Source organism: Limnohabitans sp. 15K (genome assembly GCF_002778285.1).
In the GTDB taxonomy this organism is placed as follows: domain Bacteria; phylum Pseudomonadota; class Gammaproteobacteria; order Burkholderiales; family Burkholderiaceae_C; genus Limnohabitans_A.
In genome coordinates this window covers 1,712,190-1,767,744 of the sequence record NZ_NESM01000001.1, presented here as the reverse complement: position 1 = coordinate 1,767,744, position 55,555 = coordinate 1,712,190, and the positions used below count along the sequence as shown (strand labels likewise).

Genomic DNA, 55,555 nt, shown 5'->3' with positions numbered 1-55,555 from the left:
CAGCTTTGCGGTCGGCGTCGTTCCAGGCTTGCAAGAATTTGTCGAGCGAGTCGTATTGCTTGGCCAAGTTGATGCGGGTGTAGTCGCGCAGGCTTTCGGTGATGAGCTTGCCGTCGGCGCTGAGGTATTGCACACGCTCGCGTGCTACCGCCACGGTGACCATGCCGCCGAGGACGTATTTTTTAGGCTCAACATCACCGCCTGCACCGGGCGCGGTGTAACCGCCTGCTTGTGCGCCAAAGGGGCCATCCAATGGATCGGGTTGGCCTGTCGTCAAACGGCCAATTGCGCCCACTGCGCCTGGCAAGTCATCTGGCGGGGTGACAGGTTCATCGCCTTTGGGCTGGTAAATCTGCACGGGTTCACCGTCAAACTTGGGGTCGGCAAACAGCTCGGTGGCGCGTTTGAAGTCGAGGATGGTGAACCAGGTTTTGCCCAGATCTTCGCGCAGACGGGTGCCCCGGCCAATGATCTGCTTGAACAGCGTCATGGACTTGATGTTCTGGTCCAGCACGATGAGCTTGCAGGTTTGTGCGTCCACCCCGGTGCTCATGAGCTTGGAGGTGGTGGCGATCACGGGGTAGGGCTTTTCTGGGTCGATAAAGTTGTCGAGCTGGCCTTTGCCTTCGGCGTTGTCGCCCGTGATTTGCACCACGTAGTGAGGGTGGTCTTTGCAAATGTCAGCGTTGGCATTGGCCAGCGCTTGGCGCATGCGGGCGGCGTGGTCGATGTCTTCGCAAAACACGATGGTCTTGGCGTAGCGGTCGGTGGCCTTGAGGTATTCGGTGACCTTGGCGGCCACCACTTGGTCGCGCTGCTCCAGAACCAATTTGCGGTTCATGTCGGTGGCGTTGTAGATGCGGTCTTCGATCAGGTGGCCGTGTTTGTCGGTCATGCCCTGCGTGGGCCGCCAGCCAAAGGTGTCTTTGTCGAGGTCCACCCGCACGACTTTATAGGGCGACAAAAAGCCGTCTTCGATGCCTTGCTTGAGGCTGTAGGTGTAGATGGGCTCGCCAAAGTAATCGCTGTTGGAGGTGTCTTGCGTTTCTTTGGGCGTGGCCGTCAGGCCCACCTGCGCGGCATTGCCGAAATACGTGAGGATCTCGCGCCAAGCCGAGTCTTCGTTGGCGCTGCCTCGGTGGCACTCGTCCACCACGATCAGGTCAAAAAAGTCGGGGCTGAACTGTTTGTAGATGTTGCGCTCTTCTTCAGTGCCGGTGACGGCCTGGTAGAGCGAAAGGTAAATCTCGTAGCTCTTATCAACCAGCTTGGTGGTTTTGTTGACGGCAAGGTCTACGTTTTCCAATGTGACCTGGCCTTGGGCGTCAACACGTTCTACGCCTTTGGCGTTGGGGCTGAGCTTGGCCATCGCGCCCTTGAAGGGCCGAAAGTCGTTGACCATGGTCTGGTCGATCAGAATGTTGCGGTCGGCCAGAAACAGGATGCGCTTTTTGGCACCGCTCTTCCACAAGCGCCAGATGATCTGGAACGCGGTGTAGGTCTTGCCGGTGCCAGTGGCCATGACGAGCATGGCGCGGTTTTGGCCTTGGGCAATGGCCTCGACCGTGCGGTTGATGGCGTTGATTTGGTAGTAACGCGGCGTTTTGCTGGGTGCGTAGTCAAACTCGGCCACTTGGCGAACGGCGGGCGTCCAGCCTTTCCAAGCGCAATAGCGCTCCCACAGGTCTTGCGGCGAGGGGAATTCGTCCAAGGTGAGGTTTTTCTCCAGCACGCCATCGGCCAATGTGGCGTCGCGGAACACGAACCCGTCGCCATTGCTGGCAAAGCAAAAGGGCACGCCCAGCAGCTCGGCGTAGTTGATGGCTTGGGCCATGCCCGAGCCCATGGGCTTGTTGTTGTCTTTGGCCTCGACCACCGCAATAGGGATGTTGGCTTTGAAAAACAAGGCGTAGTCGGCCCGCAGCACAGTGCTTTGGTCGCGGTGGGCTTTGTTACCGCGCACACTGACACGCCCTGCCCGCAAGGGAAACTCACGGTAAATCTGGTCGAGCCCGTGCCACCCGGCCTGCTCCATGGCGGGGCGGATGAACTTGTCGCAGATGTCGCTTTCGGAGAGTTGTTTCTTGTCCAAGCTGGGGCTCGCGTGGGCTCTTGGTTAAAGGACGTGGCGGGATCTTCTATTTTTAATCACTTTGTCGGCTTTTTTGAAGCTGCGGACCGTCAGATGGTCAGAAAACGTAAAAAAGCCGTGCAGGCCTTAAACCTGCACGGCTTTTGCGGGAGCCCCAGCAGGACCCTTGGGTTGCTCAGTACTGCTTGTAAGGCAAGAACTTGCCCGACAACACCACATTCACGCGGTCGCCCTTGGGGTCGGGCTGGCGCACGATGTCCATGCTGAAGTCGATGGCGCTCATGATGCCGTCGCCAAACTCTTCGTGGATCAGCTCTTTGATGGTGGTGCCGTAGACGCTCACGATTTCGTACCAACGGTAGATCAGCGGGTCGGTGGGCACTTGGCTGGGCAAAGAGCCTTTGTAGGGCACCACTTGCAGCCATTTGATCTCGTCAGCGGTGAGGCCAAAGATTTTGCCGAGGATTTTGGCTTGCTTAGCGTCAAAGGTCATTTGACCCAGGCACCCTGCAGTGACCCATTCTTTGGACAGGCCGACTTTCTCGGCAACGTCGCTCCACTTAATGCCTTTGGCCACTTTGGTGGAGATGATTTTTTCGGTGACTTCTAAACGGTTCATGAAAGACCTCTTAAGGGGAGTTGATGAAAATCAGGGTTGAAAAACTTCAATGGGCTTTGGCGCGAGAGACCAAAAAGTCGACGATGTGGTTGCGCATGTCGTAGTAGCCGTGCAGGTGGTGCAGTTGGGCGCGGGTACGCTCGCGCGGCAATTGGTTGATCACCACTTCGGCCAAGCCACCGGGGACATAGCTGCCGCCCGATTCGTTGCCGTTGCTCATGAGCAAGATGCGGTCGGACAACAAAATCGCTTCGTCCACGTCGTGGGTGATCATGAAGACCGTCTGCTGCGTCTGGCGCACGATGCCCATCAGCTCGTCCTGAATCGTGCCGCGTGTGAGCGCATCCAATGCACCAAAGGGCTCATCGAGCAACAGCATCTTGGGCTGAATGGCAAAGGCACGTGCAATGCCCACACGCTGCTTCATGCCGCCCGAGAGCTGGCTGGGTTTTTTGTCGATGGCGTGCAACAGGCCCACCATGCCCACATGCTTTTCCACATGGACATTGACCTGAGGGGTTTTCCACTCAGGCCACTTGGACTTGACGGCAAATGCGATGTTTTGCCGCACCGTGAGCCAGGGCATGAGGGCGTGGCTTTGGAACACCACGCCACGCTCCAAGCTCGGGCCTGCGATCTCGCGGCCGTCCATGAAGGCATGGCCTTCACTGGCCGTGTCCAAGCCTGCGAGAACGTTCAAGATGGTGGTTTTGCCGCAGCCCGAGTGGCCGATGATGCAGACGAATTCACCCTTGTCGATGTTGAAGGAGACATTTGAAAACACCGGCTTGTCGCTTTGGTAAGCCTTGCCCAGTTTTTCAATTTGGAGGAAAGGGGTCATGGCTTTGGCCTTGGGTTGGGGTGCATAAGACGCTGTAGGCAAAGGTGCGATCAGCTCGCGGTCGCTGGTGTCACTCCACATAGGTCACCGCCTTTTGTACTTGGGCAAAAGCCAAGTCCAGCAACATGCCCACCACACCGATCACCAGCACCGCAAAGATCACATTGACCAGTGACAGGTTGTTCCACTCGTTCCATACAAAGTAGCCCACGCCTGTGCCGCCCACCAGCATCTCGGCGGCCACGATCACCAACCAAGCGATGCCCATGCTGATGCGCATGCCGGTGACGATGGTGGGGGCCGCAGCCGGCAAGATCACCTGAAAAGCTTTGCGCAACGGTCGCACTTCCAGCGTGCTGGCCACATTCAGCCATTCGCGCTTGACCGCAGCCACACCAAAGGCGGTATTGATCAGCATGGGCCAGACCGAGCAGATGAAGATCACGAAGATGCCACTCACATCCGAGTCTTTGAGCGTGTACAGCGCCAGCGGCATCCAAGCCAGCGGACTGATGGGCTTGAGCACCTGAATGAAGGGGTCAAATGCCTTGCGCATGAGGGGCGACATGCCGATCATGAAACCCACCGGCAGCGCCACCAGCACGGCCAAGAAAAAGCCCAGCCCCACTCGGCCCAAGGAATGCGCCAACTGAATGCCAATGCCCTTGTCGTTAGGACCTTTGTCGTAAAACGGATCGGCCAAGTGACCGACGATGGCTTTGCCCACTTCCAGCGGTGGCGGGAAGCCCGTGCTTTTAACGGCGCCGGGGTCTTTGCCCATCATCTTCTGGTACTCGATCTCTTCGGCGCTCATGCCAGCCTTGGCTGCGCCAGCCACTGTGGGCGCGGTGGCCGACAGCTGCCACGCCCCCAGAAAGACCAGGAACATGAGCAGCGAGACCATGGCCGCTCGCAAATTGAGGTGTGTGGTTTTCATGGCCCATCAACCCATCTTGCTGATGGCAAAGCTCTTGAGGTATTCCTCAGGCTTGGCGGCATCAAAGGTTTTGCCCATGATGGTGTGCTTGGCATAGGCCGGGCCTGCGGTGAAGGGCTGGCCTAGGTCTTTCATGTGCTTGCGCGCATCCGTGATCAAGAAGACTTTCTCGGCGATTTGTTTGTAGTTCACATCGCCCTTCACATAACCCCAGCGTTTCATCTGAGTGAGCATCCACACCGCCATGCTCTGCCAAGGCATGGGGTCAAAGTCGGCGCGGTCGGGCACGTTCATGACCTTGCCCAGGCCGTCGGCAAACTTGCCCGTGAGCACTTGGTTGAGCACGGCTTCGGGCTGGTTCAGGTACTGCGCAGGCGAGATCACCTTGGCAATCAACTCGCGGTTGCCCGGCTGACGCGCCATAGCGGCGGCTGTGAGCACGGCACGGTACAGCGCAGCAAAGGTGTTGGGGTTTTTCTGAATGAATTCGGTGCTGGTGCCAAAGGCGCAGCAAGGATGGCCGTTCCACAGGTCTTTGGTCAGCACATGGATGAAGCCGACTTCGTCGAACACGGCACGCTGGTTGAAAGGATCTGGACCCAAAAAGCCATCGATGTTGCCCGCGCGCAAGTTGGCCACCATCTCGGCTGGTGGAATCACGCGAATCTGCACATCGGTGTCGGGGTTCAGGCCGCTTTCGGCCAGGTAGTAGCGCAACAAGAAGTTGTGCATCGAGTAGTCAAAGGGCACGCCGAACTTGAAGCCCTTCCAGTTCTTGGGGTCACGGTTGTCCTTGTGCTTCATGGCGAGCGTGATGGCCTGACCATTGACGTTTTGAATGGTCGCCACGTTCATGGGCGTGGCGTTCGCTCCCAGGCCCATACTGATGGCCAAGGGCATGGGCGAGAGGAAATGCGAAGCGTCGTATTCCTTGTTGATCATCTTGTCGCGCACCAAGGCCCAGCCTGCGGTCTTGGTAACTTCGACGTTCAGGCCCTGCTTTTGGTAAAAGCCCAAGGGGTGCGCCATGATGAGTGGCGTGGCACAGGTAATTGGAATGAAGCCGATCTTCAAATTGGTTTTTTCCAGTGGTCCTTTTTCTTGCGCCATGGCTTGCAGGCTGGCCATGGGCAACACGCTGGCGATCGCGGCCATGGCGGTCTTCTTGCCCACAGCACGCAAAAACATGCGTCGCTCTTCGTCGTGTGGGAACAAGGACTTGACCAAAGTGGCCTCGATGAATTCTTGGCTGTAGGCCTCAAACTCGGCGGTTTCTGACCGGGCGCGCAATTGCGCGGCAGCGGCATCGGCCGCTACTTCGGCGTGGTGGTCGGCGGGCGAGTGGTCACGCCCGCAGCTGCACTTGAGCATCAGGGGGCGGTCGGCGTTGTACGGATCGAAGAATTCAGACATGGCGGCCTCGCAAAGTGAGTGATGCCTGTCTCCTTGCAATCTATGGGCCAGAAATCGTGGATGACGTGCCAGCGTCGACACTCGGATTCATTTCGCAAGGTATTTGTCGGGGCGGTGTAGGGCTGGCCCTACAAATTTCTGGCTGCTTCAAGGCGGTTTTCACCGTTCATCGCGGCGAAGGCGCCGCTCCCACAAAAACAGACAAGTTCAAAGGCCGCTGTGCAGGCTTTGCGCGTACAAAGCGAGCTCCACATCGTTCTTGGTGCCGGTCTTTTCCAGGATGCGTGCACGGTAAGTGCTCACCGTGTTGGGCGCCAAACTCAATTGCGCACCAATTTCGGTCACGGTGTGGCCTTGGGTCAACAAAAGGTACACCTGATGCTCGCGGTGCGAAAGCAGTTCAATCCCGCTTTTGGTGCGCCCCGGGCTCACCAAGCTGGCCAGTGCCTCAGCGGTGGCTGGCGAAACGTGCATGCCGCCTGCGGCCACACGACGCAGAGCGGCCATCAAGTCGTCGGTGTCGGTGCTTTTGTTCAGGTAACCCGATGCACCCAACTGGATACAGCGCACTGCATATTGTTTTTCGGGGTAAGTGCTGAGCATCAGGACTGGCAGGCCGGGCCAGTCCCGCCGCAGGCTTTGCAACACATCCAGCCCGTCCATGTCCGGCATGGCGATGTCGAGCAGCACCACGTCGAGCCCTTGCGGGCCTTGCAGAGCCTCTACGGAGGCCAGCACGTCGGGGCCGGTTTCGGCTTCGGCGACCACCCGGATGGCGGGATCGTCGGCCAGCACCATTTTCAGACCCTCGCGCACGATCTTGTGGTCGTCGCCCAGGAGCACGCGCACAGCGGTATTCACAGAGCCCCCTCATGCGCAGGCAAGGGCATGGACAAGCGCATGCGCGTACCGCGGCCCGGCGCACTGTCGATGTCGATCAGGCCACCAAAGTGCCGCGCCCGCTCCCGCATGCCCATGATGCCGTAGGCCTGCGCCGACTCAAACGCCTGGGACAAAGCCCCGCAGCCGTCGTCTTCCACCGACAGGTGCAGCCAGCCCTCACGCTCCACGATGTCCACATCCACGGTCTGCGCTTGCGCATGGCGACCCACGTTGCTCAGCATTTCTTGAAAGATGCGGAACACCGCCATGGCCATGGGCTCGGGCAACACGCGCTGCTCGTCCACTTCCATGCACCACTTGAGTTCTTGTTCGGCCGACTGCACAAACTCTTGTGCTTGCCACTCCAGCGCGCCCCATAAGCCTTGGTGATCCAAGATGCTGGGGCGCAGGTCGGTGATGATGCGGCCCACATTGACCACGGCGTTTTCAATCAACCGGCTCATGTTCTGGCACTTGCCTCGCATCTTCTCGCGCATGGCTTGCGCTTCTTCCGCTGCTCGCTGCTCCTGCTCGGACAAGCGCTTGTCTAGCCAACCCACATCCATCTTGAGGGCCACCAACAAGCTGCCCAACTCGTCATGTACCTCGCGAGCGATGCGGGTTCTCTCTTCTTCGCGCACCGCCTCAGACCAAGCGGCCAGTTCGCGCAATTGCTGCAAAGCGGTTTCAAGCGCTTGAGTGCGCTCGGCCACACGCAGTTCCAACTCGTTCTTGGCTTGATGCAAGGCCTCTTGAGCGCGTTTGCGCTCAGTGATGTCCACAAAGGTCACCACCGCGCCGCGCACCTGGCCCTGATCGAAAACCGGGTAGCTCGAATATTCCACCGGGAAGCTGCTGCCGTCTGCGCGCCAGAACACCTCGCTGTCAATGCGGCAGGGCTGGCCCTGGCGAAAGGCGTTGTAAATCGGGCAGTCGTCTATCGGGTAATGCGCCCCATCGCCGTGTGAATGGTGCGTCAAAACATGCATGTTCTGCCCCAACACTTGCTTTGGTTCCAGGCCGATCATGCGCGCACCGGCCGGGTTGATGAAAACACACAGACCTTCCAGATCGACCCCGAAAACCCCCTCGCCTGTCGATGCCAACATCAGCCCCAAGGGGTCGCGCCAGGCAGGGGTGTCGGTGGGGCTGACAGCTGGGATCGGGTTCGAATCGAGGTGCATGAACACCCCATGCAAACGGCGTGCCACCTCTTGGGTACTCCTTGCGTCAAGGAGGCCATGTCGCAGCAGCAACAGCTCTGCGCGAGGCTGACTACGACAATGCAGCTTATGAATTCAGCCTTTGAAACTCCCGAGCGCCCAACAGTGGCACCCTTACTGCAAGGCGCGTCCAACTTCCGCGATGTGGGCGGCTACCCAACGGCTGGGGGCCAGCGCGTCAAACGTGGCCATGTGTTTCGCTCGGACCATCTGGCGGGATTGAGCGAGGCCGATGTGGCGCGATTGAAGGTGCTCGGTGTTCGCCACAGCTTAGACTTTCGCGGCACGGCCGAATGCACAACCACGCCCTATGCCATTGAGGGCATTGGGCGGGTGGCGCTGACCATCGAACCGACCGTGATCGCCCGCATGCAAGCGCTGGTGGCGCAGGGCGTGGTGCCCACCACCGAAGAAACCGTGGCACTGATGTGCGAGACCTACCGCGACTTTGTGAACCGCAATGCGGACACGTACAGCCGGTTCATGAAGCATTTGCTGGAACAACCCACGCCGCAGGTGTTTCACTGCACCGCAGGCAAAGACCGCACCGGGTTTGCAGCGGCGCTGCTGCTCTCAGCGCTGGGTGTCGACCGAGCCACCATCACACACGATTACTTGCTGACCAACCAGCTCTACAAACGCGATGCCCGACTCGAAGGCCAGGGCCACCCGCATGTGATGAAGGTGCTGTGGCAAGTTCAACCCGAGTTTTTGAACGCTGCATTTGACGCGGTGGACAACCAACACGGCGGCATGCAGAACTATCTGCACGGCGCGATTAGCCTCAGCCCACAAGAGCTGGCCGAGTTGCAAAAGCTGCTGCTTGAAGATTGATTCTTTGGTGGGAGCGAGCCCCTGCTCGCGAAGGGTCGCCTTGTCACTGCACGCATTCGGCCGCGGTGGCGGCCTCCCACAGGAAAAGGCTTAAAAGCCTCAGGCCGCTTCTTGGTAGAAGAACCCGCTGTGAACGTTGCGCGGGGCCAAAGGTGCAACGGCCTTGCCGATCGCGCCAATGTGCTCGGGCGTGGTGCCGCAGCAGCCGCCCACGATGTTGACCAGGCCTTCGGCGGCAAACTCATGCAACAAGCGGCTGGTCACATCCGGCGTTTCGTCAAAGCCGGTGTCACTCATGGGGTTGGGCAGGCCGGCGTTGGGGTAGCAGCTGATGAAGGTGTCGCCCGCGACTTTGTTCAGCTCCTGGATGTAGGGGCGCATCAACGTCGCGCCCAAAGCGCAGTTCAGGCCAATGGCCAGGGGCTGCGCGTGGCGCACGCTGTGCCAGAAAGCGGTGACGGTCTGACCACTCAAAATGCGGCCGGACGCATCGGTCACGGTGCCGCTGATGATGAGGGGCAGGCGCTGGCCGCTGGCTTCAAAGAATTCTTCGATGGCAAACAGCGCGGCCTTGGCGTTGAGCGTGTCAAAAATCGTCTCGACCAGCAACACGTCCGAGCCGCCTTCGACCAACGCCTCGACCTGCTCGTAATAAGCGGAGCGCAACTCTTCAAAGGTCACGTTGCGGGCACCGGCGTCGTTCACGTCGGGGCTGATGCTGGCGGTTTTGGGCGTAGGGCCGAGTGCGCCCACCACATAGCGGGGCTTGTCGGGGGTGGAGAATTTGTCGCAGGCGGCGCGAGCGATCTTGGCAGACTGCAGGTTCATCTCGCGAGCCAGGTGCTGCATGTCGTAGTCGGCCTGGGCCACGGTGGTCGCGCCAAAGGTGTTGGTCTCGATCAGGTCGGCACCGGCGGCCAGATAGCCTTCGTGGATGTCGCGGATCACGTCGGGGCGGGTCAAGCTCAACAGCTCGTTGTTGCCCTTGACGTCTTTGGGGAAGTCCTTGAAGCGCTCACCCCGGTAGTCGGCTTCGGTCAGCTTGAAGCGCTGGATCATGGTGCCCATGGCCCCATCGAGGATGGCGATGCGGGTTTTCAGGATCTCGGGCAGCGCTTGGGCGCGGGTGTAAAAAGGGGTCTTCATGGCCCCTATTGTAAAAGTGCGGCCTTCAGGATTTTTGGAACCGCGCAAAGCCCGCCGCTCGCAACTGGCACGCCGGGCACTGGCCGCAGCCATAACCCCAGTCGTGGCGCTGAGTGCGGTCACCCAGGTAGCAGGTGTGGGTGTGCTCCACGATCAGGTCGACCAGTGCTTGCCCGCCTTGTGCTGGGTCAGCTTTTTGGCCCAGGTCGTGCGCCAATTGCCAAGTTTGGGCCTTGTCGATCCACATGAGCGGCGTTTCGATCAGCAACTTGCGGTCCATGCCCAGCGACAGGGCGACCTGCATGGCCTTCATGGTGTCGTCGCGGCAGTCGGGGTAACCCGAGAAATCGGTCTCGCACACACCCGTGACGATGACTTGCAAGCCTCGGCGGTAGGCCAAAGCGGCGGCCAGCGTGAGGAACAACAGGTTGCGCCCCGGCACAAAGGTGTTGGGCAGGCCCGTGCTTTCCATTTCTATGGCCGTGTCGCGGGTCAGGGACGTTTCGCTGATCTGGCCGAGGATGCCGGCGTCCAGCAAATGGTCTTCGCCCATCTTGGGGGCCCATTGCGGAAAGCGCACTTTGATGGCTGCCAATACGTTCAGGCGAGCGTCCAGCTCGACTTTGTGGCGCTGGCCGTAATCAAACGCTAAGGTTTCGACGCGTTCATAACGCGACAAAGCATGGGCCAGGCAGGTGGTGGAGTCTTGGCCACCGGAAAACAGGACGAGGGCGGAGGTGTGCATGGGCTGGAATGGTAAACGCTGCCGCTCCCCGGAGAGCTTTCAGAGGAGGGGTACGGCTGGGCGCGTTTGGAAGGGGACGGCGGCGGACTCCTCATGAGGCGGGGGTACGCCAAAATCGTCGCCCGTCGCCGCCCCCTTCCAAACGCTGGTGGTGGTCGTTAGCTTTACTGGCAATGACAGCTGTCCTTACTGGCGATAAATGTTGGCCTTGGTGTTGCTGGCCGCGCAGCCCATGGTCTGGTGTGGGTGGGTGAGGGCGGGCAGAGGGTGACGATTTTGGCGTACCCCCGCCTCATGAGGAACCCTGTGCCCGCCCTCACCCACCCACACCACACCCGCAAAAACTCAAACGACTCACGCAAAACCCACCCCATCAATAGCGGACAATCAAGCCTTCAAAAAGCCGTCAAACCCCAGTGTCCCCCCACCTCCCCATCCTGCGCGAAGTTTTTGGCTACGACGCCTTTCGCGGCCCGCAGCAAGCCATCATCGACCATGTGGCTGCAGGGGGCGATGCGCTGGTGCTGATGCCAACGGGCGGGGGCAAGTCGCTGTGCTACCAAATTCCGGCCATTGCGCGCCAGCGCGCAGGCCAGGGCATCACCGTGGTGGTCTCGCCCCTGATCGCATTGATGCACGACCAAGTGGGTGCGCTGCACGAAGCGGGTGTGAACGCCGCTTTTCTCAACTCGACCCTGACCAGCGAAGAAGCCAGCGACATCGAGCGGCGTTTATTGCGCGGCGAGATCACCCTGCTTTACGCAGCGCCCGAGCGCGTCACCAACGGCCGTTTTCTGGCGCAGATGGATTCGCTGCTCGAACGCGGGCTGCTGAGCCTGTTTGCGATCGACGAAGCGCATTGCGTGAGCCAGTGGGGCCACGACTTCCGGCCCGAATACAGAGGCCTGACAGTCCTGCACGAGCGCTACCCGAGCGTGCCGCGTGTGGCGTTAACAGCCACCGCCGATGCGCTGACGCGTGCCGACATCGTCGAGCGCCTGCAACTGGAAAGCGCTGAGCTGTTCATCAGCAGCTTTGACCGGCCCAACATCCGTTACACCATCGTCGAGAAAAAAGACGCCAGCACGCAGCTGCTGCGCTTCATTGACCGCGAACACCCTGAAGAAGCGGGCGTGGTGTATTGCCAGTCGCGCAAGCGGGTCGAAGAAATTGCGGCCATGTTGTGCGAGGCGGGCATCCACGCACTGCCCTATCACGCGGGTTTGGACGCCGGCATGCGCCAGCGCCACCAAAACGAATTTTTGCGCGAAGAGGGCGTGGTGATGGTGGCCACCGTGGCCTTTGGCATGGGCATCGACAAGCCCGATGTGCGTTTTGTGGCGCACCTGGACATGCCGAAAAACATCGAAGGCTATTACCAAGAAACCGGCCGCGCAGGACGTGACGGCCTGGCGTCGGATGCGTGGATGGCCTACGGCCTTCAAGACGTGGTGAACCAGCGACGCATGATCGACGAAAGCCCGGCGGGCGAAGAGTTCAAGCAGGTCATGCGCGGCAAGCTCGACGCCTTGCTGGCTCTGGCCGAAGCGACCGACTGCCGCCGAGTGCGGCTGCTGAGTTACTTTGACGAAACCTATAGCGGCCCCAAAGACAGCACCCAAGGTGTTTACATGCCGTTTTGCGGCAACTGCGACAACTGCCTGAACCCGCCCGAAGTCTGGGACGGCACCGACGCAGCGCGCAAACTGCTGTCCACTGTGTACCGCACACAGCAAAGCAGTGGCCACAACTTTGGTGCGGGCCACACCATGGACATCGTGCGCGGCAAGAAGACCGAGAAAATGGTGCAACGCGGCCACGAAAGCATCAGTACTTTTGGTGTCGGGGCAGATTACAGCGAACAACAATTGCGCGCCGTGATGCGCCAACTGATCGCCATTGGTGCGCTGCATGTGCACACCGAAGACGGTTTCAGCACCCTGCACCTGACCGAAGCCTCACGCGCCGTTCTCAAAGGCGATGTACCGGTGCAGCTGCGCGAGAGCACCAGCCAGCGCAGCGACAAAAAAAGCCGCTCACGCAGCGCACCGGGGCCAGCGGCGGCCAATCTGGGGCAGGATGCGATGGTGCGCTACATCAACCTCAAATCCTGGCGCGCCGAAGTGGCCAAGGAGCACAACCTGCCAGCCTACGTGATCTTCCACGACGCCACGCTGGCCGCCATTGCCGAGGCGGCCCCGCAAAGCCTGCCCGACCTGCAAGGCATCAGCGGGCTGGGCGTGAAAAAGCTTGAAGCCTATGGCGAGCAGGTGCTGCGCGTATGCAATGGGGCGGCTTGAAGCGCCTCAAACCTCTCCGTCCTGATAACCAGCTTCCCGCTGGTGACGAATGCGGGCCACCATGACCCGGTCAAGGGCATCGTCCCACGCATAGCGCGCCAGATATCCGCTGCGCCTGCGGGAGATGATCAGTTCACGCAAACCACCTTCTACCGGGCGACCAATGCCGGGTTGATGCGTCAACACTTGCAAGGCATCCAGGATGTAATCGAGCAACTCCCCAGCCAAGGGATCTTCGGACTCGTACAAAAAAGTTTCCAGGCGCACCAAGTCCTGGAACGCGGCTTGGCTCAGAAATACGGTGCTCACACCTCAGCCCATTTTTTTCGGTTGCAAAGGTGCAGGCGGCGCGCTCTTGTCCTGACGATGTTCTTTGAGTTGAGAAAAATAGAGCCGGACATCGTCCAACGAATGACCTTTTCCGCTGGCCTTCATGTCGGCAAGCGCATCCGCCGCGTCTTGTGCAAATGTTTGCCTCAAGCGCTTGCGCTGCGCGGCATCGGCCAGCGTGCTCACCATGAAAGCGTGCAAACTCATGCCCATTTGCTTGGCATCTTCTTCAAGTTGCAGCTTGAGCGCGCCTGGCAACTTAAGGCTGGTGGGAATGGTGGCTGAAGTAGCGGCAGAAGTGGCGGTCATGACAGACTCCGGTTTTTGGGTAGTCATAAGTGACTACCCGGAGCAATTTTACACAGCCATAGCTTTCGCGCCAGCCGCTCACGCCACTTGAATCGCCCCACGCCTGATCTGGTCGCGCTCCAGGCTTTCAAACAGCGCCTTGAAGTTGCCTTCACCAAAACCCTCATCAGCTTTGCGCTGGATGAATTCAAAGAACACCGGGCCCAGTAGGGTTTGGCTGAAGATTTGCAGCAGCAAACGCTTCTCGCCATTCGCGGTCGAGCCGTCCATCAAAATGCCGCGCGCCTGCAACTCGGGCACCGGCTCGCCATGGCCAGACAAGCGCTCTTCGAGCATCTCGTAATAGATGTCGTTGGGTGCGGTCATGAGCGGAATGCCCGCCATCTGCAGTGCGTCCACGCTTTTCAAAAGGTCGTCGGTGAGCAGCGCGATGTGTTGGATCCCCTCGCCGTTGAACTGCATCAAGAACTCTTCGATCTGGCCACCCGTCTTGCCCGACTCTTCGTTGAGTGGGATGCGGATCATGCCGTCAGGGGCCATCATGGCCTGGCTGGTCAGGCCGGTGTACTCGCCCTTGATGTCGAAGTAGCGAATCTCCTGGAAGTTAAAGAGCTTTTCGTAAAAACCACTCCAATACGCCATGCGCCCTTTGTAGACGTTGTGCGTCATGTGGTCGATGAGCTTGAAGCCGTGACCAGGCGGGTGGCGGTCCACGCCGTCAATGAATTCAAAGTCGATGTCGTAGATGCTTTTACCGTCTTCAAAACGGTCGATCAAATACAAAGGCGCGCCACCAATGCCCTTGATGGCCGGCAGGCGCAGCTCCATGGGGCCGGTGGGCACATCCACCGGTTGGGCACCCAACTCGAGGGCACGTTCATAGGCCTTGTGCGAATCTTTCACACGAAATGCCAAGGCGCAGGCACAAGGGCCGTGCTCGACAGCGAAGTAACCCGCCAAGCTTTTGGGTTCGCGGTTGACAATGAAATTGATGTCGCCCTGGCGGTAGAGCACCACGTCTTTGGATCGGTGCTTGGCCACCAGCGAGAAGCCCATCTGCTCGAACAGCGGCTCTAAGGTGTTGGCAATGGGGGATGCGAACTCGACGAACTCGAAGCCGCACAGGCCCATGGGGTTGTCAAACAAATCGGTCATGAAAATCTCCAGCAGTGAACCGGGCCACGCTGCAGGTGAGCGGGGCCCGAATGAAATCGGTCAAGCGAAAAAGGGAATGCTTAAAAGCCCTGCGGCGGTGCGCAAGGCTTGCCCCGCGTGCTGCGCGCGAGGTGGATGCCGAAAATCAAAACCTGGATGGACATGTCTCGATACTGGCGGCTGATCAACCGCCTGTCAAGCGCCATTTGACCACTTGATCAGGCCACAGCGCGGGCCTCACGCATACGCTGGATGTCCGATGCGTTCAGGCCCAGTTCGGCCAACAATTCGTCTGTGTTTTCGCCTTGCTTGGGCGGCTGGTGCCGCACACCCAAACGCTGACCGCCCATGGTGAAAGGCAGCAAGGCGGCGGGTGCACTTTGCCCTGCTTTGGGGCCATCGGTCAGGCGCACATCGGCCAGGCCGCCGGTGGCTTGCAGATGCGGGTCGTCAAACAGTTGCTCGGGTTTGACGATAGGTGCAAAGGGCAGGCCAGCTTTCTCGAAAATCGTGGTCAGCTCGGCGGCGGTGAATGCCTCCAAGCGGCGGCGCAAATCAGGCATCAACTCGGCGCGCAAAGACACGCGCGCATTGTTGTCAAAGTAACGCGCATCGGCTTTCAGGTCGGCAAAACCCAACACGTCACAGAAGATGGCCCACTGCGCATCACTCACAGCCGCCAAGAAAATCTGCTCGCCATTTTTGACGGTGAACACGTCGTACACCGCCCAAGCCGAGATGCGGTTGGGCATGGGCTCGGCGGCCTTGCCCGTGATGGCGTACTGCAACATGTGTTGGCCCACCAAAAACACGTTGTTCTCAAAAAGAGCCGATTGAATTTCTTGCCCACGCCCTGTAATGCCGCGCTGAATGAGTGCACCCAGCACGCCAATCGCGCCAAACATGCCGCCCATGATGTCGTTCACGCTGGTGCCTGCGCGCAGCGGGTCACCGGGGCGGCCCGTCATATAGGCCAAGCCCCCCATCATCTGCACCACCTCGTCGAGCGCTGTGCGGTGATCGTAGGGTCCGGGCAAGAAGCCCTTGAGGCTGGCATAAATCAGCTTGGGGTTGCTGGCCGATAGGCTGACGTAGTCCAGGCCGTACTTGACCATGGAGCCGGGCTTGAAATTCTCGGCCACCACATCGGCCGTGGCGCACAAACGGCGCGCCACTTCGGCCCCTTCAGGACTTTGCAGGTTCAGCTGGATGCTTTTCTTGTTGCGGTTGAACATGGGGAAAAACCCCGCGCCCGAACCCAACAAATGACGCGTGCGGTCGCCCTCAATGGGTTCGACCTTGATGACCTCTGCGCCCATGTCGGCCAGCACCATACCGCAGGTGGGGCCCATGACCATGTGCGTGAACTCGACGACACGCAGGCCTTCGAGCGGGAGTTGCTGCACCCTTTTGTTCATGCATAGACTCAGCGGTAAAACGCTTCGACTTGGCCTTTGAGCTTGATCAGCAGCGGCTGGCCTTTGCGGTCCAGCGTCTTGCCAGCGGGCACGCGTACCCAGCCTTCGCTGATGCAGTATTCCTCGACGTCGTTGCGGTCCTTGCCGTTGAATCGGATGCCGATGTCGTGCTCAAACACGGCGCGCACATGGTGCGGGCTGCGGGCGTCGATCGACAAACGGTCGGGCAGTTCTGGACGAGGGCTTGCTTCAGTAGGGGTATCGGTCATGGCATTGAATTTTTTAAAACCTACCGAATCTATACCAAAACCCGAAGGACTTTCCGGTTTTTGTCTGGGTCAGTCGTCCAGCCTGCCATCAATGGACAAATTTGATCCGGACACACAGCTGGTAACCCACCCCCCACACCGATTTGATGGCCGGCTCATCCCCGTCAGCTTGGACGCTTTTGAATTTCTTGCGCAAACGGGCAATCAATTCCTCCAAGGCATGTTTGCTCATCGAGGTGTCGTCATCCTCCTCTGCAAACAAATCGCACAGCACCACAGACTCCAGCGTGTTGTCCTTGGCCTGAACAAGCGCCAGCAAAATGGTTTTTTCCTTGCTGGTCAAGCGCAGTTTCTGGTCCTGATCCGGCCCCATCAAGGTGCGATCGCGCAGACTCAGGGACCATTCTTTCGCTGTATGCGACTGTTTCAGGCGACGCCCCAAACTCAAGAGCACCAGAACCAGCTCATCAGGCGACACCGGTTTGGTCAGGTAAAGATCTGCACCACCCTGTTTGTAGCCCGCAATCTTGTCGTTCAGGGCCACACGGGCGGTCATGATCACAATACCGGCATCAGGCCGTGACTGACGGACACGCCGGCACAGACTCAGGCCATTTTCTCCAGGCAAATTCAGGTCGATGAGGTAAAGATCAAAAGCAATGCGGGCATTGAGATCGTCCAGTCCCACAGCGCTGTTGGCGACGTGCACCTCAAAACCGTGTGCCCTCAAATGGACTTCGATTTCTTCGCGCAGAAAACGATCGTCCTCCACCAAGGCCAGCACCAACGGCCAAGGGGTGTCTGTCATATCTCGGCTCAGGGTGTTCAACGGGGAAACCTCACTTCAAAGACCACGTCTTGGTCGATTTTTTGGTAACGCACTTGGGCACCCATTTTTTGCGCTGCCGAGTTCACCAAGCTCAGGCCAATGCCCATGCCTGGACTGCTCTGAAAGCTCGGATGGCGGTAATAACGCTCAAACAAACGCGCCTCATCGGGATGGTTTTCGGCCGCGACGCGGTTGCTGATCCGAAAACAAGTCATGTTCTCTGGGCCATCATGGATGCTGATCCTGATTTTGTCGTCCGCCGCATACTTGACTGCGTTGCTCACCAGGTTCTCGATGATCAAAGCCAAAAAATGGGGCGCTGCACGAAACACGACGCCCTCCTGGATATCGAGCTCAAACCGCTCAGGCTCACGGTACTCCTGCATCACCACATTCATCAATTCGAGCGCCAAAACGGTTTCTTCCAAGCCGTGAGCGTCCGTGCGCTCAATTTTGTTGGACATTGCCACATGCTCGATCATCGCATCCATGCGGTTGACAGAGGCATCGATGTTCTGAACCCTTTCTGCAGATTCACCTTGCACCAACGCTGTTCTTTTGATGGACGCCATGGCAAATTTGATGGTGCTCAAGGGCGTCTTCAGCTCATGCGTCAGCATGTCAATCAGCTCTCTGCGTTCTTTTAATCCTTCTTCATGGACTTTGGATTCGGCGGCTTGAATTTGCAAGGCCTGAAGCTCCTGCATTTTTCTCAAATTACGGCTGGATTTTTCACTCAACACCAGCCAGAAAACCACCATGCCAATAAAAATGCCGTTGAATCGCAAATCACCGCTGGACTGCGCAAAGTTGAATTGGTCGCGCCAGTCCGGAGTGCCCAAGTTGTAGGGAAATCCCAAAACAATGATCAGTAAATAAATGAGCCATCCCGTCCTGAAAATCCACCGTCCAGGCATGGGTTCACTGACTGTGCGAGCCCCCCAGATTTGGATGAAGGGGCTAATGAATCCGACGCAGTAATTCAACAAACCCGCTTCGGTTTCGTACCCTGTCAAAACGAGCAGAAGATTGAAACCACAAACCAAAAGAACAGCGACAACCCATTTCACATAGGTTTGACTGGGCTTGTAAGCAGAAACCACGATCCAGGCCATCAGGACTGTCATCGCCAGCCGCATCACCAACGCAAATCCAGCCACGGTATTGGGTTGAACCGCAGACATGAACGCCCACCCATGGGGGAAGACGCCAGCAAAAGCACAAATCGACAACACAACCGCGGTTTGAAAGCCGCAAAAAGCCACCAACAAGCGTGACCGCTCGAAGAAGAAAAATATCACCGACAGGACCAGCAATGCGATGGAAAGATTCAGCGCGGAATTGACGCTTTTAATGGCTGCAATCGATGACTGCAGTGCGTCATCCGCCGTCATCAGTTCGGTGCGCACAATGCGAACAGCGGTCGTTTCAACTTTCAAATACGCAAACTGATCGCCGGTATTCGACGTGCTGAATTCAAAGCAATGTTGCAATTCAATGCAAATTTTTTTCTTTTGCAGCTGCAGCTCGCCCGCCAATTGTTGCGTCCACTTGCCTGCGTCCTCTTGGTAGAAGGCCAACCTGTCCAGTGAATAGGGCTCCACCCTGAACGTCAGCGAAGAAGGCCTTTCTGTCGACGCGCCCGCCTGGGGGTCTTTCAGTCGAATGCGAATCCATGTTTCACCCTCGGTAAAACCAAGGCGCAATTGGCCTCGATAGGGTTTGAATGCCTGCGCCTGGGCACTCGCAAGGGTGTGCTTGTGTTGCCCATCATGGAAATACGCCGTTTCGATTTCATAGCGGTCCTGCCCTGCCTGCAAGGACAGTTGAAACAACAACAGCAACAGCAGACATAACAAGCGTTTCATGGATGCTGCAAATCATAGAAGCTTGACAGGCCATAAACCGCACCTTTGTCAATTCAAGCCAAAAGGCGCCCTGAAAGTGAGAGTAACTGTGAGGATGTGCGGCCATCACGCAACGATCGACCCGTAGGTCATGAGCATCTGTGCGTTTTCATGATGTTTGATGTGGGTTCACACAAAGGCGACTGTTAGATTTCAAGCCGTCGTACCCCTTCGTTTTTTAGGATCCTCACCATGTCTTCACTGAAACAGCTTGAGCAGCAAAAAGCTGAGCTCGATCTCAAAATCGCTCAGTCATTGGAAATGTTGAAAAAAATGGATGTTGATTTGGAGCGGGCACGCTTGCGGCAAGAGGCCGTAGACCGGGGCACCGCAGAGATCATGGCTGTGATGGAAAAGTACAACTTGACGCAAGAGGATATTTTTCCAAGCAGCATTTCAAAAGTGACCATGCTCAAGCCTAAAGAATCCCAAACCCTCGCGGAAATGCGTCAATATTTCAATCGCCAACGATAGGGGTCCGGGTTTCGTGAGGGGACACAGCACCGTGCTTGGTGGCAAAATGCCCGGTCTTCAGGCCTGTCAACCATGTCGGGCACCTGTACTGTTACTGTCGGCTTCTGTCTTCCCCCTTCATGACTTCTTCCCCCGCCGGCACACTCGGCATTGATTTCGGCACCTCCAACTCGGCCATGGCCTGGGCAGGCCCTCAAGGCGCTGCTCGCCTGATCGCCCTCGAGGGCGACGCCCTGGCCATGCCCACCGCCGTGTTCTACAACGCCGAAGACCACAGCACCCACTTTGGCCGCGATGCCCTCAAGCATTACCTGGAAGGCACGGAAGGGCGATTGATGCGCTCGCTGAAAAGCCTGTTGGGCAGCCCCTTGCTGATGGAAACGACCCAAATCGGCCACCAGCAGATCAGCTTTCAGGACATCATTGGCACCTTTTTGGCCACCCTGCGCGAACGCGCGACCCAAAGCCTGGGCACAGCCCCGCGCCGCGTGGTGATGGGCAGGCCCGTGCACTTTGTGGATGACGACCCCGAGCGTGATGCACAGGCCGAGGCCTCGTTGCGACAAGCCGTGCAGGCCGTGGGTTTTGAAGAGGTGTCGTTTCAGTTGGAGCCGATTGCGGCCGCGCTGGACTACGAACAACGCCTGACCCAAGAAAGCACCGTGCTGGTGGTCGACTTGGGTGGCGGTACATCCGACTTCACCGTGGTGCGATTAGGGCCTGATCGCATGAAAAATGCCGACCGAAGCCAGGACATCCTGGCCACCACGGGCGTGCACATTGGCGGCACCGACTACGACCGGCAACTGAATTTGGCGCAAGTCATGCCACTGCTGGGCTACAAACACATCGGTCCTGAGCAGCGCGAAGTGCCCAGCCGCGTGTTTTTTGACTTGGCCACTTGGCACCTGATTCACTGGCAATACCAACCCAAAGCCATCGCCCACGCCAAAACGCTGCGCACCAATTACAGCAACACCCGCCTGCACGAACGCCTGATGCAAGTGCTGACCGAACGCCACGGCCACCTGATGGCGCACGAGGTGGAGCAGGCCAAGATTCGCTGCTCGGTCAGCAAAGCCGACACGGGCATTGACCTGTCGGTCATCGAACGTGAATTGCAAGCACGATTGGGCGTGGCAGACATGCAAGCGCAGTTGCAAGACTTGCTGACCCGCACAGTGGCCTGTGCGCGTGAATGCGTGCAGCGCGCCGGTTTGACCGACGCCTCCTTGGATGCGATTTACCTCACGGGCGGATCGTCGGCGCTCAGCACTTTCCAGCAAGTCCTGCAGGCCGAGTTTGCGGGTGTGCCCCTGATCGAGGGCGATTTATTCGGTGGCGTGGCGCTGGGCCTGGCGTACACCCGTTAAAAGCCGCTGAACAGGCAAGAAAAAAGCCACCCAGACTCAGTCTGGTTGGCTTTTTGGCAAGCTCAACGGTGTTTCAACCCTTGAGCAAGACCCCCCTTAGGCCTTGACCGAAGCCAACGCCGCATTGAAGGTGGCGCTGGGTCGCATGATGGCGGCCACCTTCGCCGTGTCAGGCATGAAATAGCCACCGATGTCCACGGGCTTGCCCTGCACAGCATTGAGCTCGTCCACAATTTTCTTTTCGTTGTCGGTCAACTGTTTGGCCAAAGGCGCAAACTGTGCCGCCAGTGCAGCGTCTTCGGTTTGCGCAGCCAACTCTTGGGCCCAATACATGGCCAAATAGAACTGGCTGCCACGGTTGTCCAACTGACCCGTCTTGGGTGATGGGTTCTTGTTGTTGTCGAGCAGTTTGCCGGTCGCAGCATCCAGGGTTTTGGACAAGACGCCTGCTTTTTTGTTGCCCGTTTTCAGACCCAAGTCTTCAAAAGACACGGCCAGCGCCAAGAACTCGCCCAGCGAATCCCAACGCAAGTGGTTCTCTTCCACCAGTTGCTGAACGTGCTTGGGGGCCGAGCCGCCCGCACCGGTTTCGTACATGCCGCCACCCGCCATCAAAGGCACAACCGACAGCATCTTGGCCGAAGTGCCGAGTTCCATGATGGGGAACAAGTCGGTCAGGTAGTCGCGCAAGATGTTGCCAGTGGCGCTGATGGTGTCCAGACCGCGCACCACGCGCTCCAGGGTGTAACGCATGGCACGCACCTGGCTCATGATCTGGATGTCCAGACCGGCTGTGTTGTGCTCGTGCAGGTACATCTTGACCTTGGTGATCAACTGGGCTTCGTGTGGACGGTACTGGTCGAGCCAGAACACCACCGGCATGCCGGAGTTGCGGGCACGGGTCACGGCCAGCTTGACCCAATCGCGAATCGGGGCGTCCTTGACCTGGCACATGCGCCAGATGTCACCGGCTTCCACGTTTTCGGAGAGCAGCACTTCGCCGGTGTTGATGTCCGTGATGTTGGCCACGCCGTCTTCAGAGATTTCAAACGTTTTGTCGTGCGAGCCGTATTCTTCGGCTTGTTGGGCCATCAGGCCCACGTTGGGCACGGTGCCCATGGTTTTGGGATCGAACGCACCATGCCATTTGCAGAAGTTGATCATCTCTTGGTAGATGCGTGCAAAGGTCGATTCGGGCATCACGGCCTTGACGTCTTTCAAGCGGCCGTCAGCGCCCCACATCTTGCCGCCGTTGCGGATCATGGCGGGCATCGAGGCGTCCACGATCACATCGTTGGGCGAATGGAAGTTGGTGATGCCTTTGGCCGAATCGACCATGGCCAATTCAGGGCGGCCTTCGTGGCAGGCGTGCAGGTCACGCTTGATTTCGTCTTGCTTGGATTGGGGCAGCGTGGTGATCTTGTTGTACAGATCGGCCATGCCGTTGTTCACGTTCACGCCCAGTTCGTCAAACAGCTTGGCGTGCTTGGCAAACGCGTCTTTGTAGAAAATCTTCACGCAGTGACCGAACACGATGGGGTGAGACACCTTCATCATGGTGGCCTTGACGTGCAAAGAGAACATCACGCCAGTTTGGTGTGCATCTTCGATTTCTTTTTCGTAGAAAGCTTCGAGGGCTTTCTTGCTCATGAACATGCTGTCCACGACTTCACGGTCGAGCAAGGCCACCTTGGGCTTCAGGACGATGGTTTTGCCACTCTTGGTGATCAGCTCCATCTTCACCTCACGGGGGCGGTCCATGGTCATGGACTTTTCGCCGTGGTAGAAATCGCCCGCATGCATGTGCGAAACGTGTGAACGCGAAGCTTGGCTCCACTCGGCCATGCTGTGGGGGTTCTTGCGCGCGAACTCTTTCACAGCGCGGGGTGCGCGGCGGTCCGAGTTGCCTTCGCGCAGCACGGGGTTCACGGCAGAGCCTGTGCACTTGGCGTAGCGGGCCTTGAGGGCTTTTTCTTCGTCGGTCTTGGCGTTCTCAGGGTAATCAGGCAAGGCGTAGCCCTTGGACTGCAATTCCTTGATCGCCAGCACCAGTTGGCCGACCGAAGCGCTGATGTTGGGCAACTTGATGATGTTGGCCTCGGCCTTGAGGGTCAGCTTGCCCAGTTCGGCCAAGTTGTTGGGCATGCGCTGCTCAGCGGGAAGCAAATCAGAAAACTCACCCAAGATACGGGCGGCCACAGAAATATCGCTTTCTGCCACTTCGATGCCTGCGGGCGCTGCAAAGGTCCGAATGATGGGCAAAAAAGACGCCGTGGCCAACAGCGGGGCCTCGTCTGTCAGGGTGTAAATGATCTTGGATTTGTCTGCAGCCATGGGTACTCTCGTTTTCAGGATGTAGGTATACGTCGTTCGGCGGTATGTCGAACCGTGACAAAAACTGCCCTTTTAAGGCGGGTCAGGCCGTGACTTTATCTCAAAAGACCCGCTTATTTTCTCACTGGACCCCGCCCGTGCCCGGGCGATTAAACTGACGCTCCTCGACAAATGCGCCAAGCCTTTGAATTTGGCGCCCGATTGACCCGGTTCGTGCTTTCAGTGCACCAACCCCAACTTAGGAAAACCCCATGGGCGCGCAGTGGAAAGCAAAAGGCAAAGCACAGGCAGCAGACGCCAGAGGCAAATTGTTTGGCCGTCTGGCCAAAGACATCATGATCGCGGCCCGCAACGGCGCCGACCCGTCCGCCAACTCGCGCCTGCGTCTGGTGGTAGAACAGGCCCGAAAAGTGTCCATGCCCAAAGAGACGCTGGAGCGCGCTATCAAAAAGGGTGCCGGCCTGCTGGGCGATGCGGTCAGCTTTGAGCGCGTGATTTACGAAGGTTTTGCTCCCCACCAAGTGGCGGTGATGATCGAGGTGTTGACCGACAACGTGAACCGCAGCGCTTCTGAAATGCGCGTGCTGTTTCGCAAGGGCCAACAAGGCACTTCGGGTTCGGTGTCCTGGGACTTTGACCATGTCGGCATGATCGAAGCCGAGCCTACACAAGCGGGCGCTGACCCCGAACTGGCCGCCATCGAAGCCGGTGCGCAGGACTTTGAGCCCGCCGACGAAGACGGTGTGACGGTGTTCATCACCGAAGCCACCGATTTGGACTTGGTCAGCCGAGCCCTGCCCGAGCACAGTTTCACCGTGGTGTCGGCCAAGTTGGGCTACAAACCCAAAAACCCAGTTGATCCCGCCAACCTGAGCGCCGAGCAGCTGGAAGAAGTCGAAGCCTTTTTGGGGGCCATCGACAACAACGACGACGTGCAAAACGTGTTTGTGGGCTTGGCAGGCTAAGCGCCACAACACTCAGCCAAAGGCCTGACGGGGTTTTCCTGTCAGGCCTTTTTTGTTTGGGCGCAGGCCATCTGCACCTCTCAAATTGGTGCACAGCCACGCACCAAGCAAGGGAAATCCATGAGCCACAAATGATTTGCGCACACCTATGATGCACAAATCTTGCATACAAGATGCCAAAACAAGTGGCACGGTATTCGCTAAAGGTTCAAGCAAAGGAATCCCTCGCCCGTGAACTCCAAAGACATTGCCAACCGGATCGTGGAAGCGATCCTGGCCCAAAAGCTGATGCCCGGCGCACGCCTGGGCGAGCAGGCTTTGTCGATGCTGTTTGACTGCAGCCGGACGCTGGTGCGCGAAGCACTGATGCAACTGACCGCACGCGGCATCGTGCAGGTCAGTTCACGCCGGGGCTGGTTTGTGGTGCAACCGTCCAAAACCGAAGCACGCGAAGCCTTCGAGGCCCGCAAAGTCATCGAGACCGGCCTGATCCGCAGCGCCGGGGCCATGGACAAAACCACGCTCAAGCGCCTGAAGCAACACATCCAGCAAGAGAAAACCGCGCTCAAACAAGACGACGTGGGCCGCCGCAGCTTTTTGCTGGGCGACTTCCATGTGTGTCTGGCCGAGTGTTTGGGCAACCAGTTGCTGGCCGATACGTTGCGCGACTTCACGGCCCGCACCACGCTGATCGCCATGCTCTACCAGTCGAGCCACGACGCGGTGAAGTCTTGCCAAGAACACATCGAGATCGTGCAGGCGCTGGAGCGCGGCGACAAAGAAACTGCCGAGCGGCTCATGGCCGAACACATTGGTCAGGTGCAATCCGCGCTGCAAATCAACGCTGCACCGGCAGACCCGCTGGCCGAATTGCGGCTGGCCTTGGCCCCCATGAGCGCCCCGATGGCGGCCAAGAAAACCGCTTCGCGCACTCCCCGTTCAGTTTCACCTTCCACTTCACCTTCCACTTACCTAGGAGCCTTGTTATGAAACTCTCGAAACGCCTTGTCTTGTCCACCGCCGTGGCCGCCAGCCTCTTGACCTTGGCTGGTGCCAGCCACGCCCAAGCGGCGCTGGACAACATCCAGAAAACCAAGCTGATCAAGATCGCCATCCCGACCGACTTCCCGCCTTATGGCTTTGTCGGCATCGACCTCAAGCCCCAAGGCCTGGACATCGACATGGCCAATTTCATCGCCGCCAAGATGGGCGTGAAGATCGAGTTGATGCCAGTGACCAGCGCCAACCGCATCGCTTACCTGCAAACCAAAAAGGCCGACTTGGTCATCTCGACTTTGGGCAAAAACGCTGAGCGCGAAAAAGTCATCGACTTCACATCGGCCTATTCGCCTTTCTTCCAGGGCATTTATGGCCCCAAAACCATCAGCATCAAAACGATGGCGGACCTGGCAGGCAAAACCGTGGCGGCCACCCGTGGCGCTTTGGAAGACCAGGAATTGACCAAGGTGGCCCCGGCAGGCACCGACATCAAGCGCTTTGAAGACAACAACGCCACCGTGTCCGCTTTCGTCGCGGGCCAAACCCAATTGCTGGCCACGGGCGTGTCGGTCGCGGGCGTGATGATGCAAAAGAACCCCCAGCTCAACACCGAATACAAGCTGCTGCTCAAAGACAGCCCCAACTTCATCGGTGTGGGCAAGGGCGAAGATGCGCTGCGCACCAAGGTCAACACCATCATTGCTGACGGCAAAAAGTCAGGCGACATCGACAAGATGGCGCAAAAGTGGCTGGGCCGCCCTGCTGGCCAGTTGCCCGAATAAGCACTTGAAAGGCTGACGCCATGGCGATCGAGCTGGACTTTGCGGCGGTTTTGACCGAGTGGCCCTTGCTGGTCAAGGGTGTGGCGTGGACGCTCGGCCTCACGGCCGTGTCTGCGGTGCTGGGCGTGCTGCTGGGCATTGGCTGCGCTTGGGTGCGCACCCAGGGGCCGAACTGGAGCCGCCCTGGCGTGGCCGCCTATGTGGAGCTGATACGCAACACGCCTTTCATCGTCCAGCTCTTTTTCCTGTTCTTTGGCTTGCCTGCCATGGGTGTGCGCCTGAGCCCCGAATGGTCGTCGGTGATCGCCATGGTGATCAACCTCGGGGCTTATTCGGCCGAGATCGTGCGGGCCGGCATCCAGACCACGCCTGCAGGGCAGATCGAAGCGGCCATGAGCCTGGCGCTCTCGCGCATGCAAACCTTCATCCATGTGGTGCTGCCGCCTGCACTTCAGCGCGTGTGGCCTGCGCTGGTCAGCCAGATCATCATCGTGATGCTGGGCTCGGCGGTGTGCGGACAAATCTCGACCGAGGAGCTGAGCTTTGCCGCCAACCTGATCCAGAGCCGCAACTTCCGCGCCTTTGAAGCCTTCATCGTCGCCACCGCCATTTACCTGTTGCTGTCGATCGCCACCCGCGCCACGCTGAACTGGTTCGGCCAACGCTTCTTGTTCGGAGGCCGCCGTGGTTGAATTTTCTCTCTGGGACATCGTCAGCAACCTCTTGCTGGCCGCGCGCTGGACCATCGTTTTGTCACTGATCGCTTTTGTGGGCGGTGGCCTGGTGGGCTTGGCCTTGCTGGTGGCACGCACCACACCCAACCGCACCCTGCAACAAGCCGTGGCGCTGTATGTGCAAGTCTTTCAGGGCACGCCTTTGCTGATGCAGCTGTTCCTGGCCTACTTCGGCATGGCCATGCTGGGCGTGGAGACCTCGGCCTGGACGGCAGCGGCCGTGGCCCTGACGTTGTACAGCAGCGCCTTCCTCACCGAGATCTGGCACGGCTGTGTCAAATCGATTGGCAAAGGCCAGTGGGAAGCGGCGCAAAGCCTGGCGCTGAACTTTGGCGAGCAACTGCGCTACGTCATCTTTCCGCAGGCCGCACGCATTGCGGTCGCGCCCACCGTGGGCTTTTTGGTGCAGGTGGTCAAGGGCACAGCGCTGGCGTCGGTCATCGGTTTTGTCGAGCTGACCAAGGCCGGCACCATGATCACCAACGCCACCTTCAAACCGTTTGTGGTCTACAGCTGTGTAGCTGTTTTGTATTTCCTGATCTGCTACCCGATCAGCCTGTATGCACGCTCTCTCGAAGGCAAATTCCATGTCCAACGCTAACTCCACGGCTGCCGTCGCCATCACGGGGCTGCGCAAGTCCTATGGCAGCAACGAAGTCCTCAAAGGCATCGACCTGCAAGTGCAGCCCGGCGAAGTGATCGCCATCATCGGCAAAAGCGGCTCGGGCAAAAGCACGCTGCTGCGCTGCATCAACGGGCTGGAAACGTTCCAGCACGGCAGCCTGACCGTGCAGGGCCAGGCGCTGGTCTACACCGACCCCGCCGCCATGCGCCGCCTGCGCCAGCAGGTCGGAATGATCTTCCAGTCGTTCAACCTGTTCCCGCACCTGACGGTGGGCAAAAACATCCAGCTGGCCCCAGGTTTGGTCAAACAGTTGCCTGCCGCAGAAACCGAAGCCGCGGCACGACGCCTGCTGGGCCGCGTGGGCCTGGCCGAGAAATTCGATGCTTTCCCGGACCAATTGTCGGGCGGTCAGCAGCAGCGCGTGGCGATCGCCCGGGCGCTGGCCATGTCGCCGGGCATTTTGCTGTGCGACGAAATCACCTCGGCACTCGACCCCGAGCTGGTGGGCGAAGTGCTGGCCGTGGTGGAGTCGCTGGCGCAAGAGGGCATGACGCTCTTGATGGTCACGCACGAGATGAACTTTGCCCGCAAAGTAAGTGACCGCGTGATCTTCATGCACCAAGGTTTGGTGCATGAGCAGGGGACGCCAGCCGAACTGTTTGCCAACCCGATGACACCCGAATTGCAGCAATTTTTGTCTTCGCTGCACTGAGTCAAAATTGCTGACATTTGTTCGGAGTCATCTGATGAAACGTCTGCTGTTGTGTTTACTGTTATGCGTTTGCGGCTTGGGTGTCTATGCCAAAGAACAAATGGTCAAACTCGAGATCGGTCGAGCCAATGCCCATTTGCCGATTTATGTGATGACACAGCCGCAGGCAACAGCCACCTTGGTGTTGCTGCCCGGTGGCGATGCGGGCACAGGCAAGCTGGTGGAGGGCCAGCCCACCAGCAAGAATTTCTTGGTGCGCAGTCGCGCACTGTTTGCGGCCCAGCAATTCAACGTCATCGTGGTCTTCAGAGCTTCTGATTTACAGCGCCTGGACTACGACTACCGCGTCAGTCCCACGCATGTGCAAGAGCTGGCCGAGGTGGTGCGCCACGCCAAACAACTGAGCGATGCGCCCGTGTGGCTGGTGGGCACCAGCCGGAGCACCGTGTCCGGCACGGCGGCCACGATTGCCTGGCCCCAAGGCACGGTGCAAGGTCTGGTCCTAACCTCCAGCGTGACCTCCAACAAGATCGGCGCCATCGCCACACAAGCCATTGGCAAATTAGCAGTGCCCACGCTGGTCGTGCACCACCAGCAAGATGCCTGCAAGATCTGCTTGCCCCAAGAGGCAGCCCGCATCACCGACGGTCTCAAGTCGGCACCGATCAAGAAATTCATCATGGTCCAAGGCGGCTCCGACCCTGTGGGCGACCCCTGCGATGCACTCCACTGGCATGGCTTCATCAACCACGAAAAAGAGACTGTCCAACAGATTGCCCATTGGATCAAGTCTCCCCAGAACTGATGCCGCTGATCACTGAAAAAGAAAGTCCATTCATGCCCAACACCGCCTTTATTACCTTAGCGCCACCCCAGTTAGAACATGTTTGCGACCTGGCCGTGACCATCGCAGCCCCGGTCGAAGTCGGCCACACGCCTGCTGGTTTGCGCCGCATGATCCCGATCACGGGCGGCACCGTGACCGGCCCTCGGGTCAACGGCAAAGTATTGGCTGGTGGTGCCGACTTTCAATTGATTTTGGGCGGCGGCACACAGGCGCACCTTGATGCGCGCTATGTGATCGAGCTGGACGATGGCACCCGGGTGTTTGTGCAAAACACCGCTTTGCGCGTGGCTTCACTGGAGAACTCCCAGCGCATCATGAATGGCCAGCACGTCAATCCCGACGAGGTTTACTTTCGCTGCCAACCCAAACTCGAAGCCACCGCGCCGCAATGGACTTGGTTGAGCGAAAGCCAGTTCATCGGCACCGGGCGGCGTGCGCCCGATGGGGTATTTTTGAGTTTTTACCGGGTACTTTGAGCCGCCAGATAAGCGACCGCAGCCGCCACGCCGTCGGTGCCAAAAGGAATTTTTTGCACCGTCATGGCCGCCTCAATGCCGGCCAGCGCCCCCAAGATCATGGGCTCGTTCATGTCGCCCAGATGGCCGATGCGAAACACTCGGCCCGCCAAAGGCCCCAAGCCCCCGGCCATGGCCACCTGAAAACGCTCGCGAGCCACCGTGCGCAAGGCCTCGGGGTCGACACCGGGCGACACCTCGATGGCGGTGACCGAGGCCGACAGTGTCTCGGGCTGCTTGGCATGCAAGCGCATGGCACCCGGCACCGCCCAACGCGAGACCGCTGCATGGACAGCGCCTGCCAATCGCTGATGCCGCGCCCACACCTTGGTTAAGCCCTCGGCTTCAAGCAAGGCAATGGCGGTCTCCAACCCGGCGATGTGGGCCAACGGTGGCGTACCGCAAAACTTGGCCGACTGGTTGTGGGTCTGGCGGCGTTGCCAGTCCCAGTAAAAACGGGGGGCAGCGTGCTGGGCCGACCAGGCCATGGCTTTGGCGTTGACCGCCACAAAGCCCAAACCGGGCGGCATCATCAAACCCTTTTGCGAGCTGCCCAAGGCCACGTCCACGCCCAGCGCGTCCATGTCAAAAGGGCTGGCAGCCAGCGAGGCCACCACGTCCACCACATACAGCGCAGGGTGAGCCGCAGCGTCGATGGCGCGGCGCACCGCCGCCAAGTCGCTGGTCACGCCGCTGGCCGTATCGGTGTGCACCACCATCACCGCGCTGATGCGGTGGGCCGTGTCTTCGCGCAGGGCTTGCTCGATCGCGGCCACGTCAAAGGGATGGCCCTCTTGGTAGGGGGTGCGCTGCAAAGCGATGCCCAGGCCCTCGATTTGGATCGCCCACTGGTCTGAAAAATGGCCCGAACCCGCCAGCAGCAAGGTGTGCTGCGGCGACGCCAGGTTCGCGGCCGCCGACTCCCACATGCCATGCCCATTGCTGGCAAACAAAAACACATCGGAGTGCGGGCTGTGCAACAAGCGCTTCATGCCGCTTTCACATTCGGCAATCATGGCCGCCACCCTGGGGTCCGACAAATCGGTCATGGGCCGCTGCATGGCGTGCATGACCTCGTCGGGCACATGGGTAGGACCCGGCGAATGCACAAACCGGATGCCGGGGATGCGGGGCGTAGAGGGTGAAAAGCGGTTCATGCCGTTCCTGCGTCGATCGATGAGGATTTCAGTTTAAAGCGTGCGCAAACCCCAAACACCGGATGGCTGTCTGGGTTTCATTTCGGTGCTAATGTCCACACCTGTTGAACAAGGCAAGCCATGAAACACCACCCTGTGACTTTTGACAAAAATGTTGTGAGCCCCCGGCGCACCCTTTTGCTGGGCAGCACCTTTTTGTTGGCTGGGGTTTTGGGCATGCAAGCGCCCAAGGCCTTGGCACAAGACTTCCCGCCCAAAAAGAACATCACCATGATCGTCGGCTTTGTGGCCGGCGGCGCGGCCGACACAGGCGCACGCATCATCGCCAAGCGCTTGGGCGAGAACCTGGGCGTGTCGGTCACGGTCGAGAACAAGGCCGGCGCGGGCGGCAATATTGCGCACCAACAAACCGCCACGGGACCCGCCGATGGCAGTGTCTTGCTGCTCGGCTCGGTGGGGCCATTGGCAATTGCGCCGCACATGATGAAGTTGCCTTACGACCCCGTGAAAGACTTGGCACCCTTGACCATGGCGGTGAACTTCCCGAACGTGCTGGTGGTTGATCCCGGCGCGGGCATCAAGACCTTTGCGGAGTTTGTGGCCACGGCCCGTAAAAACCCCGGCAAATTAACATTTGCGTCCACAGGGCCCGGCTCTGCCTCGCATTTGGCAGGCGAGCTGCTCAACGACATGGCCAAACTGGACACGGTGCATGTGCCCTACAAAGGCGGTGCGGCAGCGCTGCAAGATGTGCTGGGTGGCCGCGTGACCGGCTGGTACGCCACAGTGGCCACGGCAGCGCCGCACATCGAAGCGGGCAAATTGATCCCGCTGGCCAGCACGGGCACACAACGCTTGCCATCGCTGCCCAAGGTGCCCACCATCGCCGAATCCGGGTTTCCGGGCTTCAATGCCACCAACTGGTACGCCTTTGTGGCCTCGTCCAAAGTGCCCAAACCGGTGCTGGACCGTTGGAACACCGAATTGGTGAAAGTGCTCACCAACCCAGATGTGGTGGAGCAACTGAACAAACACGGCCTGACACCGCTGCCGGGCACCCGCGAGGAATTGGCCCGCTACATGGCGACCGACACCGCCATGTGGGGACGGGTCATTCGCGAACGAAAAATCGTGTTTGATTGAAGCGTGAGCGCTACTTCTCCCGGCTGATCGTCCAACGCGTCAGCCACATGCCAGCCAGACTTGGCTACAATTCGCGCATTCTTGTACAGAGGTTTCCCATGTCAGCTCACAACGATTCACACACATCCGACGATCCCGTGGAAAACGTGGTCAAGCACATTCCTGTGGTCATTCCGGCCGCTGGCGCCGTGCTGATCTTCTTGCTGGCCTTCATTGCCGTGTTCATGGCCTGAGGCTTTGCCGCCCCCCGGTGCGCCCCCGGCAGCACCCCACCAACCCGCAACAGCGCAAGCTTTGCGGGTTTTATTTTGTGCGCACTGGCATGATGTGCAGCGCCCCTGGGGCGATCAGCAACTGCACCCAGCCACCGGCTTGCGCCTGCAAGCGGTCGAGCAGGCGGGTGGTCAGGTTCAAGGTGATGGCTTGGCTGGGCAAAGCTTCTGGGCGAAGCGTGCACAGGCTGATCTCCCCCAGCGACAAAACCTCGAGCAACTGGCAACGCAAGCGGGTTTGGCCGGGTTCGGCCGGGTTGGGGGCTTGGCCATCGGCCAGTACATCGACCTGCTCGCCGTTGAGCACCCAGGTCACGCGGGTGCCATCATCGATCTTGTTTTTGTCGAACACGGCCAAGTCCAAGCCGGCGTCTGAGTCCGACGCGTCGGTCCAGTGCAAGCGCCCCCAACCCGGCTGGTCTTTGTAAAAACGGCCCTCAAAATGGTTCTGGATGCCCACCAACTCGGCCACGCGGGCGTTGCGGGGGCTGGCAAACACACGAGCCGGCTGCCCAGTTTGCAGGGTCTGGCCTGCGTCCACAATCACCACCCGATCGGCCAGACGCCGGGCTTCTTGCAGGTCATGCGTGACCAAGACCATGGGCACCGACACCTTCTGGCGCAAAGCCGCCAACTCCCGGTAAAGCGCCTGGCGAGTGGGTGCGTCCACGGCAGAAAAAGGCTCGTCCAGCAACAAAACACCCGGCAAAGCCTCTGGCGCTTCAGCCTGGGCCACCGAAGGCCGGGGCATGACGCGCACCAGCGCCCTGGCCAGTGCCACGCGCTGCTGCTGCCCACCCGAGAGCTGGGAAGGCCTGCGCTCGCTCAGCGTTGCCAGACCCAAACGCGTCAGCAAAGCTTGCACATCAGCGCCCGACCAGTCGGGACCGGCGGCCAAGGCCACGTTGGCCTGCGCCGTCATGTGCGGAAACAACGCGTATTGCTGAAAGACCAGGCCCGCGCGGCGCTGCTGTGGGGTCAGCTGCACACCCTGCGCCGTGTCCAACCAAGCCTGGCCCGCCACCCGAATGTGGCCTTGCACATCGGCCGGTGTCCACAAGCCGGCAATGGCGCGCAGCATGCTGGTTTTGCCACTGCCCGACGGCCCGACCAGGGCCACCAGCTCGCCAGCACCACAATCAAATTCGGCTTCCAGCCGAATAGGGCTGGCCGAGCGCAGATGCACTTGCAAGCCTTGCATCAACGCTCCTGCAGGGCCCGGCCACGCTGGCCCACCCGGTCAAAGGCCAGCACCAGGCTCAGCGCCAGCAAGGAGATGGCCACCAGCGCCAGCGCCATCACATGGGCCGACTGCAAATCCATGCCTTGCACCTTGTCATAGAGAGACACCGACAAGGTGCGGGTTTCGCCCTCGATGTTGCCGCCGACCATGAGCACCACACCAAACTCGCCCAGCGTGTGCGCCACCGTGAGCGCCATGCCTGCCAGCAAGCCGGGCCAGGCCAGCGGCAGCTCGATGCGCCAAAACGTCTGCCAGGTCGACAAGCCAGACACCCAGGCCGCCTCGCGCAGGCTGTGCGGCACCGCCGCAAAGGCCCGCTGAATCGGTTGCACCATGAAAGGCAAATTGACCAAGACACTCACCAGCAGCAGGCCTTCGAGGGTGAACACCAGCCGAATGCCTGAGGCTGCCAGCCACGCGCCCAAGGCACTGCCCTGGCCAAAAGCCACCAAAAAGTAAAACCCAATCACCGTGGGCGGCAAAAGCAAAGGCAACAGCAGCAAGGCCTCGACCACCGGCCGCCCAGCCCAAGCCGTTACGGCCAGCCAACGGGCCAGCGCCAAGCCCAGTGGCAGCAAAGCCAAGGTGGTCAAGACGGCCAAAGTCAGCGAAACGTGAAGGGCAGACCAATCCATGGTGTGGGTTCGTTGAGCGAGAACAAGTCAGGTGGAATTGAAGCCCGATTATTGCGGCAAGGCGTAACCGTGCCGCACAAACACCCCCTGCGCTGTGGGACTGAGCAAAAACCGTTGCCAATCTGCGGCCGCCGCCGTCGCGCCCTTGAGCAAGACCATGCGCTGGTACAGGGGGGCGTGCAGTTCGGCTGGCAAAGGCAAGACCTGCAAGCTACTGGCGATTTCGGGGGCGAGCGTCAGCGCCAAAGCAGAGATGCCCGCCTGAGCTGCCCCCGTGGCCACAAACTGGGTGGCTTGGCCGATGTTGTCGCCCAGCACCTTGTTGGTCATGGGCAAGGGCCCAACACCTGCGCGCTGCAAAGCTTCTTCGGCGGCCACGCCATAGGGGGCGAGCGCCGGGTTGGCGATGGCAAATTTGTCACCCGGCTTCATGGCGCGGACCACAGCGGCCAAGCCTTGGGGCAACGGCAGTGCTGAATTTTTAGGCACGATCAGCGCCAAGCGTCCCATGGCGTACCGCTGCCCGGCGTCCACCGTGCGACCGGCTTTGGCCAGTTCGGCCACCCAAGCCTCGTCGGCCGAGATGAATTGCTCAACCGGCAAACCTTGCAAAATCTGCCGCGCCAGGTTGCCGGACGCCCCCAAGTTCACATCCACCTGAACGCCTGTTTGTTGCTTGTATAGGCCTGCCAAGTCAGCCAGTACAAACTTCAAGTTGCTCGCGGCGGCAATTTTTAGCCGCAATGGCGCAGGGGCCGAGGCCTGAGCGTGGACCCCAAACGGGGTCAAGGCTGAGACGACCAGAAACACACAAACCGCCAAGAAGCCGCGACAACACCTCTTGCGATCAGTTTCAGAAAAATGACGGACGTTCGGATTATGCATTTTTTGCATAGATTTAAAAGGTTTTTTCCACAAGGAACAGGCACACAAGGGACAGGCTCCCTAAAATCGAGGCCCCACAGGTTACCAAGCGGTTACAGCACCGATTTGGGTCGCTCACCCAGTATCTCAGCACCCCAGCCGTTTTTTCAAAGCCCCTGCTCAGGGTTTTTGAAAAAACGATTTTTAAACTTTGGAGCTTTCCCATGAACTCACCCGTGATGCAGGGCCTGAACCTCAATACGCCCGCTTACGTCAAGAACGCCAAGCTGATCGCCTGGGTTGCCGAAATGGCCGCCCTGTGCAAGCCAGCCAACATCTACTGGTGTGACGGCTCGCAAGAAGAATACGACCGCCTGTGCGCCGAGCTGGTCGCTGCCGGCACCTTCAAAAAGCTCAACCCCGCCAAGCGCGCCAACTCGTTCCTGGCTTGCTCTGACCCTTCAGACGTGGCCCGCGTGGAAGACCGCACCTACATCTGCTCGGCCCAAAAAGAAGACGCCGGCCCCACCAACAACTGGATGGAACCCGCGCAAATGCGCGCCACCCTGAACCCGCTGTTTGACGGCTGCATGGCCGGCCGCACGATGTACGTGGTGCCTTTCTCGATGGGACCTCTGGGTTCGCACATCAGCCACATCGGCATTGAGCTGACCGACAGCGCTTATGTCGCCGTCAACCAAAAGATCATGACCCGCATGGGCAAGGCCGTGTTCGACGTGCTGGGCACTGACGGCGAGTTCGTGCCTTGCATGCATACCGTGGGCGCACCTTTGGCTGCTGGCCAAAAAGACTCCACCAGCTGGCCTTGCAACCCCACCACGAAGTACATCGTGCACTTTCCTGAGACCCGCGAGATCTGGTCTTACGGTTCGGGCTACGGCGGTAACGCGCTGTTGGGCAAGAAGTGCTTTGCGCTGCGCATCGCCTCCAACATGGGCCGCGACCAAGGCTGGTTGGCCGAGCACATGCTCATCTTGGGCGTGACCAACCCCGAGGGCAAGAAATACCACGTTGCAGCGGCGTTCCCCAGCGCTTGCGGCAAGACCAACTTCTCGATGCTGGTGCCCCCTGCTGCGTTTGACGGCTGGAAAGTCACCACCATCGGTGACGACATCGCCTGGGTCAAGCCCCACGCCGACGGCAAGATGTACGCCATCAACCCCGAAGCGGGCTACTTTGGCGTCGCTCCTGGCACCAACATGAAGACCAACCCCAACTGCATGCTGAGCCTGCACAAGGACGTGATCTTCACCAACGTGGCCCTGACGGACGACGGCGACGTGTGGTGGGAAGGCATGGAAAAAGACACAGGCAAGTTGCCCGACCATTTGATCGACTGGCAAGGCAAGGACTGGACCCCCCAGATCGCCAAAGAGACCGGCGCCAAAGCCGCCCACCCCAACGCCCGCTTTACGGTGGCCGCTGCCAACAACCCCGCACTCGACCCCGCCTGGGACGACGCCGCGGGCGTGCCGATCGACGCCTTCATGTTCGGTGGCCGCCGCTCGACCACCGTGCCGCTCGTCACTGAAGCGCGCAGCTGGACCGAAGGCGTCTACATGGCCGCGACCATGGGCTCCGAGACGACTGCTGCCGCCTTTGGCGCGCAAGGCGTGGTGCGCCGCGATCCGTTCGCGATGCTGCCTTTCTGCGGCTACAACATGAGCGACTACTTCCAGCACTGGCTGGACACAGGTGCCAAGGCTGAGGCCGCTGGCCACAAGCTGCCCGCGATGTACTGCGTGAACTGGTTCCGCAAAGGTGAAGACGGCTCCTTCGTCTGGCCTGGTTATGGCGACAACATGCGCGTTCTGAAGTGGATGATCGACCGCCTGGAAGGCAAAGCCGCCGGCCAAGACACCATGTTCGGCGTGGCCCCCACGTATGCGGAAATCACCTGGACCGGCCTGGACTTCAGCGCTGAGCAGTTCAAAGCCGTGACCAGCATCGACGCTGCCGCTTGGCAAGCCGAGTTCAAGCTGCACGATGAGCACTTTGCCCAACTGAGCTATCACCTGCCCCAAGCGCTTTTGGACACCAAGTCGGCTTTGCAGGCCAAACTGGCCGCTTAAGTATCAGCCATATCGCGCCCCAAAGGCGCGGCGCAAAAAAACCGCCCCGGTTTCAAGCCGGGGCGGTTTTTTCATATCAACGGCTTTAAGAATTACTGTTTGAAGTAAAACTCACCAATCGCCTGGTCGTAAAGCGCTGGCGTTTGCTCATGCCCCACGGAACGCGCCAATCGCACCACCTCGGTGCGCACATTGCGCAAAACACGGTCAACTGACAAGCCTGGCTTGGTCATTTCTTTCACGAAAATTCGGGTGAACAAGCCATTCTTCTCTTTGTCGTTGTCGCCCAGACGGTCCAAGGCCTGCTGCCCTGAGCCCGCCGAGAACATGATCATTTGACCCGTGGCCGCCGATGTGGGGGCAAGCCCCCGACCGCCAACCGCACGGCCTTTGCCCTTAAAAGGGTTGTCTCGGCAAGCGTCGATCACGGCCAAGGCAAATTTGGTCTTTTTCTCTTCCAAGTCATCCAGTACTTTTTGCAGCAAGATGGCGTCGTCCTTGACCTGGTCTTCATGGTCGCCTTGGACATCGATGGGCAACAAATAGTTGGCATTGCCCAATTGCACGCCATGGCCCGCATAGAAAAACAGCACCTCGTCACCACCGGTCAGGTTTTGACGGAAGTCGCGCACAGCTTGTTTGAATTTCTTCTCGTCCAAGTTCAGATGCTTGAACACCTTGTAGCCCACGGATTCCAGTGATTTGGCCATGGCCTCAGCGTCAGCGGCCGCGTTGTTGAGCTTGGAGACATGTTTGTACAAGTCATTGCCAATGACCAAGGCCTTGCGGTTGGCATAGGTCACGGGTTCTTTGGCGGCCACAGGCGCAGGGGCGGCGGCCAGCTCTTTGGCTTTGGCAGCCGCTGCTGCGGTTGCGGTTGCGTTTTCTTGCTGCAACTTGGCCAACATCTGGTTCATGAGTTCCAGTTGCTGGTTCATTTTGCGTTTTTCTTCGTCCAGCGCCCGGCGCTCTTGATCCAGCTTGATTTGAGCCGCGTTGTCCGCAACCATTGGGATGGCTGAAGGGACTGCAACTGGCGCTGCCGCAACTGGGGCGGGCTTAACAGGGGTCGCCTCTGCCTTGGGAACTGCCGCTGGCGCTGCCGCTACAACTGGCGTAGGAGCTGGCAAAGCTGCTGGTACGGATGGGAGTTTGACAGCTGCGGGTTCCGGCTTGGGTGCAGCGGCTACCACAGGAGGTTGCGCCATTGCAGGGACAGCCTGAGCAGGCGCGTTTGAACCACCCGTATTCACTGGGTACGCCAAGGCCATGATGGGCTGGGGCTTTTTGTTGAAATAGCTTTGCTGCATGGATTCGATGTAAATCGAGGCCCACGTGTCGAGCATGGTTTGCTCAGGGCGCGGTTCACCAGCTTTGACGGCATCCCTGAATCGAATGGCCCCTGTACCTTTGGGGGGCAAGATGAAAGCCTCTACTCGCAAGCCTTTGCCATTGAACTGCTGTACCGACAGTTCGGCCAGAAACATGCTTGATTTGAAAGATTTGTCATGCTCGTCAAAGCCTTTGACAGCATCAATCCACCACTCTTTGTCGTTGGGGTTAGACCAGCTGCTGACATTTCGCCAAACATCAAAATTACCCATGGCGAAAAAGCGTGAGCACTTATTAATCAATTGGTTAGCTAGTGTTCCGTGTTGGTTAAGTATGAAGTGCTGAGTCGAGCTGGACTGACAACCCGTGTTGCCCCAACGTACCGATCCCGTTGCCTGTCTCACTACCAAAAACGGAATTCGGTCATCGGCTTGTTTGTTTCTCAGTGTGTAAGTTTCCCAGGTGTAACCCGGACGAGTATTCGTACTGTTGTGGCTGTACAACCAAGTGCCTTCAGGCAAAGCCACGCTGGCACCCCCGCCCATGGGCAAGAAGTCTTTGTAGGTCGAACCCACCACGGGCTGCGCCATGGCTGGCAAAGCCAAACCAGTCATGCACAACAACAAAAGTGCGAGACAGAAACGTTGGATGCGGCTCAGTGCCGGCAAATGCCCTTGGCGTCCAAAAATTGCAAAGCTTGTCATGGTGTGATTCCGGAGAGGCGATTTGATATTCATCGAAATTATCATTTCAATTGTTACACTGATCATCAATCCTCCACTCTCCAGTTCGGAAAACACACACCATGCGCTCATTTGTGTCGACCACGGTCATGGCCATTGCTCTTGGCGGCTTGCCATGGATGGCCTCGGCTGAAACCAAATTGATCACCGAAGCCGAGGCCCAAACGCCGAACCTTCAAGTGCCGGCCACGCGTGCCATCTCCCGCGGCCCGGGAATCAGTTTGCAGTCACCAGCCGACGTGGCGGCCAAGTCATTTGCCTTCAAACTGGCCTTTGAACCTCGGGGGGGCGCCAAAATTGACGAGTCAACCCTCAAAATCGAATACCTCAAGCAGCCCGTCATCGACCTGACGTCTCGCTTCAAGCCTGGATTGAATGGCAACGTGCTGGAGTTGGCCCAAGCCAGCGTGCCCGCAGGCGCCCACCCGATCCGAGTATCGGTGCGTGATTCGGAGGGACGTGAGGCACAAACGGTCATCCGATTGAACGCCAAGTGAGCGCCCTCACATTCAACTGCCCATATTGCTGGCTGGACGTGCCCGCCCAAGCCACGGTGTGCGGGCATTGCACCCGGGATCTGGTCTTGTTCAAACCGCTGGCACTCCAGCTGCAAGCGGTGAGTCAAGAGGTAGAACAACTCAAGTCTGCTTTGACACAGCAAGCGCAAGCCTTGGCGCAAATACAAACCCAAGGTGTGCAATCCGCGGCACTGTCGTTTGCTGACGCATTGCCGCAGGCAGAACCGACAGATCAAACGCCCACGAGAGCGCCGTCTTGGTTCATGCTGATCACCGTGGCGCTTTTGACCATCCCCGCCATTGGTTTATGCCACTGGGTGCTGCTGTTCATCTATGACGCACCGCCTTTGTTTTTACGGGTGCTGACGATCGCTTTGCCGGCTTTATCCGGTTATGTGTGTGCCCGCCAAAGTGGTTTGGGCTGGGTTGCGCAGCTCTTGTCGGCGCTGGTGGTGGCTGTTGGGTCTGTTGTTTTGATGCTGGGCATCACGGCTTACATCGATACGGTGCCACTGTGGCCCAACAATCCACGCGACTGGCGCGAGACCCTCGAATACACCGCGGCGATTGGCTTGGGCTTTTTCACAGGCTATTTGATGCTCCGTTTGGTCACGCTCTGGCGTCAAAAACAAAGCAACATCATCAACCTTCGGGTCTTGCTGGAGCGCGATGACAAGGGTCATTTCAAGATTACCGAAATTTCCAACCAGGTTCATAGCCTGGTGACCGCCGCCGCACCCTTGGTGTCTACAGGGGTTGCGCTTTATTCCGGGCTCAAGGCTTTAGCGGGCGCCTGAAGCCTGTTGTTTTCTGGGTGGTGCTCACATGAAGAAACCTGCTGGCGTATTGTTGGCTTTGACGCTTTTCTCGGCTTGGCCCGTACACGCACAAACACCGGGTTTGCGTTCGGCATTGGTCATTGGCTTGAGCCAATATGGGGCCAACACCGGTGCGGCCACTTTGGAGGGTGTTCCCCATGACGTCGACAGTGCCAAACGCATTGCCATGGCCATGGGCATTCCCGCCAACCAGATTCGCGTTGTGCGTGACCAAGACGCCACCAAAGAAAACATCCTGCAGGAAATTCGCCAATTGGGGGACCGCACCAAAGAGGGTGGCCGCAGCTTTATTTATTTCTCGGGCCACGGCACGCGCTATTGGGACCCTTCCGTCAATGGTTGTGTCGAAGGTTTGCTGACCCACGATGGCCAAGCTATCACCAATGCCGAGTTGGCACAGGCCACCCAAAAAGTCTCCGCCAATGCAGACAAGGTCATCACCATGATCGATGCATGCCACTCGGGTGGGATTGCCAGCAACAAAACGGCCACCCGGTCCATCGGCGGCATTGAGTTCAAGCCCAAGTTCACATTCAAAGCCAGCAGCGCAGCTGACGCTTGCAGCAAACCCTCCAACTTGAAAACACGCAGTCTGTTGGGCGAGTCCACGCGTTTGGGGGCTTTGCAAGAAAACGTGGTCCAAATCACCTCTTCTCGGCCCGATGAAGTCAGCTTCGACGAACCCGGCAAAGGCGGCTTGGCCACTCAAGGCATTCGCGATTGCTTGCTGGGCAAGGCCGCTGACACCGATGGTTCGGGTGCTGTCTCGCTGGCAGAGGTTGAGCAATGTGCACAAGCGTCCATTGACCAAAAACTCAAAGGTGTGAAAGACCTGACGCCTCACCACGTCTCCGTTTCTGGAAACCGCAATTTAATCCCTGTGGCACAACAACGGCCTTCGGCTCAGGCACAAGCTCAGGCACAAGCTCAGGCACAAGCTCAGGCTCAGGCTCAGGCTCAGGCTCAGGCGCAAGCTCAGGCTCAGGCACAAGCTCAGGCGCAAGCTCAGGCTCAGGCTCAGGCTCAGGCACAGGCACAGGCACAGGCGCAAGCTCAGGCACAGGCGCAGGCGCAAGCTCAGGCTCAGGCACAAGCTCAGGCACAAGTGCCACCTTCACCTGCACCGCTTGCCGTCGCACCGCCTGTTGCCGCAGAGCCGATGCTGGCCTCTTTGGCCACTTTGAACGACATTGCCCAACAACGCGACCCGCGCATCGTGTTGGATGTCAAGCTGAGCAAGCCCGTTTTAAAAATTGGCAAAGATGCTTTGGACCTGAGCATCAAATCCAGCCACGATGGCTACATCTACATGGTCTTGCTCGGCAGTGACCGCAAGAGCTTCTACGTGCTCTACCCCAACGGACTCGACAAAGACAACAAGATCAAGGCCGGTCAAACACGCAAACTGCCCCGTCCCGACTGGCAACTGGAAGCCGCAGGACCACCCGGCACAGACCATCTTCTGGTGATGGTGTCTTCAAGCCCACGTCAAGTTGACCGTTTGGCCATGGCCGAGCCCTCCGCCACCAACCCGTTCACATTTGCCCTCAATGAAATTGGTGGCCGCGCCGCGCTGATCAACTTCTTGGTTCACAACAAGGATGGCGAGGGTTCCGAGCGCTTTGGTGCCAAACTTCTCACCCTGAAAGAAGTTTTATGAAACGTTTTACTCTGGCTTTGGCGCTTGTCTTGATAGGCGTATCCGCATCGGCCCAACTGTTGCAACAAGCCTCCAAGGACGATCTGATCGAGAAGCTCACGCCACCACCGCCACCCGCTACACGCAGTTTGCGCAACATCGCCCCCAAACCTGTGAATGTGGACTTGTCGATCAACTTTGATTTCGACTCGGCCCGCCTTCAAGCGAGCAGCAAACCTTTGCTGGACAACCTGGCCCAAGCCATGAACAGCGAGCGCCTGTCCAGCTTGAAGTTCAAAGTGGAAGGCCACACCGATGCCAAAGGCAAACCCGAATACAACCAAGAGCTCTCTTCACGCAGGGCTGCGGCCGTACAGTCTTATTTAACCAGCCAAAACGTCAACGCAGATCGCTTGCAATCGGAAGGCAAGGGCGCCAGCGACTTGCTCACACCAGACAAGCCCTTGGCCAGCGAAAACCGCCGGGTCCGAATCAGCTTGGTCCCGTGATGCGCTTTGCCTCATGTCTACCCGGACCGATCTTGGCGCTGAGCCTTTGGGCCTTGTTCGCGCCGGTCCATGCGTTTGATCTGGTCTCGGTGCAAGAAGCACAAGCCTCAATGGCGGCAAGTGAACCCCTCAGCGCCAAAGTCAGTCCCGTTTCTGGCGCGCCCCAAATCGAGGTTCTTTATCCCAAATTGGACGCACCCATCGCATCGCCTACACCCATCCAATTGATGTTTGTGCCTGCTGCCAGCAGCATGGTGCGACCCGAAACCTTCAAGGTTTTGTACGGCAGACTGCGCATCGACATCACACAACGCTTGGTCAATGCCGCCAAAGTGACCGCTGAAGGCATCAACGTTCAAGAAGCCAGTCTGCCCAAAGGCACGCACCGACTTCTGATGAGTGTGGAAGACTTACAAGGCCGTCAAGGCACCAAGTCCTTGGATTTCGAAATCAAGTGACGCCTTTCGCCCAAGTGCTTTGGGCCACCCTCTGAGCCTGATCCATTTTGAACACCCCCGAATCCCGAGAACGACGGGCCCTTTGGCTCTTGTGGGTCACGCCTGCCCTGTGGTCCGTCAACTACATCGTGGCGCGAACCGCCCCCGGGGTGGTCGAGCCGCACATGCTGGCATTGGGCCGCTGGGCGCTGGCGGGTTTGATCGTGGGCTTCATTGCGCGCAGTGAACTTTGGCGCGAACGCCGCAGCACCCTGGCGCACGCGGGGCAGTACCTGGTGCTGGGGGCCTTGGGCATGCTGGTGTGTGGGGCGTGGGTTTACGAAGGCGCACAAACCACCAGTGCCATGAACATCGCCCTGATTTACGCCGCCTCGCCAGTGCTGATCGCTTTGGCCGCGGTGCTCTGGCTGGGCGAGCGGTTTTCTTGGCGGCAAGGCTTGGGCGTGTTGATCGCCATGTCCGGCGTTTTCCATGTGGTGGTCAAAGGGCAATGGGGCGCATTGGGCCAAGTGCAGTGGATCGCAGGCGATGGCTGGATCGTGCTGGCCATGGTCTCGTGGGCCGGTTTTGCTTTGCTGCAAAAGAAATGGCCCAGCCCCCTGAGTGCCACCGCACGTTTGGCGGCCATTTGCGCGGGGGGTGTGGTGGTCCTTTTGCCATTCGCCATTTGGGAATACCAACAAGCCAGTACCCCTGCTTGGAGTGGGCAAGCCACACTGTTGGTGGTGTTGGCGGGATTGGTGCCGGGCGTGGGGGCTTATTGGGCCTACGGTTTTTGCCAGAAAGTGCTGGGGGCCAGCCGAGTGGCCGCTAGCCTGTACCTGGGCCCCTTGTATGGGGGCCTCACCGCTTGGGCTGTGCTGGGAGAGTCTTTGGGCTGGCACCACGTCGCCGGTGCTGCGTTGATTTTGCCCGGCATCTATCTGGCTTCAAAGCCAACGCCGCTCAAGGCCCAAGCCTGAAAAGCAAAAGGCCTCCAAATGGAGGCCTTCTCAGAGCAGGATGCACCACACACCCCAGCCGCTGGCAACGCTCAAATGTAATAAGAGAAGTTGTTGATCATGCGCGGCGTACGGCGGGCCAAGTAGGTGGTCAGGTCGGCGGAAGGCGCATCCGCTTGGGTTTGGGGTTCTTCAGAACGGTCCATGGCCAACTGCAGGTCTTGCATCAAACGGCTGTCGGTTTGGGCGATGGCCCAAAGGCGCTCATCAGAGCGGCGACGGGCCACATGGGCAGACCAGCCGTCCAGGCCGACCATCAGGTTTTGCGCCATCAAGCGGCTCACACCGCGCAGTGCAGCGATGGCCACGACCGCCACCGCCCACAGCGCCAGCCATGCAGCCAACACATGGGTTTCGGCCCAGTCGTCGATCAAGTGGTCGACCAAGACCACCGAGGCGGCGACGCCAGCAGCCAACATCCAAGTGGCCAATGTTTTGGTGGAGGTGCTGGGTCCTGTATCAGCGGCACGGCCGGTGGGCACAGTGCCCAAAAAAGATTTGGTGGTGTTCATGTTTCATTCCCTAAATTTGATTTTTGTTGGCTTTGGCGGCACAAATCAACAAACTCGATGGGTGAATCATAGGGTTTTTACCCATGCGACTCAACTTTATATTCATGATGTCCATCATTCATAATGGTGATACATCAAAGGGGTTTGCATGAACTCAACCATTCCAGCCGCGTTTCGCACCCTCGACCTCAACTTGCTTCGAATTTTTGACGAAGTCATGGCCGAACGCAGCCTGACCAAAGCGGCACACAACCTGTCCATGACCCAACCTGCGGTGAGCAACGCTGTGCGCCGCTTGCGCGATGCACTGGACGACGAGCTGGTGCGCCGCCATGGCCACGGGATCGAGCCCACCCCACGCGCTTTGGCGCTTTGGCCCAGTGTGCGAGAAGCCTTGCGGCAGCTTCAAGAAGCCATCGTCCCTAGCCATTTTGTGCCCCACCTGGCCCACAACACCTTCATATTGGCCATGGCCGACGCCACCGCTGCCGAGTTGATGGGCGAACTGGCCAGGCAACTGCAAACCCAAGCGCCCGGTGTGTCGCTGCGGGTGGTGCCGCTGACCACACGCGACCCGCGAAACCTGCTCAGCGATGGCGTTGCCGACATCGCGCTGGGTTACTTTCCGGCCGTATTGACCGATTTGACCGGCCGCGCACAAGCGGGCGAAGCCGTGTCGTTTGAACACCAGCGCCTGTATGCGGGTGAATATGTCTGCGTGATGCGGCAAGGCCACCCCCTGGCCGAGCAGCCCATGACGCTCGACGCTTACTGCGCCGCGCGCCATTTGTTGGTGAGCTTTTCGGGCCGCCCCTATGGTTTTGTCGACGAAGCGCTGGCCAGCATTGGACGCCAGCGCCGCATCGTGATCACCGTGAACCAGTTTTTCACGGCGGGGCAAGTGGTGGTCAACTCCGACTTGCTCACCGTCTTGCCGCGCCACTTTGTGCCCACCACAGGCATGGGCGACCAACTGGTGCTGCGTGAACTGCCGTTTGACGTGCCCCCTGTACACGTCGAAGGACTGTGGCACCGACGACAACAACACGACAGCGCACACCAATGGCTGCGCGCACAAGTGCTGCAAGTGGCGCAAGCCGCATTTTCCGCAGGGGAACTGGCATGAACATCCAATTGCTGTCCGACCTGCACCTCGAGTCCAACCCCGAATTCATGCCCACCCCCGCCGAAGGTGCCGATGTCTTGGTGTTGGCAGGCGACATCGGTTCGTACCAAACCCAATCGGCACTGAGTGCCGCGGGCGATACCGACTTTGGCCTGCAACGCTTTTCGCCCTTGCACGGCTGGCCCACTCCGGTGCTGTTTGTGCCCGGCAACCATGAATACGACGGGCTGGACTTCGACGAAGCGCACGCCCGCTTGCAAGAAACCTGTGCGCGGCTGGGCATCACTTGGCTGGAGCGCGAAATGCTGCAATTAGGTAGTGTGCGCTTTGTGGGCAGCACCTTGTGGACCGACTTTGACGCGTTGGGGCCGCTGGCGGGCCAGACTTTGCCTGACCCTGCATCGGCCAAATTTCCGGCCCACTTTCACCACCCCAACAGCCAGTACACGCGCCAACTCAAAGCGCGCGACAAAGCCTTTCGCGCGGCAAACTATTACCTGCGCAAAACCCTGACCACCCGGCATGGCGAACCCTGGTTGGCCGAAGGCCTGCGCAAACAAGCGCTGCAATGCCAAGAATGGTTGGGCGAAGCGCTTAGCACGCCGTTTGATGGCACCACCGTGGTGGTCACGCACTTTGCCCCCAGCCTGCACAGCGCCGACCCGCGTTATGGCCGGGTGCCGGGTACGGCGGGGTTTTGCAATGCACTCGACCACTTGTTGCCCCAGGCGCAGCTTTGGTTGCACGGCCATTTGCATTGCCCCAGCGACTACATGCTCAACGGCTGCCGCGTGGTGGCCAACCCCTTGGGCTACGCCCGCAAAAACGAGCAGCTGCAATTCAAAGCCCAAGGCACATGGTCCGTTTGAGTGGCGTAACAAGCACCTCTTTTCATGACTTGGGTCAAGGCAACCCGCCCAAGTCACCCTTAAAGTGAAAGCTTGTTTGGCACCGCAACAGGAGACCGTGATGAAAATCTTATTGGCCGTCGATGGCAGCGAATTCACCAAAAAAATGCTGGCCTACCTGACCACGCACGAAGAACTCTTTGGCGCGCACAACCGCTACACCTTGCTGAACGTGAACCCGCAGCTACCCGCCCGTGCACGCTCGGCCGTCGGCAAGGACATGCTTGAGACCTACCACCGTGAAGAGGCCGAAAAAGTGCTCTCTCCTGTGACCAAGTTTTTGGTGCGCCACGGCATCGATGCCAAAACCATGGCCAAAGTCGGTCATGCCGGTGAAATCATCTCCAAAGCCGCAGAGACCGGCAAATTTGACATGGTGGTGATGGGCTCACACGGCCACGGCACTTGGGGCAACTTGGTCATGGGCTCGGTGGCCACACAGGTGCTGGCCAACTGCAAAGTGCCTGTGTTGCTGGTGCGCTGAAAGCGCCATGTCGCGAGCAGGGGCCCGCTCCTACAAAAATGGTCAGCGAGCGCTCAGTCCATCGAAGCAGGTGCTCATCACCAGATCGATGATTTGCGCGTCGCTGTGCTGCTCGCCCATTTTGAGGAACTCCAAAACCGGGTCGCAGGCGCGGGCAAACAAGGTGTAGAGCACGGCGACGGCGGGCAATGCTTTGTTGATGTGGCCTTGGGCCTGTGCTTCTTCGATCCAGCCACCCAATGCGTCGCTGACGTCCATCAAACCATCCATGTAATCTGGATCGCCCATCAAGGTGGCACGCAAACTGGAGTTTTGGCTGGGCAAAGAAGGCATCAGGCCTTGCAGCTTCAGAGTCATGGTCCAGCGGGTGACCTCCTTGAGCTTGTCCATAGGCGCTAGGTCTGAAGGCAAGGCCTGAATGAACGCCTGCGCCTTGCTCATGGCTGCCACCATCGCGGCGCAGGCCAACTCTTCTTTGCTGGCGAAGTGTTTGTAAAGACTGGCTTTGGCAATGCCCACTTCGGCGGCCACTTCGTCCACCGTCATCGCGTCAAAACCTTTTTCGGCCAGCAAACGGTTCACCGACTGGATGATCGCCGCCTCACGGGCCGCCAACATCTGGATCTTGAAAGACTTTTTGGGCAAGGCCTGTGCGGTGGTGTTCATGATCACATTTTAGCCCGCAAGGCCAAAAAAAGACCCGCCAGTCATGGCGCAGACCACCAGAACCAAAGCGAAAAGGCCGGTTTTGGCCACTTGATCAGGCTTTTTGCACCCCAGCCACCCCCGAACGGATGGCCCACTGCGCTTGGGTCTTGAACACGCCATCCGCTCGCGCGGGGTTGGCCGTGGTCCTGAATTCGGCGCTGACGCCTTCGGGCCGCACGTCCAACAAGGTGTAACCCCGCTCGTCGGAGCGGGCATGCACGATGTCCGGGTTGCTCTCGCGAATTTGGGCCAGCAACTTCTCCCCCAAGCCGCGCGAGGTGATCGACGTGGTCACGATCTCGCTGGCCACCACGGGCGAGCGTTCGTCGTTGGGCTGCACGCGCAACTGGGCCGCCACGTTCATGTGCACATCGCCGCCCAGCACCACCACGTTGCTCAAACCTGCTTCGGCCACCGTGGCCAAAATTCTGGCGCGGGCTTGTGGATAGCCGTCCCAGCCATCGGTGAAAGCACTGCGCCCCAAAGGCGTGTTGACGCCGCTGGAACTCATTTGTGTCGACTGCCCCACCAGTTTCCAGCGCCGTGTGCTGCGCGTCAGGCCCTCGGTGAACCACTGCTCTTGGGCCACCCCGAGCATGCTGCGCGACGGATTGGCCAAGGCCTCACAACCCACCACCACACGGCCCCCACCCCGGTTCGGGTCCGGACAGGCCTGGTGGTCGCGGTATTGACGGCAGTCCAGCGTCCAGAGATCGGCCAACTGGCCCCAAGCCATGCGGTCGTGGATGCGCATCTGACTCGGGCTGGCCGGATCGGGCCCCAAGCGGACCGGCATGTGCTCAAAGTAAGCCTGGTAAGCCGCAGCGCGGCGGCGCAAAAACACCTGTGGATCGTTGAATTTGTTGTCCAAGTCGTTGGCGTAATCGTTGACGACTTCATGGTCGTCCCAGGTCATCAGCCAGGTGTGGGCGGCGTGGCAGGCGCGCAGATCGGCATCGCTTTTGTACTGCGCATGCCGCTCACGGTATTCGTCGAGCAGCGTGGGCACAGCGCCCACATGTTTGCGCAACATGTACTGCGGGTTGGAGCTTTCGTAGATGTAGTCGCCCACAAACAGCACCAAGTCCAGGTCGCGCTGGGCCATCTCGCGGTGCGCGACAAAGTAACCCTGCTCGTAATGCTGGCAAGACGCCAAAGCAATGCGCAGGCGGTCCACCGGGTCGTTGATGCCGGGGCTGGTGCAGGCGTGGCCCACCGGGCTGGTGGCGCTGCCGCACACAAATCGGTACCAATAGTGTCGCCCTGGCTGCAGGCCACTGGCCACCACATGCACGCTGTGCGCACGAGACGCATCGGTTTGCACGCGCCACTGACGCACGGGCTGGCGCAAAGCGGCATCACCAAACACCTCGCAGACCACCGACATGCTTTGCGCTTTGAAGGCGGCATCGGCCTCGGTGATCCGCAGGCGCGTCCACAACACCACACTGCCCGGCTGCGGCTGGCCACTGGCCACGCCCAGACTGAAGGGGTCCACTTGCCAACGCGGGCCAGCGCCTTGCACCGCGCCCGACACCGCTTGGGCTTGGGCGGCTGCGCTCAGCCAAGGCATCAAAGCCCAAGCCAAAGCTCGGCGGTTCAAATCACGGCGGGAAACAAGCGAACGGTTCATGTCGGGCAGGTGCTGGGCGAGCAAAGGCAGAAGGTCAGGAGTTGGACAAGCATGTTACCCCGGACACCCGCTGCGCAGCACTGCGGGTTGGCCGCTTGCTTGCGGGTGACAGGCTTGGCCGCTGCACGGCGGCACAATGATCGACATGAACCTGCCCGAAAAAATCCGCAAAGACCAACTGGACGGCTTGGCTGTCGGCATTTTGCTGGTGTGCTGCATGTTTTGGGGCTTTCAGCAGGTGTTGGTCAAAGCCACGGTGGCCGAACTGCCGCCCGTGTTCCAGTCGGCGGTGCGCGGCGTGGGGGCCACACTCCTGTTGTGGCTGTGGTGCCAGTGGCGCGGCGTGCGCCTGTTTGAACGCGACGGCAGCTTGTGGGCGGGTTTGCTGGTGGGTGGCCTGTTTGCAGCCGAATTTGCTTTCATCTACATCGGTTTGCAGCACACGGCGGCCTCGCGGCTGACGGTGTTTTTGTACACCTCGCCCTTTTGGGTGGCAGCCCTGGTGCCTTTGTTCATCCGCACCGAGCGGCTGCGGCCTGTGCAATGGTTGGGCATGGCTTGCGCGTTTGCCGCCGTGGTGTTTGCCCTGCGCGAAGGTTTTGGCGGCGGCGGCGCCACGGGCGACCTGATGGGCCTGGCCGCAGGCGCCTTGTGGGGCTTGACGACGGTGGCCATCCGCGCGGCCAACCTCACACGTCTGGCTGCTGAAAAGCTGCTGTTTTACCAACTGGCCGTGAGCACCGTGGTGCTGGTTCTGCTGTCGCACCTGCTGGGTGAACCCTGGGGCAGAACCTGGAGCGACTTTGCCATGGGCTCGGTGGCGCTGCAAACCGTGGTGGGCGCATTCGCCAGCTACTTGGCCTGGATGTGGATGCTGGGCCACTACCCCGCCACCAAAATCTCGGCCTTTGTCTTTCTGACCCCACTGTTCGCCCTGCTGTTTGGCATGCTCTGGCTGGGCGAAACCGTGACCCTGACCTTGCTGCTGTCTTTGGCGCTGGTGGCGGTGGGCATCGTGCTGGTCAACAAACGCTGAAGGCGTTCACCAGCGGCCCTGGTGCGTGACCAGGCCGTACCAAAGCGCCCCCATCTCCCGGCCCATGCTGGTCTGCCCGGCCTTGGCGGTGGCGTTGGCCGCCAGGTGCACCATCACCAGCTTTTGCGATGGGTCCACAAAAATCGCCTGGCCGTAAACGCCGAGCAAAGCAAAGCGGCGCTGCTGACCGGGGAAAGTCCAGACCTGGTAGCCGTAGCCGTAATACGGCGTGGCCCGAAGCGGCGCAAAGGCCGACGGGTGGCGTTTCCAATCGGTGGCTTCGAGCACAAAGTCGCGCGGCAAGATCTCGCCCAGGTCCGGGCGGTCTGGCCGCGTGCCGTCATTCGCCAGCAGCATGCCCAAGCGGGCGTAATCACGCGCTGTGGCGTTGAAGTTGCCGCTGGCGCGCTCCAGCCCATTGGCCCCGGCCCGCCACAGGCCAGAGGTCTCGGCCCCCATGGGTTGCCACAGGCGCGTTTGCAGGTAGCTGCTCAGCGTCTCGCCCGTAGCACCCTGCAGCACCAGCGCCAATATGTCGGTCTCGGCACTGGCATAGTTGAAGCGTTCGCCTTGCGCGTGAAGCCGCTCGATGATGACCCGCGCACCTTCGGCCGCGCCGCCCCGATAGGCGGCCATGCCGTAGCGGGCCAGATCGTCTTTGCCGTCGTAGCGCTCGTCAAACTTGGCGCCCGAGGACATGCGCAGCAAATGGCGCACCGTGGTCTCGCCGTAAAGCGTGCCTGCCAGCGTCGGGGCATAGCGGTCGGCCCGGTCGTCGAGCGACTGGATGCGCCCCTCGCGCAGGGCCAGGCCCACGGCCATCGCGGTGATGGTCTTGGCCATCGAGTTCGACAAAAAGCGGTGGCCCGCGTTGCGCCCGTATTGGTAACGCTCGACCTGGATGACGCCGTCCTTGATCACCAGCAAGGCCATGACGCGCTGGCGGTTCATGTAGTCGTCGATGCTCAAACCACTCTCATGGTTGATGCCCCAGCGGTAGGCAGATTCTTGCGCAGCCTTGGGCAATTCGAGCGGCTGCGCGGCAGGCGCCATGGCGTTGGCGCGTCCACCCATCAGGCCCGGGATCTCGGCGTGGTGCGTGAACGAACCCACACGCACGCATTCGTCAAAAAACCAATTGCGCTGGGTGCCCACTGGGTAGCCCTGGTCTTTGCACAGGGCCGCTTCGTCGGGCGCGGCCAGCGCCGCCGTCAGGCTCAAGCAGCAGCCAATGAGCACAAGCCATACAGAGTGAGCAACACGCATAACAGACCTTTCAGACGCCGCCATGCTAGCGCACAGGTGACGCTGGGCGCTACCGACCCCCTGCACTTTGGTGCAAAGTAGCGCATCTTTTAGGAACCACACCATGACCTACCAAGCCCTGCAAATCCACAAAGACGACGCCGGTTACCGCTGCACCCTGCAAACGCTGGACGACAGCGCTTTGCCCGAGGGCGATGTGACGGTGCAGGTGGACTACTCCACCCTCAACTACAAAGACGGCCTGGCCATCACCGGCAAATCGCCCGTGGTGCGCAAGTTCCCGCTCACGCCGGGCATCGATTTGTCGGGAACGGTGACCGAAAGCCAGCACCCGCTGTTCAAGGCGGGCGACCAAGTCGTTTTGAACGGTTGGGGCGTGGGCGAAAGCCACAGCGGCGGTCTGGCCCAAAAGGCGCGCCTCAAGGGCGACTGGTTGGTCAAACTGCCCGCTGCCTTCACCCCGCGCCAGGCCATGGCCATTGGCACGGCAGGCTATACCGCCATGCTGTGCGTGATGGCGCTTGAAAAGCACGGTGTCACACCGAACAAGGGCGACATTTTGGTGACGGGCGCTGGCGGCGGCGTGGGCAGCGTGGCGATCGCCTTGTTGGCCAAACTGGGCTACCGCGTGGTGGCCAGCACTGGCCGCCTGCAAGAAGCCGACTATCTGCGCCAGCTGGGCGCGGCCGACGTGATGGACCGGGCCGAACTGTCCGCCCCCGGCAAACCACTGGCCAAAGAACGCTGGGCCGGCGTGGTCGACACCGTGGGCAGCCACACCCTGGCCAATGCTTGCGCCAGCACGAAGTACGGCGGCGTGGTGACAGCCTGCGGCTTGGCCCAAGGCATGGACTTTCCATCGAGCGTGGCGCCTTTCATCTTGCGCGGCGTGACGCTGGCGGGCATCGACAGCGTGATGGCCCCGCGTGCCGTGCGTGAAGCGGCCTGGGCACGTTTGGCACAAGACCTGGACGCCGCGCAGCTCGAACGCATGACCCGTGAAGTGGGTCTGGCCGACGCCATTGGTTTGGGCGCGGAGATTCTGGCGGGCCAAGTGCGCGGCCGGGTGGTGGTCAACGTCAACGCCTGACGACACCCGCTGCGCTGCAAGGCGCAGCGCAGCTGTAACGCAGGTGTCTGTTCTCAGGGTTAACACGATGTGCTGTGCGCATGCGGGTCCTTACGATGGGCCATCGTCAACCCACCAGGCCCACAAAAGCCCCTGCGATGAACAAAGTCATCATCACCTGCGCCGTCACAGGCGCCATCCACACACCGTCCATGTCACCGTATCTGCCGGTGACGCCCGAAGAGATCATTGAGGCGTCGGTCGAGGCGGCCAACGCGGGCGCGGCCATCATCCACCTGCATGCACGCGACCCGGTCACGGGCAAGCCCGACCAAAGCCCCGAAGCCTTCGGGAAGTTTCTGCCGCAAATCAAAAGCCGCACCAACGCCGTGCTCAACCTCACCAGCGGCGGCTCGCCGTTCATGACGATTGATGAACGGATTCAGCCGTCGATGCGGTTTGCGCCCGAGGTGGCTTCGCTCAACTTGGGCTCGTTCAATTTCGCGCTGTTTCCGATGCTCGACCGCTTCACCGAGTTCAAACACGAATGGGAACGCGAACACCTGGAAAACAGCCGCGACCTGATCTTTCGCAACACCTTCAAAGACATCGAATACGCCCTGCGGGCCTGCGCCGAAAACAACACCCGGTTTGAACTCGAGTGCTACGACATCGGGCACCTGTACAACCTGGCGCACTTTGCCGACAAAGGGCTGATCAAGGGGCCGTTTTTCATCCAGTCGGTCTTCGGCATTTTGGGCGGCATTGGCAACCACCCCGAAGACGTGATGCACATGCGCCGCACCGCCGACCGCTTGTTTGGCGACCAATACCAATGGTCTGTTTTGGGCGCAGGGCGTCACCAGATGCGCATCGCGGCCATGGGCGCCAGCATGGGCAGCCATGTGCGCGTGGGCCTGGAAGACAGCCTGTGGCTGGGCAAGGGCACGCTGGCCAAAAGCAATGCCGAGCAAGTGCGCCAAGCGCGCCAAATCATCGAAGGCCTGGGCCTGCAGATCGCCACACCCGACGAAGCTCGGCAAATTCTGGCGCTCAAGGGCGCTCAGAAGGTCAACTTCTGATCCCCCCCCATCCATCCCCTTTTAGAAAAACTGGAACACACATGTACAGCCAATGGGCACTCTCGATCGACGACGCCAAACAAATCGCCAGCGCCTGCAGGGCCTGCGCCGTGGAGAACGGCTGGAACGTCGTCATCGCCATCGTCGATGACGGCGGACACACCATGTACCTCGAACGGCTCGACGGCACGCAAAAAGCCTCCAGCGTGGTCGCCCAAGAAAAGGCCAAGACCGCCCTGCTCTTCAAGCGCCCCACACAAGCCATCGAAGCGGTCGTGGCCAAAGGCCGCAACGTCATGATGATGCTGCCCGGCGCCACGCCCATTGAAGGCGGCCTGCCACTGGTCCGCGACGGCCAGTTTGTGGGCGCCATCGGCATCTCAGGCGTGCAGTCGCACGAAGACGGCGTGGTCGCCGCCGCTGGCGTGGCGCATTTCGCCACCCTGAGCTGACACGCTGGCCCACGATTCCCCCTCCCTTTTCTTTCGCTCAACAAAAACATCCGGAGACAACACCATGAAACGCCGTCATTTGCTCGCCTTGGCCACCACTGCCGCACTCAGCACCACGCTCATCGGCACGCCCAGCGCCTTTGCGCAATCTGCGGGCTACCCCAATCGCCCGATCAAATTGGTGGTGCCTTTCCCTGCAGGCATCTCGCCCGATGTGGTGGCGCGCCTGATTGGCGACAAACTGAGCGTGGCCCTGGGCCAGCCCGTGGTGGTTGACAACAAACCTGGCGCGGGCGGCATGATCGGCGCTGTGGCGGCAGGCACCGCACCGGCTGACGGTTACACCCTGTTTTTCAGCGTCAAGGCCACACACGCCATCGCGCCCAATGTGTACCGGGACGCCAAATACAACCCACCGCGCGACTTCAAGGCCGTGGCCCAAATTCTGCAAGTGCCCCATGTGCTGACCGCCACGCCCAAGGCGCCCTACAACAACATGAAGGAGCTGGTGGCTTACGCCAAGGCCAACCCGGGCAAGATCGACTTTGCCTCTTTGGGCGTCGGCTCGCAGCCCCACGTGGCGCTGGAGGTGTGGTCGCAGCGGCTGGGCATCAAGCTCAACCATGTGCCCTACAAAACCAACCCCTCGCCCGATGTGATGAGCGGCCTTATCAGCCTGTCGGTCGAAGCCTCGACCACCGCGATTCCGCTCATCAAGGCGGGCAAGGTCAAGGCCTTGGGCATCTCGGGTGCGCAGCGCATCCCCGGCCTGCCCGACGTGCCCACCATGACCGAGTTTGACGCCAACCTCGACGTCAACGGCGTGATTGGCAGCTCGTGGCACGGCATCTTTGCACCCACAGGCACCCCCAACGACATCATTGCCAAGCTCAACACCGAGATCGTCAAGATCGTGAAGCTGCCCGAAATTCAAGCCCGCCTGATTGACCTGGGCCTCACGCCCACAGGCACCAGCGCCGCTGCGCTCGACACCGTGGCCAACGGCGACTACGCCTTCTGGAACAAGGTGATCAACGATCTGGGCATCAAGGCCGAATAAAGCCACCGCAGCAGCCCGCATGACCACTTCAGCGAAAAAACCCCGAGCCCCTCAGGCGGCTCGGGCCACTCAAAAGACCGTGCCGATGGAACGCGTGGGCATGCTGGGTGTCGGCATCATGGGCCTGGCCATGGCCGTGAACCTGATGAAGGCAGGCTTTCAGG

General features: G+C 59.7%; 56 protein-coding genes (2 of these 56 only partly in view). 30 read left to right on the top strand and 26 right to left on the bottom strand.

Features of this window, described 5'->3' with window-relative positions:
• From hsdR to B9Z40_RS08305, 7 genes are all read right to left on the bottom strand, one after another.
• Positions 1-2,092 carry the 5' portion of an EcoAI/FtnUII family type I restriction enzme subunit R gene (gene hsdR / locus B9Z40_RS08335; RefSeq protein WP_100172727.1) on the bottom strand. 383 nt of this gene lie to the left of the window's left edge, so 2,092 of the gene's 2,475 nt are visible here — the first part of the coding sequence; its start codon is at positions 2,090-2,092; its stop codon lies off the left edge, out of view.
• A gap of 175 nt (positions 2,093-2,267) precedes the next feature.
• Entirely contained in the window at positions 2,268-2,711 is a 444-nt protein-coding gene (gene cynS / locus B9Z40_RS08330) for a cyanase (RefSeq protein WP_100172726.1), read from the bottom strand.
• A 46-nt stretch (positions 2,712-2,757) separates the two neighbouring features.
• Positions 2,758-3,633, bottom strand: a complete 876-nt coding sequence (locus tag B9Z40_RS08325; protein ID WP_100172725.1) for an ABC transporter ATP-binding protein — start codon at positions 3,631-3,633, stop codon at positions 2,758-2,760.
• On the bottom strand, positions 3,623-4,489 hold the full coding sequence (ntrB, locus tag B9Z40_RS08320) for a nitrate ABC transporter permease (RefSeq protein ID WP_100172724.1): 867 nt from the start codon (positions 4,487-4,489) through the stop codon (positions 3,623-3,625). The genes B9Z40_RS08325 and ntrB overlap by 11 nt, the downstream gene beginning before the upstream one ends.
• 6 nt (positions 4,490-4,495) lie before the next feature.
• Positions 4,496-5,902 (bottom strand): CmpA/NrtA family ABC transporter substrate-binding protein, encoded by a 1,407-nt coding sequence (locus tag B9Z40_RS08315; RefSeq protein ID WP_100172723.1) that lies wholly within the window; start codon positions 5,900-5,902, stop codon positions 4,496-4,498.
• Positions 5,903-6,109: 207 nt separating this feature from the next.
• A complete protein-coding gene (locus B9Z40_RS08310; RefSeq protein ID WP_100172722.1) occupies positions 6,110-6,763 on the bottom strand; it encodes a response regulator transcription factor in 654 nt (217 codons plus the stop codon).
• The gene (locus B9Z40_RS08305; RefSeq protein ID WP_100173007.1) at positions 6,760-7,968 is read right to left on the bottom strand and encodes a PAS domain-containing sensor histidine kinase; all 1,209 of its coding nucleotides are present in this window, start codon (positions 7,966-7,968) and stop codon (positions 6,760-6,762) included. Before B9Z40_RS08305 ends, B9Z40_RS08310 begins: the two co-directional genes overlap by 4 nt.
• A 108-nt stretch (positions 7,969-8,076) precedes the next feature.
• On the opposite strand from B9Z40_RS08305, the gene B9Z40_RS08300 reads away from it, so the two are divergent.
• Positions 8,077-8,841: a tyrosine-protein phosphatase gene (locus B9Z40_RS08300; RefSeq protein ID WP_100172721.1), complete on the top strand. Its 765-nt coding sequence runs from the start codon at positions 8,077-8,079 to the stop codon at positions 8,839-8,841.
• Positions 8,842-8,940: 99 nt separating this feature from the next.
• Here B9Z40_RS08300 and B9Z40_RS08295 read toward each other — a convergent pair whose 3' ends face one another.
• Together B9Z40_RS08295 and queC are read right to left on the bottom strand one after the other, a co-directional pair.
• A complete protein-coding gene (locus tag B9Z40_RS08295; RefSeq protein ID WP_100172720.1) occupies positions 8,941-9,987 on the bottom strand; it encodes a homocysteine S-methyltransferase family protein in 1,047 nt (348 codons plus the stop codon).
• Positions 9,988-10,012: 25 nt separating this feature from the next.
• Positions 10,013-10,732, bottom strand: coding sequence for a 7-cyano-7-deazaguanine synthase QueC (gene queC / locus B9Z40_RS08290; RefSeq protein WP_100172719.1), 720 nt, complete (start codon positions 10,730-10,732; stop codon positions 10,013-10,015).
• Between the two features lie 416 nt (positions 10,733-11,148).
• On the opposite strand from queC, the gene recQ reads away from it, so the two are divergent.
• Entirely contained in the window at positions 11,149-13,032 is a 1,884-nt protein-coding gene (gene recQ / locus B9Z40_RS08285) for a DNA helicase RecQ (RefSeq protein ID WP_100172718.1), read from the top strand.
• A gap of 6 nt (positions 13,033-13,038) precedes the next feature.
• On the opposite strand, the gene B9Z40_RS08280 is transcribed toward recQ, so the two are convergent.
• The 7 genes from B9Z40_RS08280 to B9Z40_RS08250 all read right to left on the bottom strand — a co-directional run bounded on the left by B9Z40_RS08280 (position 13,039) and on the right by B9Z40_RS08250 (position 19,210).
• Complete coding sequence (locus tag B9Z40_RS08280; RefSeq protein ID WP_100172717.1) at positions 13,039-13,341, bottom strand: type II toxin-antitoxin system RelE/ParE family toxin; 303 nt, start codon at positions 13,339-13,341, stop codon at positions 13,039-13,041.
• 3 nt (positions 13,342-13,344) lie between these two features.
• Positions 13,345-13,671, bottom strand: a complete 327-nt coding sequence (locus tag B9Z40_RS08275; RefSeq protein ID WP_143473942.1) for a hypothetical protein — start codon at positions 13,669-13,671, stop codon at positions 13,345-13,347.
• A 78-nt stretch (positions 13,672-13,749) separates the two neighbouring features.
• Positions 13,750-14,826, bottom strand: coding sequence for a 4-hydroxyphenylpyruvate dioxygenase (gene hppD / locus B9Z40_RS08270; RefSeq protein ID WP_100172715.1), 1,077 nt, complete (start codon positions 14,824-14,826; stop codon positions 13,750-13,752).
• A gap of 218 nt (positions 14,827-15,044) precedes the next feature.
• On the bottom strand, positions 15,045-16,244 hold the full coding sequence (locus tag B9Z40_RS08265; RefSeq protein WP_100172714.1) for a CaiB/BaiF CoA-transferase family protein: 1,200 nt from the start codon (positions 16,242-16,244) through the stop codon (positions 15,045-15,047).
• 8 nt (positions 16,245-16,252) lie between these two features.
• Positions 16,253-16,513: a DUF3297 family protein gene (locus B9Z40_RS08260; protein ID WP_100172713.1), complete on the bottom strand. Its 261-nt coding sequence runs from the start codon at positions 16,511-16,513 to the stop codon at positions 16,253-16,255.
• 88 nt (positions 16,514-16,601) lie between these two features.
• Positions 16,602-17,321 (bottom strand): response regulator transcription factor, encoded by a 720-nt coding sequence (locus tag B9Z40_RS08255; RefSeq protein ID WP_100172712.1) that lies wholly within the window; start codon positions 17,319-17,321, stop codon positions 16,602-16,604.
• 17 nt (positions 17,322-17,338) lie between these two features.
• Positions 17,339-19,210, bottom strand: coding sequence for an ATP-binding protein (locus tag B9Z40_RS08250; protein WP_100172711.1), 1,872 nt, complete (start codon positions 19,208-19,210; stop codon positions 17,339-17,341).
• Positions 19,211-19,441: 231 nt separating this feature from the next.
• Here B9Z40_RS08250 and B9Z40_RS08245 point away from each other — a divergent pair, with 231 nt between their 5' ends.
• Entirely contained in the window at positions 19,442-19,723 is a 282-nt protein-coding gene (locus B9Z40_RS08245; protein ID WP_100172710.1) for a hypothetical protein, read from the top strand.
• A 119-nt stretch (positions 19,724-19,842) separates the two neighbouring features.
• Positions 19,843-21,096 carry an Hsp70 family protein gene (locus tag B9Z40_RS08240; RefSeq protein WP_100172709.1) on the top strand — a complete coding sequence of 418 codons (1,254 nt, stop codon included), beginning with the start codon at positions 19,843-19,845 and terminating at the stop codon, positions 21,094-21,096.
• A gap of 96 nt (positions 21,097-21,192) precedes the next feature.
• Here B9Z40_RS08240 and B9Z40_RS08235 read toward each other — a convergent pair whose 3' ends face one another.
• Positions 21,193-23,430 (bottom strand): NADP-dependent isocitrate dehydrogenase, encoded by a 2,238-nt coding sequence (locus B9Z40_RS08235; RefSeq protein ID WP_100172708.1) that lies wholly within the window; start codon positions 23,428-23,430, stop codon positions 21,193-21,195.
• A gap of 251 nt (positions 23,431-23,681) precedes the next feature.
• Here B9Z40_RS08235 and B9Z40_RS08230 point away from each other — a divergent pair, with 251 nt between their 5' ends.
• The 8 genes from B9Z40_RS08230 (at position 23,682) to B9Z40_RS08195 (ending at position 29,570) form a co-directional block, all read left to right on the top strand.
• Positions 23,682-24,395, top strand: coding sequence for a YebC/PmpR family DNA-binding transcriptional regulator (locus tag B9Z40_RS08230; protein ID WP_100172707.1), 714 nt, complete (start codon positions 23,682-23,684; stop codon positions 24,393-24,395).
• A 288-nt stretch (positions 24,396-24,683) separates the two neighbouring features.
• Positions 24,684-25,385, top strand: coding sequence for a GntR family transcriptional regulator (locus tag B9Z40_RS08225; RefSeq protein ID WP_233204862.1), 702 nt, complete (start codon positions 24,684-24,686; stop codon positions 25,383-25,385).
• Positions 25,382-26,176, top strand: a complete 795-nt coding sequence (locus B9Z40_RS08220; protein ID WP_100172705.1) for a transporter substrate-binding domain-containing protein — start codon at positions 25,382-25,384, stop codon at positions 26,174-26,176. Before B9Z40_RS08225 ends, B9Z40_RS08220 begins: the two co-directional genes overlap by 4 nt.
• A gap of 20 nt (positions 26,177-26,196) precedes the next feature.
• The gene (locus B9Z40_RS08215; protein WP_100172704.1) at positions 26,197-26,868 is read left to right on the top strand and encodes an amino acid ABC transporter permease; all 672 of its coding nucleotides are present in this window, start codon (positions 26,197-26,199) and stop codon (positions 26,866-26,868) included.
• On the top strand, positions 26,861-27,511 hold the full coding sequence (locus B9Z40_RS08210) for an amino acid ABC transporter permease (protein ID WP_100172703.1): 651 nt from the start codon (positions 26,861-26,863) through the stop codon (positions 27,509-27,511). The genes B9Z40_RS08215 and B9Z40_RS08210 overlap by 8 nt, the downstream gene beginning before the upstream one ends.
• On the top strand, positions 27,498-28,247 hold the full coding sequence (locus tag B9Z40_RS08205) for an amino acid ABC transporter ATP-binding protein (RefSeq protein ID WP_100172702.1): 750 nt from the start codon (positions 27,498-27,500) through the stop codon (positions 28,245-28,247). The genes B9Z40_RS08210 and B9Z40_RS08205 overlap by 14 nt, the downstream gene beginning before the upstream one ends.
• A gap of 34 nt (positions 28,248-28,281) precedes the next feature.
• Entirely contained in the window at positions 28,282-29,052 is a 771-nt protein-coding gene (locus B9Z40_RS08200; RefSeq protein WP_100172701.1) for an alpha/beta fold hydrolase, read from the top strand.
• A gap of 32 nt (positions 29,053-29,084) precedes the next feature.
• Positions 29,085-29,570, top strand: a complete 486-nt coding sequence (locus B9Z40_RS08195; RefSeq protein ID WP_199172507.1) for a DUF3237 domain-containing protein — start codon at positions 29,085-29,087, stop codon at positions 29,568-29,570.
• Here the strand turns inward: B9Z40_RS08195 and B9Z40_RS08190 are convergent.
• Positions 29,555-30,766 (bottom strand): alanine--glyoxylate aminotransferase family protein, encoded by a 1,212-nt coding sequence (locus B9Z40_RS08190; RefSeq protein ID WP_100172700.1) that lies wholly within the window; start codon positions 30,764-30,766, stop codon positions 29,555-29,557. The two genes, B9Z40_RS08195 and B9Z40_RS08190, sit on opposite strands and share 16 nt — an antisense overlap.
• A gap of 120 nt (positions 30,767-30,886) precedes the next feature.
• Here B9Z40_RS08190 and B9Z40_RS08185 point away from each other — a divergent pair, with 120 nt between their 5' ends.
• Positions 30,887-31,909: a Bug family tripartite tricarboxylate transporter substrate binding protein gene (locus tag B9Z40_RS08185; protein WP_369823421.1), complete on the top strand. Its 1,023-nt coding sequence runs from the start codon at positions 30,887-30,889 to the stop codon at positions 31,907-31,909.
• A 98-nt stretch (positions 31,910-32,007) separates the two neighbouring features.
• Positions 32,008-32,142 carry a hypothetical protein gene (locus tag B9Z40_RS17390; protein WP_255408263.1) on the top strand — a complete coding sequence of 45 codons (135 nt, stop codon included), beginning with the start codon at positions 32,008-32,010 and terminating at the stop codon, positions 32,140-32,142.
• Between the two features lie 70 nt (positions 32,143-32,212).
• Here the strand turns inward: B9Z40_RS17390 and B9Z40_RS08180 are convergent, their stop codons facing one another.
• From B9Z40_RS08180 to modA, 3 genes are read right to left on the bottom strand one after another with little or no spacing between them, the layout of a single operon-like run.
• On the bottom strand, positions 32,213-33,382 hold the full coding sequence (locus B9Z40_RS08180) for an ABC transporter ATP-binding protein (protein ID WP_100172699.1): 1,170 nt from the start codon (positions 33,380-33,382) through the stop codon (positions 32,213-32,215).
• Positions 33,382-34,059 carry a molybdate ABC transporter permease subunit gene (gene modB, locus B9Z40_RS08175; RefSeq protein ID WP_100172698.1) on the bottom strand — a complete coding sequence of 226 codons (678 nt, stop codon included), beginning with the start codon at positions 34,057-34,059 and terminating at the stop codon, positions 33,382-33,384. Before modB ends, B9Z40_RS08180 begins: the two co-directional genes overlap by 1 nt.
• 48 nt (positions 34,060-34,107) lie before the next feature.
• The gene (gene modA / locus B9Z40_RS08170) at positions 34,108-34,869 is read right to left on the bottom strand and encodes a molybdate ABC transporter substrate-binding protein (RefSeq protein ID WP_233204834.1); all 762 of its coding nucleotides are present in this window, start codon (positions 34,867-34,869) and stop codon (positions 34,108-34,110) included.
• Positions 34,870-35,147: 278 nt separating this feature from the next.
• Here modA and B9Z40_RS08165 point away from each other — a divergent pair, with 278 nt between their 5' ends.
• The gene (locus tag B9Z40_RS08165; RefSeq protein WP_100172697.1) at positions 35,148-37,016 is read left to right on the top strand and encodes a phosphoenolpyruvate carboxykinase (GTP); all 1,869 of its coding nucleotides are present in this window, start codon (positions 35,148-35,150) and stop codon (positions 37,014-37,016) included.
• Positions 37,017-37,108: 92 nt separating this feature from the next.
• Here the strand turns inward: B9Z40_RS08165 and B9Z40_RS08160 are convergent, their stop codons facing one another.
• Complete coding sequence (locus tag B9Z40_RS08160; protein WP_100172696.1) at positions 37,109-39,052, bottom strand: caspase family protein; 1,944 nt, start codon at positions 39,050-39,052, stop codon at positions 37,109-37,111.
• A gap of 101 nt (positions 39,053-39,153) precedes the next feature.
• Here B9Z40_RS08160 and B9Z40_RS08155 point away from each other — a divergent pair, with 101 nt between their 5' ends.
• Genes B9Z40_RS08155 through B9Z40_RS08130 form a run of 6 tightly spaced genes read left to right on the top strand, consistent with a single transcriptional unit; the run spans position 39,154 to position 44,016 of the window.
• On the top strand, positions 39,154-39,588 hold the full coding sequence (locus B9Z40_RS08155; RefSeq protein WP_143473940.1) for a hypothetical protein: 435 nt from the start codon (positions 39,154-39,156) through the stop codon (positions 39,586-39,588).
• Complete coding sequence (locus B9Z40_RS08150) at positions 39,585-40,406, top strand: hypothetical protein (protein WP_100172694.1); 822 nt, start codon at positions 39,585-39,587, stop codon at positions 40,404-40,406. The genes B9Z40_RS08155 and B9Z40_RS08150 overlap by 4 nt, the downstream gene beginning before the upstream one ends.
• Positions 40,407-40,434: 28 nt before the next feature.
• Complete coding sequence (locus B9Z40_RS08145) at positions 40,435-42,108, top strand: caspase family protein (RefSeq protein WP_100172693.1); 1,674 nt, start codon at positions 40,435-40,437, stop codon at positions 42,106-42,108.
• Positions 42,105-42,596 carry an OmpA family protein gene (locus tag B9Z40_RS08140; RefSeq protein WP_100172692.1) on the top strand — a complete coding sequence of 164 codons (492 nt, stop codon included), beginning with the start codon at positions 42,105-42,107 and terminating at the stop codon, positions 42,594-42,596. The genes B9Z40_RS08145 and B9Z40_RS08140 overlap by 4 nt, the downstream gene beginning before the upstream one ends.
• A 32-nt stretch (positions 42,597-42,628) precedes the next feature.
• Positions 42,629-43,054, top strand: coding sequence for a hypothetical protein (locus B9Z40_RS08135; RefSeq protein ID WP_100172691.1), 426 nt, complete (start codon positions 42,629-42,631; stop codon positions 43,052-43,054).
• Positions 43,055-43,101: 47 nt separating this feature from the next.
• On the top strand, positions 43,102-44,016 hold the full coding sequence (locus B9Z40_RS08130) for a DMT family transporter (RefSeq protein WP_233204833.1): 915 nt from the start codon (positions 43,102-43,104) through the stop codon (positions 44,014-44,016).
• Between the two features lie 71 nt (positions 44,017-44,087).
• Here the strand turns inward: B9Z40_RS08130 and B9Z40_RS08125 are convergent, their stop codons facing one another.
• On the bottom strand, positions 44,088-44,567 hold the full coding sequence (locus B9Z40_RS08125; protein WP_100172689.1) for a hypothetical protein: 480 nt from the start codon (positions 44,565-44,567) through the stop codon (positions 44,088-44,090).
• 148 nt (positions 44,568-44,715) lie between these two features.
• On the opposite strand from B9Z40_RS08125, the gene B9Z40_RS08120 reads away from it, so the two are divergent.
• The 3 genes from B9Z40_RS08120 (at position 44,716) to B9Z40_RS08110 (ending at position 47,085) form a co-directional block, all read left to right on the top strand.
• On the top strand, positions 44,716-45,693 hold the full coding sequence (locus tag B9Z40_RS08120; protein WP_199172506.1) for a LysR family transcriptional regulator: 978 nt from the start codon (positions 44,716-44,718) through the stop codon (positions 45,691-45,693).
• A complete protein-coding gene (locus B9Z40_RS08115) occupies positions 45,690-46,562 on the top strand; it encodes a metallophosphoesterase (protein ID WP_100172688.1) in 873 nt (290 codons plus the stop codon). The genes B9Z40_RS08120 and B9Z40_RS08115 overlap by 4 nt, the downstream gene beginning before the upstream one ends.
• Positions 46,563-46,662: 100 nt before the next feature.
• Complete coding sequence (locus B9Z40_RS08110) at positions 46,663-47,085, top strand: universal stress protein (protein ID WP_100172687.1); 423 nt, start codon at positions 46,663-46,665, stop codon at positions 47,083-47,085.
• Between the two features lie 42 nt (positions 47,086-47,127).
• On the opposite strand, the gene B9Z40_RS08105 is transcribed toward B9Z40_RS08110, so the two are convergent.
• Both B9Z40_RS08105 and B9Z40_RS08100 read right to left on the bottom strand, forming a co-directional pair.
• Positions 47,128-47,751 carry a TetR/AcrR family transcriptional regulator gene (locus B9Z40_RS08105; RefSeq protein ID WP_100172686.1) on the bottom strand — a complete coding sequence of 208 codons (624 nt, stop codon included), beginning with the start codon at positions 47,749-47,751 and terminating at the stop codon, positions 47,128-47,130.
• Positions 47,752-47,845: 94 nt separating this feature from the next.
• Positions 47,846-49,426, bottom strand: coding sequence for an alkaline phosphatase (locus B9Z40_RS08100; protein WP_100172685.1), 1,581 nt, complete (start codon positions 49,424-49,426; stop codon positions 47,846-47,848).
• A 145-nt stretch (positions 49,427-49,571) separates the two neighbouring features.
• On the opposite strand from B9Z40_RS08100, the gene B9Z40_RS08095 reads away from it, so the two are divergent.
• Positions 49,572-50,462: a DMT family transporter gene (locus B9Z40_RS08095; RefSeq protein WP_100173002.1), complete on the top strand. Its 891-nt coding sequence runs from the start codon at positions 49,572-49,574 to the stop codon at positions 50,460-50,462.
• Positions 50,463-50,468: 6 nt separating this feature from the next.
• Here the strand turns inward: B9Z40_RS08095 and B9Z40_RS08090 are convergent, their stop codons facing one another.
• Positions 50,469-51,728: a serine hydrolase gene (locus tag B9Z40_RS08090; protein ID WP_158238069.1), complete on the bottom strand. Its 1,260-nt coding sequence runs from the start codon at positions 51,726-51,728 to the stop codon at positions 50,469-50,471.
• Between the two features lie 103 nt (positions 51,729-51,831).
• Here B9Z40_RS08090 and B9Z40_RS08085 point away from each other — a divergent pair, with 103 nt between their 5' ends.
• The 5 genes from B9Z40_RS08085 to B9Z40_RS08065 all read left to right on the top strand — a co-directional run.
• Positions 51,832-52,818 (top strand): MDR family oxidoreductase, encoded by a 987-nt coding sequence (locus tag B9Z40_RS08085; protein WP_100172683.1) that lies wholly within the window; start codon positions 51,832-51,834, stop codon positions 52,816-52,818.
• Between the two features lie 137 nt (positions 52,819-52,955).
• A complete protein-coding gene (locus B9Z40_RS08080) occupies positions 52,956-53,879 on the top strand; it encodes a 3-keto-5-aminohexanoate cleavage protein (RefSeq protein WP_100173001.1) in 924 nt (307 codons plus the stop codon).
• Between the two features lie 41 nt (positions 53,880-53,920).
• The gene (locus B9Z40_RS08075; RefSeq protein WP_100172682.1) at positions 53,921-54,331 is read left to right on the top strand and encodes a heme-binding protein; all 411 of its coding nucleotides are present in this window, start codon (positions 53,921-53,923) and stop codon (positions 54,329-54,331) included.
• 64 nt (positions 54,332-54,395) lie between these two features.
• Positions 54,396-55,391 (top strand): tripartite tricarboxylate transporter substrate binding protein, encoded by a 996-nt coding sequence (locus B9Z40_RS08070; protein ID WP_100172681.1) that lies wholly within the window; start codon positions 54,396-54,398, stop codon positions 55,389-55,391.
• A gap of 19 nt (positions 55,392-55,410) precedes the next feature.
• Positions 55,411-55,555, top strand: partial view of an NAD(P)-dependent oxidoreductase gene (locus B9Z40_RS08065; protein ID WP_100172680.1) — the start only. The gene runs 803 nt beyond the window's last position; the window shows 145 of its 948 coding nt (coding positions 1-145); the start codon lies at positions 55,411-55,413; its stop codon lies beyond the right edge, outside the window.

Excerpts from the sequence above, each read along its gene's own strand:
- B9Z40_RS08110 (WP_100172687.1), top strand. The coding sequence starts at position 46,663 with ATGAAAATCTTATTGGCCGTCGATGGCAGCGAATTCACCAAAAAAATG.
- B9Z40_RS08160 (WP_100172696.1), bottom strand. The coding sequence starts at position 39,052 with ATGACAAGCTTTGCAATTTTTGGACGCCAAGGGCATTTGCCGGCACTG.
- B9Z40_RS08185 (WP_369823421.1), top strand. The coding sequence starts at position 30,887 with ATGAAACACCACCCTGTGACTTTTGACAAAAATGTTGTGAGCCCCCGG.
- B9Z40_RS08080 (WP_100173001.1), top strand. The coding sequence starts at position 52,956 with ATGAACAAAGTCATCATCACCTGCGCCGTCACAGGCGCCATCCACACA.
- B9Z40_RS08115 (WP_100172688.1), top strand. The coding sequence starts at position 45,690 with ATGAACATCCAATTGCTGTCCGACCTGCACCTCGAGTCCAACCCCGAA.
- B9Z40_RS08200 (WP_100172701.1), top strand. The coding sequence starts at position 28,282 with ATGAAACGTCTGCTGTTGTGTTTACTGTTATGCGTTTGCGGCTTGGGT.
- B9Z40_RS08140 (WP_100172692.1), top strand. The coding sequence starts at position 42,105 with ATGAAACGTTTTACTCTGGCTTTGGCGCTTGTCTTGATAGGCGTATCC.
- B9Z40_RS08305 (WP_100173007.1), bottom strand. The coding sequence starts at position 7,968 with ATGCACCTCGATTCGAACCCGATCCCAGCTGTCAGCCCCACCGACACC.
- B9Z40_RS08240 (WP_100172709.1), top strand. The coding sequence starts at position 19,843 with ATGACTTCTTCCCCCGCCGGCACACTCGGCATTGATTTCGGCACCTCC.
- B9Z40_RS08095 (WP_100173002.1), top strand. The coding sequence starts at position 49,572 with ATGAACCTGCCCGAAAAAATCCGCAAAGACCAACTGGACGGCTTGGCT.
- B9Z40_RS08215 (WP_100172704.1), top strand. The coding sequence starts at position 26,197 with ATGGCGATCGAGCTGGACTTTGCGGCGGTTTTGACCGAGTGGCCCTTG.
- B9Z40_RS08300 (WP_100172721.1), top strand. The coding sequence starts at position 8,077 with ATGAATTCAGCCTTTGAAACTCCCGAGCGCCCAACAGTGGCACCCTTA.
- B9Z40_RS08325 (WP_100172725.1), bottom strand. The coding sequence starts at position 3,633 with ATGTGGAGTGACACCAGCGACCGCGAGCTGATCGCACCTTTGCCTACA.
- modB (WP_100172698.1), bottom strand. The coding sequence starts at position 34,059 with ATGGATTGGTCTGCCCTTCACGTTTCGCTGACTTTGGCCGTCTTGACC.
- B9Z40_RS08235 (WP_100172708.1), bottom strand. The coding sequence starts at position 23,430 with ATGGCTGCAGACAAATCCAAGATCATTTACACCCTGACAGACGAGGCC.
- B9Z40_RS08070 (WP_100172681.1), top strand. The coding sequence starts at position 54,396 with ATGAAACGCCGTCATTTGCTCGCCTTGGCCACCACTGCCGCACTCAGC.
- B9Z40_RS08255 (WP_100172712.1), bottom strand. The coding sequence starts at position 17,321 with ATGACAGACACCCCTTGGCCGTTGGTGCTGGCCTTGGTGGAGGACGAT.
- B9Z40_RS08245 (WP_100172710.1), top strand. The coding sequence starts at position 19,442 with ATGTCTTCACTGAAACAGCTTGAGCAGCAAAAAGCTGAGCTCGATCTC.
- B9Z40_RS08105 (WP_100172686.1), bottom strand. The coding sequence starts at position 47,751 with ATGAACACCACCGCACAGGCCTTGCCCAAAAAGTCTTTCAAGATCCAG.
- B9Z40_RS08195 (WP_199172507.1), top strand. The coding sequence starts at position 29,085 with ATGCCCAACACCGCCTTTATTACCTTAGCGCCACCCCAGTTAGAACAT.
- B9Z40_RS08205 (WP_100172702.1), top strand. The coding sequence starts at position 27,498 with ATGTCCAACGCTAACTCCACGGCTGCCGTCGCCATCACGGGGCTGCGC.
- B9Z40_RS08165 (WP_100172697.1), top strand. The coding sequence starts at position 35,148 with ATGAACTCACCCGTGATGCAGGGCCTGAACCTCAATACGCCCGCTTAC.
- B9Z40_RS08075 (WP_100172682.1), top strand. The coding sequence starts at position 53,921 with ATGTACAGCCAATGGGCACTCTCGATCGACGACGCCAAACAAATCGCC.
- B9Z40_RS08180 (WP_100172699.1), bottom strand. The coding sequence starts at position 33,382 with ATGCAAGGCTTGCAAGTGCATCTGCGCTCGGCCAGCCCTATTCGGCTG.
- B9Z40_RS08120 (WP_199172506.1), top strand. The coding sequence starts at position 44,716 with ATGAACTCAACCATTCCAGCCGCGTTTCGCACCCTCGACCTCAACTTG.
- B9Z40_RS08230 (WP_100172707.1), top strand. The coding sequence starts at position 23,682 with ATGGGCGCGCAGTGGAAAGCAAAAGGCAAAGCACAGGCAGCAGACGCC.
- B9Z40_RS08090 (WP_158238069.1), bottom strand. The coding sequence starts at position 51,728 with ATGCGTGTTGCTCACTCTGTATGGCTTGTGCTCATTGGCTGCTGCTTG.
- B9Z40_RS17390 (WP_255408263.1), top strand. The coding sequence starts at position 32,008 with ATGTCAGCTCACAACGATTCACACACATCCGACGATCCCGTGGAAAAC.
- B9Z40_RS08295 (WP_100172720.1), bottom strand. The coding sequence starts at position 9,987 with ATGAAGACCCCTTTTTACACCCGCGCCCAAGCGCTGCCCGAGATCCTG.
- B9Z40_RS08250 (WP_100172711.1), bottom strand. The coding sequence starts at position 19,210 with ATGAAACGCTTGTTATGTCTGCTGTTGCTGTTGTTGTTTCAACTGTCC.
- B9Z40_RS08125 (WP_100172689.1), bottom strand. The coding sequence starts at position 44,567 with ATGAACACCACCAAATCTTTTTTGGGCACTGTGCCCACCGGCCGTGCC.
- ntrB (WP_100172724.1), bottom strand. The coding sequence starts at position 4,489 with ATGAAAACCACACACCTCAATTTGCGAGCGGCCATGGTCTCGCTGCTC.
- queC (WP_100172719.1), bottom strand. The coding sequence starts at position 10,732 with ATGCACACCTCCGCCCTCGTCCTGTTTTCCGGTGGCCAAGACTCCACC.
- hppD (WP_100172715.1), bottom strand. The coding sequence starts at position 14,826 with ATGACCGATTTGTTTGACAACCCCATGGGCCTGTGCGGCTTCGAGTTC.
- B9Z40_RS08145 (WP_100172693.1), top strand. The coding sequence starts at position 40,435 with ATGAAGAAACCTGCTGGCGTATTGTTGGCTTTGACGCTTTTCTCGGCT.
- B9Z40_RS08190 (WP_100172700.1), bottom strand. The coding sequence starts at position 30,766 with ATGAACCGCTTTTCACCCTCTACGCCCCGCATCCCCGGCATCCGGTTT.
- B9Z40_RS08265 (WP_100172714.1), bottom strand. The coding sequence starts at position 16,244 with ATGAACAAAAGGGTGCAGCAACTCCCGCTCGAAGGCCTGCGTGTCGTC.
- B9Z40_RS08220 (WP_100172705.1), top strand. The coding sequence starts at position 25,382 with ATGAAACTCTCGAAACGCCTTGTCTTGTCCACCGCCGTGGCCGCCAGC.
- cynS (WP_100172726.1), bottom strand. The coding sequence starts at position 2,711 with ATGAACCGTTTAGAAGTCACCGAAAAAATCATCTCCACCAAAGTGGCC.
- B9Z40_RS08275 (WP_143473942.1), bottom strand. The coding sequence starts at position 13,671 with ATGACCGCCACTTCTGCCGCTACTTCAGCCACCATTCCCACCAGCCTT.
- B9Z40_RS08260 (WP_100172713.1), bottom strand. The coding sequence starts at position 16,513 with ATGACCGATACCCCTACTGAAGCAAGCCCTCGTCCAGAACTGCCCGAC.
- B9Z40_RS08155 (WP_143473940.1), top strand. The coding sequence starts at position 39,154 with ATGCGCTCATTTGTGTCGACCACGGTCATGGCCATTGCTCTTGGCGGC.
- B9Z40_RS08100 (WP_100172685.1), bottom strand. The coding sequence starts at position 49,426 with ATGAACCGTTCGCTTGTTTCCCGCCGTGATTTGAACCGCCGAGCTTTG.
- B9Z40_RS08085 (WP_100172683.1), top strand. The coding sequence starts at position 51,832 with ATGACCTACCAAGCCCTGCAAATCCACAAAGACGACGCCGGTTACCGC.
- B9Z40_RS08315 (WP_100172723.1), bottom strand. The coding sequence starts at position 5,902 with ATGTCTGAATTCTTCGATCCGTACAACGCCGACCGCCCCCTGATGCTC.
- B9Z40_RS08225 (WP_233204862.1), top strand. The coding sequence starts at position 24,684 with ATGCCCGGCGCACGCCTGGGCGAGCAGGCTTTGTCGATGCTGTTTGAC.